This is a genomic window from Candidatus Thiodictyon syntrophicum, from assembly GCF_002813775.1.
In the GTDB taxonomy this organism is placed as follows: domain Bacteria; phylum Pseudomonadota; class Gammaproteobacteria; order Chromatiales; family Chromatiaceae; genus Thiodictyon; species Thiodictyon syntrophicum.
The window spans coordinates 6129043-6184387 of sequence record NZ_CP020370.1; the positions used below are offsets into that span (position 1 = coordinate 6129043).

The window sequence follows — 55345 nt, forward strand, 5'->3', positions numbered from 1 at the left end:
GTCACCATCCGGGCCGCGGTGGCGTCGGACGCCAGTCCCACCGACCTGGTCCAGCCGGGGCACATCTTCCCGGTGATGGCCCAGCCGGGCGGGGTGCTGGTACGCGCCGGTCACACCGAGGCCGGCTGCGACCTGGCCCGCCTGGCCGGCTTTGAGCCCGCCGCGGTCATCGTCGAGATCTTAAACGATGACGGCAGCATGGCGCGCCGCCCGGACCTGGAGGCGTTCGCCGCGACCCACGGGATCAAGATCGGTACCATCGCCGACCTGATCCACTATCGGGTGCGCCACGAAAAGTCGGTTTCCCGGGTCTGCGAGTGCGAACTGCCCACCGAGTACGGGACCTTCCGGGTGCTGGCCTTCCGCGACAACATCGACAACGAGATGCACCTGGCCCTCACCATGGGCGAGATCGACCCCGAGCGGCCGACCCTGGTCCGGGTGCACCTGCAAAACACACTGTGCGATCTGTTCGGCACCCGTCACCCCGGCTGCGGCTGGCCCCTACAGTCGGTCATGGCGCAGATTGCGCAGACCGGCCAGGGCGTCATCGTCATCCTGCGCAACCGCGACGGCGCCCTGGATCTCCTGGCCCGTCTGCGCACACTCCAGACGCACGACGGCCCCGACCCGCTGCCGGCGCGGCGTCCGAAGGACCGCAGCGAACTGCGTACCTATGGCATCGGCGCCCAGATCCTGGCCGATCTCGGGGTGCGCAAGATGCGGGTCATGAGCGCGCCCAAGGCGATGCACGGCATCTCCGGATTCGACCTGGAGGTCGTGGAATACGTCGGCGGCGAGCGTTAGATCGTATTGCCGCAAATGAACGCGAATAGACGCAAATGTTCTTAGGCGTATCCTGGCAGTGCCGGGGTTTGCACTTCGGTGCGGCACTGAGTCGCCGTCAGCCACTGGACCATTTGCGCTCATTTGCGTTTATTTGCGGGTAAATCCTCTTCGCGGTGATAACAGACACTGTCAGCGCTCTTCGGGAGTCCCGGACCATGACCATCAAGACCATCGAGGGCGTCCTGCGCGCCGACCAGGCCCGTTTCTGTCTGGTGGTAGCGCGGTGGAATGCCTTTATCGTGGAGCACCTGGAGAAGGGCGCACTGGATGCCCTGCTGCGCCACGGGGTGGCGGAGTCCGACCTCACCATCGTGCGGGTACCGGGGGCCTTCGAGATGCCGGTGGCGATCGAGCGTATCGCCAGGAAGGGCGGCTATGACGCCATCATCGCCCTGGGCGCGGTGATCCGCGGCGGCACCCCGCATTTCGAGTATGTGGCGGGCGAATGCGTCAAGGGCATGGCGCATGTCAGCCTCAAGTACGGACTGCCGGTCGCCTTCGGGGTCCTCACGGTCGACAGCATCGAGCAGGCCGTCGAGCGCGCCGGCACCAAGGCCGGCAACAAGGGGGCGGAGGCCGCCCTGTCCGCCCTGGAGATGGTCGACCTGCTGCGGCAGTTGGGCTGAGGCCGCCATGGCCAAGCCCCCCAGCGACCGGGTCGGCGTCAGCCCCCGTACCCAGGCCCGGCGCTACGCCGCCCTGGCCCTCTACCAGTGGCACCTGACCCGGGAGGACCCGGCCACCATCCGCGCGCACATGCTCAATGACCCGGAATGGCTGGACGCCCTCACCAACTCGCTCTGCGGGGCCGAGGAAGACGCCGTCGTCGACCCCAAGAACCGCTTCAAGTTCAACCTGGAACTCTTCGACGGCCTGATGAAGGGCGTGCCCGCCGAGGTCGCTGCGCTCGACGCGGCGCTGGACGGCGTGCTCGACCGCCCCCTCACCCAGGTCGACCCGGTGGAACTCGCCATCCTGCGCATCGGTGCCTACGAGATCCTCTTCTCCCCCGCGATCCCCGCCGGTGTCGCCATCAACGAGGCGGTCGAACTCACCAAGCTCCTGGGTGCCCACGAGGGCCATCGCTATGTCAACGGCGTACTCGACAAGCTCGCGCGCCGGGCCGCGGCACGCAGTGCCGGGGTCTGATCTCCGGACAGGTTCAGTTTTCCACCCCCGCGTTTGCGCGCCCCTGGCCGGTGCCGGTTTGTCGGCCTTGTTCCAGCGTACCAGCCACCCCGCTCAGAGCGAGGTAGATGGTCCGCGCAGCGGACCCTACGGGTGGGGTCGATGAGCTTGGCTGATTCGCTCCACGGGACTCCGGCGCCCGCCGGCTAAAGCCTCGACCTCCGGTTGGGGGCGCATCCACCAACCGGAGGTCGAGGCTTCAGCCGGACCCGAGCCCAGGGCCCCTCGCCCGCGCCTGCCCGGGCGCGACGCCCGTCCGGCAGGATCACTGCTCTCCAAAATTGCCATAATTCCATCATCGCCCGCCCCCGGCCGTTGCTAGAATGCGGCGGACACCAGCCCCGTTCACTCACCGCGACAGGGAGCCCTCCATGAGCGCCAGTAATCTCCAGCCGATCCCAGACGACGACGAGGACCTCGAGCCCCTGCCGGAGGCAGCGCCGACCCTAGACGAGGTGCGCCTCGACGACCCGGCGCTCTATCTCAACCGGGAACTGACCTGGCTCGCCTTCAACGCGCGCGTGCTGCACGAGGCGGACGACCCGCGCAACTTGCTCCTGGAGCGGGTGAAATTCCTGGCGATCGTCAGCAACAACCTCGATGAGTTCTTCATGAAGCGCATCGGCGGGCTCAAGCAACAGATCGGCGCCGGGGTGCACACCGCGAGCGTCGATGGGCGCACCCCCAGCGAACAGCTTCGGGTCTGTCAGACGCGGGTGCGCGAGATGCATGTGGAGCAGAAGCGCATCTTCGATGCGCTGATGGTGCTGCTGGCCGGGCGCGGCATCGGTATCGTCAAGGTGAACGACCTGACACCGGATGCCCAGGGGCGTCTGCGCGAGTACTTCCGCGCCAACATCTTCCCGATGCTGACCCCGCTGGCGATGGACCCGGCCCACCCCTTCCCCTTCATCTCCAACCTGGCCCTGAACCTGCTGGTGACCCTGCGCTACCCGGGCGGCAACGAGTCCTATATGGCGCGGATCAAGGTGCCGGTGAGCCGGGATGTGTCCAAGCGACTGATCCCGCTCGACGGCGGGACCACCTTCGTGACCCTGGAGGATCTGATCGGCGCCAACCTGGACATGCTCTTCCCAGGCATGGCGATCGAGTCCGCGGAGCTGTTCCGCGTCACCCGCAATGCCATCGTGGAAGCGGACATCGAGGCCGCCAATGACCTGCTGGAGATGATCGAGACGGAGCTGCGCGAGCGCCACTTCGCCCCCATCGTGCGGCTCGAGGTCCAGGAAGGCATCGACCCGGTCCACCGCGGTATGTTGGCGGCGGAACTGGGCCTCAATGAGGAGCAGGACGTCGTCGAGGTCAAAGGGATGATGCAGTTGCGCGATCTGTTCGAGATCACGGGGCTCGACTTCCCGGATCTGAAGGACGCGCCCCACCGGCCGGTGGACCACCCGCTGCTCGCCAATGACCGGCGTAATATCTTCCATATCATCCGTGAAAACGGACCTATCCTGCTCCAACACCCCTATCAGCCCTTCAGCACCACGGTGGAGCGCTTTCTGCGCACGGCCGCCGAGGACCCCAAGGTGCTGGCGATCAAGATGACCCTCTATCGCACCTCGGCCGGGGCCATCCTGGATTCACTGATCGAGGCCGCCCGCAACGGCAAGCAGGTGGCGGTGCTGGTGGAGCTGCAGGCACGCTTCGACGAGGCGGCCAATATCGGCTGGGCGCGGCGCCTGGAGGCCGAGGGTATCCATGTCAATTACGGGGTGCTGGGGCTCAAGACCCATAGCAAGCTGATCTTCGTGGTCCGCCGGGACTATTCGCAACTGCGCCGCTATTACCATATCGGCACCGGCAACTATCACCCGGGCACCGCCAAGCTCTATACGGATCTCGGGATGCTGGGCTGCGACGAGGGCATCGGCCAGGACCTGACTGAACTCTTCAATTACCTGACCGGCTATTCACCGCCGCCCAGCTATCGCAAGATCCTGGCCGCCCCCTATAACCTGAAGCGCGGGATCATCGAGAAGATCAATCGCGAGATCGAGCATCAGCGGCGCGACGGCTCCGGGCAAATTCAGATGAAGATGAATGCCCTGGAGGACGTGGAGATCACCCGCGCACTCTACCGCGCGACCCGCGCCGGGGTGCGGGTGGATCTCATCATCCGCGACACCTGCCGGCTGCGCCCCGGGCTGCCCGGGATCAGCGAGAGCGCCCGGGTGATCAGCATCGTCGGGCGCTTCCTGGAACACGGGCGCATCATGTATTTCAGGAACGGCGGCGACGAGGAGTATTTCATCGGCTCGGCGGACATGATGGGCCGCAACCTGGACAGTCGGGTCGAGGTCCACGCCCCGGTGGAGAACCCGGAACTGCGCCAGGAACTGCGCCTCATCCTGGACGTGCAGTTCGGGGACCAGCGCTCCGCCTGGGAGATGGACGCCGCGGGTACCTACACCCAGCGCGTCTCGACCGACGACAAGGCCAAGGGCGCCCAGGAGACCCTGATGGCGGTCGCCGAGAAGCGCCTGGCCGCCGCCGGCAAGCACAAGGAAAAGAAGATCCGGTCCCGGCTGCTGAGCCACTTCCAGTGGCGGCTGCGGGGGAAGGACTAGGCCGAGGCCGTGCCGTGAAGGTTGCGCAGCAACGCTGTGGGAGCGGCCTGCGGCCGCGACGGGGCCTCGCAAACTGCCCCGGCGTCGCAGCTTGCCGCGGCGTCGCGTCGCGGCTGAAGCCGCTCCCACCAGGGCCGAGCCATGCCTGACGCCGATCCGGGCAAGTCCCAGTCCCCGGGGCGCGCCCTGGCCCGCACGCTCGCGGCCACCCTGCTCACCGCCCTGGGCGCCTGCACCTCACAGATCCCCGGGGCCATCCGCGAGGCCCCCGCCAAGGCCGTGGAGGTCGCCCAGGCACAGCAGGACCCGGCCCGGCTGATGGGTCAACGGGTACGCTGGGGCGGGACCATCATCGCGGTCACCAACCTGCCCACGGCCACCGAGGTCGAGATGCTGGCCCGGCGCCTGGACGCCGACGGCGAACCGCAGACCCAAGGCGAGGGGATGGGGCGTTTCATCGCCCAGGTGGCGGGTTTTCTGGACCCGGCGCAATATGAGAAGGACCGGGCGCTGACGGTGGTCGGGACCCTCGCGGGGGTGCAGACCAGGCCGGTGGGGGACTACCCTTATGCCTATCCGGTGGTCAGGGTCGAGACCAGGTATCTGTGGCCCAAGGGGCCGCCGCCGGGGGCCTATGGTCCCTATGGCTACCCCGGATACGGCTATCCGGGCTGGTATGGCCCCTGGGGTCCCGGCATTGGCCCCTGGTTCGGTCCCGGGTGGGGCGGCTACGCCCCTTACCGCGGGCACGGACCGGTGCCAAGGCCGGGGCGGGGACCTTGGCCGGGGCCGAGGTCAGGCCGCTGGCGCCGTTGAACCTGGAAAAGATGATTTGGCCGCAAATGAACGCAAAGAAACGCAAATAAATCTCGGAGTTGCGATGATCGCACGCTACTCGCAGCCGGTGAACGGGCAGCACCGGCCAGGTTCTTGTTTATTTGCGTTCTTTTGCGTTCATTTGCGGCCAAACTGCTCTTTCCGGGTTGAAACCGCGTGCCAAGTGCAGGAGTCCCGATGAAATCACACACTGTTGGTGTCAGCTTTACCCTGGCCCTACTGGCCGCGCTCGGCCTGCCCGGGTGCGCGACGACCGACTGCGTCGGCGCCGTCGGCAACCCCGCGCTGACGCCGGCCCAGGTCGGCGCCACCCGGGGGCACACGGGCGAGCTCGCGCGCTGGGGCGGCACCCTGGTGGAGGCGCTCAACCTCGCCGATCGGACTGAGCTGACGGTCATCGCCTACCCGCTGGAGCGCTGCGGCGCGCCGCGGCTCGGGCAAGAACCCATCGGCCGCTTCGTCGCCGTGGCCCCCGGCTACCTGGAGACCGCGGACTACCGCCCCGGTCGCACCGTCACCGCCACCGGCCTGATCACCGGCATCCGCGAGGGCCAGGTCGGGGCCGCCCCCTATCCGCTCCCGCTGCTCGCCAAGGCCCGGGTCAGGCTGTGGCCGACCCTGGACGCGGCGGGCCCCGGGTCCGGCGACGGCCTCGGCCGCGTGCGCCCCTGGATCGGCATCGGCATCGGCGGCGGGAGCGGCGGCTGGTATGGCGGCGGGGGCGGCGGTATCGGTATCCAGTTTTAGCAGGCTTCGGAACCGCGGAACCGAAGGACACAACACGCATCCGACCTCACCGCATGATTGCGTGCTCCCTGCCCCACTGCCGCCGGAAAGCGTATTAACTTGTAAGTATAGTTGTTAATAAAGGAACTCTGACGCGAAAAAACAGCGCGGGGGCTTGACGCCCGCGAAATCTGCCGTAAATTACTAGCACTCGTTATAGCCGAGTGCTAACACTCTTTCCGTTTCCGGGCTCCGGGCCCGCATCAGGAGCAAAAAATACATGAATATCAAACCGCTGAACGACCGTGTCGTGGTCCGTCGTCGGGATGAGGAGCGCACCTCCCCGGGCGGCATCGTGATCCCCGACTCCGCGACCGAGAAGCCGATCCAGGGCGAAGTGCTCGCCGTCGGCAAGGGCAAGCGCCTGGACAACGGCGAACTGCGCCCCCTGGATCTGAAGGTCGGCGACCGCGTCCTGTTCGGCAAGTATTCGGGCACCGAGGTCAAGGTCGGCGGCGAGGAGGTCCTGGTGATGCGCGAAGACGACATCATGGGCGTCATCGAGTAACCGGCGCCCCGCCCCGTCCGACGCTTCCCCTACGACAGTTTATTGAGGTTATAAGGCAATGAGTGCAAAAGAACTCCATTTCGGCGACGAGGCCCGCGCCCGCATCCTGCACGGCGTCAACGTCCTGGCCAACGCGGTCAAGGTGACGCTCGGTCCCAAGGGCCGCAACGTGGTGCTGGAGAAGTCCTACGGCGCCCCGACCGTGACTAAGGACGGCGTGTCCGTCGCCAAGGAGATCGAACTCAAGGACAAGTTCGAGAACATGGGCGCCCAGATGGTCAAGCAGGTCGCCTCCAAGACCAGTGACGTGGCCGGCGACGGCACCACCACCGCCACCGTGCTGGCCCAGGCCATGGTCCGCGAGGGCCTGAAGGCGGTCGCCGCCGGCCTGAACCCGATGGATCTCAAGCGCGGCATCGACCAGGCGGTCGAGGCGGCCGTGGCCGAACTCAAGGCCATCTCCAAGCCCTGTTCGGACAACAAGGAGATCGCCCAGGTGGGCACCATCTCCGCCAACTCAGACGACTCCATCGGCAACATCATCGCCGAGGCCATGGGCAAGGTCGGCAAGGAGGGCGTCATCACCGTCGAGGAGGGCAAGTCACTCAACAACGAACTCGACGTCGTCGAGGGCATGCAGTTCGACCGCGGCTACCTCTCCCCCTATTTCATCAACAAGCAGGAGACCCAGAAGGCGGAACTGGAAGAGCCCTACATCCTGCTGCACGACAAGAAGATCTCCAACATCCGCGAGCTGCTCCCGGTCCTGGAGGCGGTCGCCAAGTCCGGCAAGCCGCTCCTGATCGTCGCCGAGGACGTTGAGGGCGAGGCCCTGGCGACGCTGGTGGTCAACAGCCTGCGCGGCATCATCAAGGTCTGCGCGGTCAAGGCCCCGGGCTTCGGCGACCGGCGCAAGGCCATGCTGCAGGACATCGCCATCCTGACCGGCGCCACCGTCATCGCCGAAGAGGTCGGCCTGTCACTGGAGAAGGCGAGCCTGGCCGAACTGGGCACCGCCCGCAAGGTCCAGGTCAGCAAGGAAGAGACCACCATCATCGACGGCGCCGGCTCCGAGAACGACATCAAGGCGCGCTGCGAACAGATCCGCAGCCAGGTCGAGGAGACCACCTCCGACTATGACAAGGAGAAGCTCCAGGAGCGTCTGGCCAAGCTCGCCGGCGGTGTGGCCCTGATCAAGGTCGGCGCCGCCACCGAGATGGAGATGAAGGAGAAGAAGGCGCGCGTCGAGGACGCCCTGCACGCCACCCGTGCGGCCGTCGAAGAAGGGGTGGTCCCCGGCGGCGGTGTCGCCCTGGTGCGCGCGCTCAACAAGATCAGCGGCCTCAAGGGTGCCAACAAGGACCAGGACGTGGGCATCACCATTGCCCGGCGCGCCATGGAAGAGCCCCTGCGCCAGATCGTCGCCAACGCCGGTGACGAGCCGTCCGTGGTGCTGAACAAGGTCGCCTCCGGCACCGGCAACTTCGGCTTCAACGCCGCCAACGGCGAGTATGGCGACATGATCGCCATGGGCATCCTGGACCCCACCAAGGTCGCCCGCTATGCCCTGCAGAACGCGGCCTCCATCGCCGGCCTCATGATCACCACCGAGGCCATGGTGGCGGACCTGCCCAAGGATGAGAAGCCGATGGGCGGCGGTGGCGGCGGCGGCATGGGTGGGATGGGCGGTATGGGTGGGATGGGCGATATGGACTACTGATCGCCTGGGCTTTCCTGTCAGCCTGGAAGAGCCCCGCTTCGGCGGGGCTTTTTTTTGGGCATTCAGGGGGTTGAATACGGCTTCGTTCAGCGGTGCCCGGTCCGCACAGCGGACCCTACGCCCCGCGCCCGTAGGGTCCGCTGTGCGGACCAGCGATCTCCCGTTCAGCAGGATGGTCGGCGTCATGATCAAGGCCCTGACTGCCATGCTCGACACCCCGTCACCCGGCACCTGACTCATCGGGTTACACTTCGCCAACCCGCCCCTGCCGACGCGACTCAGCCTGGACCCGACCATGGACCCCGCACACTTCGACCTCAACGACATCGAGCACGAGCCGACTGACGAACAACTGGCGGCCCTGATGGAGTCGGTTGCCGAGGAGGCACGCCGTCGCGGCGACCTGGCCCGTCGCATCTCAATGGAGCGTTTACAGGCGGCGCTCGACGCTGCAATGCCTTGCTCCGCAACCCATGAGCGAGTCTGAAAAACCAAGGCTTATCGTGGTCGCCGGCCCCAACGGGGCGGGCAAGACGTCAGTCACCGAGCAACTGCTGCGCCATGAGTGGATGGGCGGCTGCGAGTATGTCAATCCCGACTTCATCGCCCGCGACGAGTTCGGCGACTGGAACGCGCCTGACCCGGTCCTCAAGGCCGCCCGCCGCGCTGCCGAGATCCGCGAAACCTGCCTGACCCAAGGGCGTAGCCTTGCGTTCGAGACGGTACTGTCCATGCCGGACAAGTTGGATTTCATCCGCCGGGCGCGTGATCGCGGCTTCTTCGTCCGTCTGTTCTTCGTCGGCACCGATGACCCCTCGATCAACGCCAAGCGTGTCGCGCTGCGGGTCATGCAGGGCGGTCACGATGTCCCGATCAGCAAGATCATCGACCGGTACGCACGCTCGCTGGCCAACTGCCGAACCGCCGCGCGCCTGGTAGATCGCGCTTACGTTTATGACAACTCGATTGAGAATATCAGCGCCAGGCTCGTCTTTCGCACCACGGATGGCAGCTTGGCGAAGACCTACGGGACTATCAATCCTTGGGCACACGCAATCCTCGCCAAGATTGATCGGGGCTTTGCCGAAAGCGCCTGATGGGCACCGATTATTTCGTTGGTCAGCTAATAGATACGCGACTCGCTTCCGGACCAAAGATGCCAATACCAGAATCGTTCCAAGATACCCATCTTTGGCGTTCGACGATTGCGCAGCGCCCAGGCGGCGCCGACGAGTCTGCGCGTGATAAATTGCGCGTAAGCTTCCTCGATCTTCGCGATCGAACAGCGAGTCTGGTCACGCGAATATCGGCCGATATCCCGGGCCTGACTGTGCACGATATTTCCCATTTGGACGCACTCTGGGAGACCGCCAGCCTGATTGCAGGCGACGAATTTGAACTATCACCGGCCGAAGGCTATGTGCTCGGTGGCGCCATCCTGCTCCACGATGCCGCTATGACGCTCGCGGCGTTCCCCGGCGGACTGACCGACCTCGGAAAAACGGATGAATGGCGCGATGCGATTGCATTGATCCTGGGCGGACGGCAGGACGAGCCCGTAGCGGTCGCCGATATCGAGAACCCAGCCGGAGATGTCATCGCGGAGGCCGTCCCCATCGTCTTGCGCGCCTTGCACGCCAAGCAGGCGGAGCAGTTGCCGATCACCGCGTAGCCCGGCCCCGACCACCCTGCCACACCCGAATTTCTGATCCAGGACTCAGATCTGCGCGGCTACTACGGCAGGCTGATCGGCAAGATTGCGGCGAGCCATTGGTGGAACGTCGCAGGTCTGAGCGCCCTGCCGCCGGTATGCAATGCGGGACCGGGGCTCCCGGCATCCTGGCGGGTCGACCCGCAGAGGATCGCCTGCCTGCTTCGCGTTGCCGACGCCGCGCATATCGATCATCGACGAGCCCCCCGCTGGCTGCGAACCCTGATACGCCCTGCGGGAGAGTCCGCGAAGCATTGGGCCTTCCAGCAGCGGCTGGGTAAGCCATCTCGGGAAAGCGACGCACTCGTCTACACCGGCAGTGAGTTTCCGGTGCATGAGTCCGACGCCTGGTGGCTTTGCTTCGATACCATCCAAATGATTGACCAGGAATTGCGTGGGGTGGATGCCTTTCTAGAGGAAACCGGTCGGCCCCGCTTCAAGGCACACCATGTCAAGGCTGCCGAATCGTCGGCAAGGTTGGCCCGCTACATCGAAACCGCCGGCTGGAGGCCGGTCGATACCCGTCTGCGGGTGACCGACGTGGCTGCACTCGTGGAGAGACTTGGTGGAAAACGTCTGTATGGGGACGATCCTCGAGTCGCCTTGCGGGAATTGATCCAGAACGCCGCGGACGCTATCCGGGCGCGTCGTTGCGTACCCGGAATCAGCGCGGATTTCGGCGTTATCACCGTCGCCTTGCGGGACAGGTCCGACGGTATCTGGCTCGAGGTCCAGGACAACGGGGTCGGTATGAGTACGAGTGTGCTGACTGGTACTTTGCTCGACTTCGGTGCATCTCTTTGGCGGAGCAGCGCCATGCAGCAAGAGCATCCCGGCCTGGTCGGCCGGGGGCTGAACGCCTCGGGCCGCTTCGGGATCGGTTTCTTTTCGATCTTTATTCTGGGCGAGCACGTCAAGGTGACGAGTCGTCGCTATGCGGCGGCCCTCATCGACACGCGCACGCTGGAATTCCGACACGGACTCGCCTCCCGGCCTGTCCTGCGCGACCCTAGCAATGATGAGGGCTTGGTTGATTGCCGGACCAGGGTCTCCGTGCGCCTACTAAAGGCGCCGGATGAAAAGGGCGGACTGCTCCATCGAGAAATGCTTATCGGCAAGCCGATCTTGACGGCATTGCCGGCCCTGGTCGCATCCCTTTGTCCTGCCTTGGACGTACGCATCGATATTGTCGATCGCTCTGAGTCAATGCATGGCGTGGTCGAGGCAAGCGACTGGCGAGTCCTGCCGGGCAAGCAATTCTTGACGCGCATCATGGTGGCAGATTTGTCGTGGCTCCCGAGACCGTCGGTTGCGATCGGGGATAATCTGCGGGATCTTCAAAGCCCCGATGGAACACAGTATGGACGCGCCTGCATTCATCCGACTGCAAGGGCAGCCAGCGCTGGGGTGGTCACAATCGGTGGGTTGCGCGCCACAGGGTTGGGCTATATCGGCGGCGTGCTTTTCGGAGGCGAACCGGAAACGGTAGTGCGCAACGCCGCACTGCCCGCGGTTCCGTCCTCCGTGCTCAGCGCGTGGGCAACGGAGCAAGCGCAACTGTTACCGGAATCGGCTCTCTCTCCGCGGTTCTGCGTACGTGGCGCCTGTGTAGTGTTATCCCTTGGGGGCGATCCGTGTAACCTGTCAATTGCACTTATGGGAGATGAAGGTAAGAATCGAACAGAATTGCTTGAGCTTCTTGTTGAGGTCGACACGGTTCGCGTGTTCAAGGGTCTAAGCGTTTCATACGACGACAGCAGGGATGAAATGAAAGAAGGCTTATTCGATGACGCTTTTGTGGCTGATTCCGACTTAGTTTTTCTTGAGGTGAAATATCCCGATATACTGACCGTCGGCAGCCAAAAGTGGCCTCAATGCATGCCTGGGTATTCGTCCATTCCTGGCCCGCGAACGCCTTTCGATGCCTTTTACGCATTGGTTCAAGAGGCATGGGGAAACGAATTCGATCAAGAGGCAGAAGAATGCCGGGTGGGTGAGGTCGACGGCTTCTACGAAATCACGCGTGAGGTGATCCTGTTTAAGCGGTCGGCGCCCTCGACTGATTACCCTGCGTAGGGTTCGCCGGGCCTTGATCATAACTCCGGCTGGAGGCGCTCGGTCCGCACAGCGGACCCTACGGTAAGCCCGCGCTCCGTAGGGTCCGCTGTGCGGACCGACGGCCTCGCGGTGAGCCCGGTGGCCGGAATTATGACCAAGGCGAGGGCGAAATAGCCGCTCGCCCGTCGCTCGGTGGTGATCATATAGGTTCTGGCCCCGCCGCTGTGTTGACCCCGCAGGGCGCGCTGCCTGAGCCAAGCGTCGAGCGCGGCCTGCCCGGAATCGAAAGGTGACAAACCAACCCCGGGCCGGGAGGTCCAGACCTATGACCCAAATCGTGCTGAATTTCGACACCGGCGCCATGTCGGCCCTACGCAAAGGGCCCGGTCAGTTGGCCGCGGAGGTCAAAACCGCCGCGGTGGTGCGATGGTATGCCGAGGGGCGTATCTCCCAGGGCAAAGCCGCCGAGATCCTCGGTATCAGTCGCGCGCGGTTCCTCGACGAACTGTATCGTCGCCGGGTGCCTGCTGTGCAAACCGATATCGAAGAACTGCGGGAGGAGTTGGCCTGCCTGACCGGATGATCGTCAACGCGTCGCCAGCGCCGAACCGTCCCTGACGGGTGCTGAACCCCGCCGCCCATTCAGCTATCATTGCAATCTTTCCACGCCATGGAAAGATTGCAATGATACTTCCCCGTCTCGCCGAGTCTGTCGTACGCGCCGCGCTCGACCGCCAGGCCGCCGTCGCGCTGATCGGGCCGCGCCAGGTGGGCAAAACGACGCTCGCCAGGAGCATCGGTGACGAGCGCGGCGCGCTGTATCTCGACCTGGAGTCCCGGGAGGACCGGGACAAACTGGCGAGCCCGCGCCTCTACCTGGAGCGCCTGGCGGACCGACTGGTCATCCTGGACGAGATCCACCGGATGCCGGAGATCTTCGAGAGCCTGCGTGGAATCATCGACGAGGGGCGACGCAGTGGCCGTGGGACGGGGCGCTTCCTGATCCTGGGGTCGGCGTCCATCGACCTGCTGCGCCAGTCGGGCGAGAGTCTGGCGGGGCGCATCGCCTACGTGGACCTGGCACCGCTGACCGCGCTCGAGGTCGCACCCGGACGCGCGGACCTGGAGCGCCTATGGCTGCGCGGCGGTTTCCCGAACCACTTCCTGGCCATCGACGACGCTGTCAGCCTCGCCCTGCGCAAGGATTTCATCCGTACCTACCTGGAGCGCGACGTCCCCCTGTTCGGCCCGCGCCTCCCCGCGGCGACCCTGGAGCGGCTCTGGACCATGTTGGCGCACCGCCAGGGCGGGTTGCTCAACGCGTCCGAACTGGGCCGTGCCCTGGCCGTCAGCACCCAGACCGTCACCCGCTACATCGACCTCCTGGTTGATCTGCTCCTGGTGCGGCGCCTGCGGCCCTACCACACCAACCTGGGCAAGCGCTTGGTCAAGTCGCCCAAGGTCTATGTCCGCGACAGCGGCCTGGTCCATGCCCTGCTGGACATCGTCGACCTGGATCGCCTGGCGGGGCACCCGGTCGTCGGGACAAGCTGGGAGGGCTTCGTGATCGAAACACTGTGTGCCCTGCTCCCGGACCGCACCCAGCCCCTGTTCTACCGCACCGCCGCCGGTGCCGAGATCGACCTGCTGCTGGAGCGCCCGGACGGCCGCCTGTGGGCGATCGAGATCAAGCGTGCCCTGACGGCCAAGCCCCGCCGCGGCTTTTATGTCGCCTGCGAGGACCTCAAGCCGGCGCGGGCCTTTGTCGTCTACGCCGGCGAGGAGCGCTATCCGGTCGCCGAGGGCGTCGAGGCGATTGGGGTGCGGGAGATGGCGGCATTGGTGGCGGCCGCCTAGTACCCGGTTTCAGCTGATCGCGCGTATCGACCCCAACGGGGTCGCACATACCAGCCCAGGGCAACGCCCTGGGTATGGGTTATCCGCGGAGCTTAGCCCTGAAAGGGCGTGACATAACGGCATGGCTCCTTACGTCACGCCCTTTCAGGGCCAGGCCGAATAAACAATGCTATCCCAGGGCGTTGCCCTGGGCTGGTATGTCGCGCCCCTTCGGGGCCAAACCGGTCAATTAGCGAACGCTTGTTGCGCCGCCTATAGCTCCAGCACCTCCCCGTTACCCAGAAACAGATCGGTCTTGGAGCCATGTTCGGCCTTGCCCCGGACCACCGGGAGGCCGGCGGCAATCATCTTCTCGACCGCCAGCGCGCCGGTGCAGTGATTGCAGCCGAAGTGCGCGATGCCATAGTCTGCCAGGGCGGCGATCACCTGGTCCTTTTCCGCATTCCAGTCGTCGAAGGGCGCGATATGCAGCCCGCCATAGACCGCATAGAGACGGTCGCCGCCGACAAAGGTGCGGCGGGCGTAATCGAGCAGGTTCAGCACCCCGCCATGACCGCAGCCGGTGACCATCGCCAGGCCCTTGTCCGCGATGTCGAAGTACAGCACATTCTCGCCCTCGACCTGCAAGAGCGTCTGCATCGGAAACTGCACCAGCGCGCAGCCGGGGAAGAGCGTCAGCGGCTGCTGGGGCGGCACCGTGATGAGCGGGCCGGTATGTCCGTACCGTTTGATCAGGTCCAGCCCCTCGGGATGAAAACCGGCGGGGATGTAGATCGGCAGCGACGGGCAGAGCTTCAGGGTGACGCCGATGCCCCAGAAATGATCGAAGTGTTCGTGACTGATGACGAGACAGTCGATCGCGCCCTGCGCCAACAGCCGGTCCACCCCCTCCTCGGCGAAGCGGCGCTGCATCCAGGCGGGATTCCACCCGGTATCGAACAGGACCCGGTGCAGTGCGCCATCCGCGGTTTCCGCCTCGATCAGGGCCGCGGCCCCGGCGGCGTTGTCGGCGTGCAGTTGCGCAAACGGCGGCCAGGGCACTTGATACTGATTGGCGCCCTGGCCGCCGGCCGCCGCGATATCCGCCAACAGGGTCGGCGTGTCGAGCCAGCCCACCTCAGAGATACACAGAATTCTCAGGTGCCTGAGGGTGCCGATTGAAAACGGTTGAGCCGACGGTGCCGACGCGAGGGTGCTTGGTTTCAGGTCTTGCATGGGAGACTCCGGTTTGGCTGACGGGTGCAACATAACGAGGGTTCACAACCGGCGGCAGGATGGGCGAGCGGCAGCGAAATCAACCGAACGCCGCGCCGGTGTTGGTGGACTGCGCTGCGCTTGTCCAACCTAAGAGTTTAGCTGACGGCGGCAGCGTAACGAGGACGCTCGGGCATCGCCCTCTCAGGCCGCGGTTCGCTCCAACCACTTCAGCAAGGTCGCGAACAGCGACTCCGGCGCGAGTGGTTTGGAGATGAAGTCGTTCATCCCGGCCTGGAAACAGCGTGCCTGGTCTTCGGCGAACACATTGGCGGTCACGGCCAGGATCGGCACCGCGGTGCAGTTGGGAAAGCGGCGAATCCGCCGGGTCGCCTCCAATCCATCCAGGTTGGGCATCTGCATGTCCATCAGGATCAGGTCATAATCATTACGGTGGGCCAGTTCCACGGCCTGCACGCCATCCTCGGCCAGTTCGACCAGCAGCCCCAGATCGCAGAGCAGCGACCGTGCCACCTCACGATTGACGGGCTCGTCTTCGGCCAGCAGTAGCCGGCGGCCGCTGAAGTTCCGGCTCAATAAGGCCTCGGCGGCGTCCGGCGTCAAGGGGGACGCCGCGGCAAGCGCGTTCGCACCCTTCTTCAGTCGCGCCGTGAACCAGAAGGTGCTGCCCAGGCCCAAGGTACTGATCACCCCGGCCTCGCCCCCCATCAACCGGGCCAGCCGCTTGGTGATGGCGAGCCCCAACCCGGTACCGCCGTACTTGCGGGTGATCGAGGTATCGCCTTGCTCGAAGGCGCAAAAGAGCTTGGGCAGGCTCGCCGGGGCGATGCCAATGCCCCGATCATGCACCTCGAAGCGCAACAGCACGCTGTCGGGGTCTTCGTCGCTGGTGAGGGCGCGCAGCCTGATGGTGTCGGTGTCGCTGGCGGGATCGGTGTCGGTGAACTTGATCGCGTTGGCGGCATAGTTGAGCAGCGCCTGTTGGAGCAGGGTGGCATCGCCCAGCAGCGGCTGGGGTGGCGCCTGAATGTCGATGGCGAATTTGAGTCCCTTGGCCCGCGCACGCTCCGCCATGAGTGCTGCGACAGTGGCCACGAGGCTGCCGACATCGACCGCTGCCTCATTGACGGCGAACTTGCCGGCCTCGATCTTGGACAGGTCCAGCACGGCATTGACGATGTCCAGCAGGTGGCGCCCGGCGACCTCGACCCGGTCGAGCCGCTCCGCTTGCTGGGGGGTGACCCCGGAGCGTTTGATCAGATAGGCCAACCCGGTAATAGCATTGAGCGGGGTGCGGATCTCATGCGACATGTTGGCGAGGAAGGCACTCTTGGCGATATTGGCCGCTTCGGCCGCCTCCTTGGCGATTACCAATTGCCGGGTACGCTCCTCCACAAGGTCTTCCAGGTGCTGGCGGTAGCGCTCCAGTTCATCGCTCGCCGCCCGCTGTTCGGTGATGTCGACGCAATAACCGATATACCCGAGAAAGGTCCCCTGACTGTCATAGCGCGGATTGCCGTCGTCGCGCAGCCAACGCCAGGAACCGTCGACATGACGCACCCGATAGTCCATGCTGAAGGGTTGGCGGCGAGCGAATGCGGCGGCATACAGCGGACCACACCGCTCCAGGTCCCGCGGATGTATGCCGTCGGTCCAGCCGTGGCCGCGCGCCTGCTCCGGCGATTGCCCGGTAAACCGTATCCAGGGCTCGTTGACATAGTTGCAGTGGTTGTTCACGTCCGAGGTCCGGATCAGCGTCGAACCGCTGTTGGCCAGGGTGCGGTAATGCTGTTCGCTCTCGCGCAGCGCCTCTTCCACCAAGAGCCGCTCCAATTCACCCGCCGCACGGATCGCCACCTGCTTCAGGATGTTTTCAACGAGTGGTCGGTTGGTCAGCGGCGCCCTCCCGATCAGCGCGATCAGGCCGATCGGTGCCCCGGCATGGTTCCAGAGCGTGGCGCCGATGTAACTCTCCGCCCCCAAGTCCTGGAGCACCTGGTCACGCGGGAAGCATTCGCACACGCGGGCCGGGAAGCAACAGACCTGCCGGCCCACGACCGCTCCGCATGGCGTGTCCTTCAGGGCGTAGGTCACATTGTCCTCGAAGTGCCCATCGCACCAGACGGCAAGGGTGCGCGCGTTCAATCCATCGCCTTCGAGACGATCGATGCAGACATAGAACAGGCCCAGGTTTGCCGCCAGAAAGCGTGCCAGGGCATGAAAGAATGACGGCTCCAGCACCGCGCTGGCGCTCTGGGCCAGGAAGGCCTGCATGGCCTCGGCCTGTTTGCGCTCGGTGATGTCCTGCGCCAGACCGACGTAGCGGCCGATCCGCCCGTCGGCGTCGACGACCGGGAAACCACGATCCCAGATCCAGCGGATGGAACCATCCGGCCGCAGGATCCGGTATTCATGATCGAACGCGACCGACTGTTCCTTCTTGGTCAGTTCCGCCAGAAAGGCGTCACGGTCGTCGGGGTGAATGGAAGCGATGAAGGAGCGTGGGTTCGCATAGAGTTCGGCCACCGGGCGCTGCCAAATGCGCTCGTAGGCCGGACTGACATAGAAGGTCCGCTTGGTGGCCACGTCCGCCATCCAGAAGACCTCGGTGATCGTGTCGGTCACCAACCGGAAATAGTCCCCGGGGTCCTCCGCCGGGACCGGGGACACATCGCTGCGCATGGACACCTCCGCGGGCTGGACTCGACCCGACAGGGTAAAGGAAAAGGGCCTGGCCCGCCGGCTGAGCCATCTTCTCTATTGGCTTGAGACCGGCATGAATCAAAACTCCAGCAGCGTTGACATGGTCTGGCAAAAATCCTCCAGCCAGGGCTCGGGCTGCTCAACCTTTGAGGCCCAAGGCCGCAAGCCGCTGACCTCACGCGAGCTCACATAGAGGATCTTCCCATCCCAGGTCAGTTCGACCTCAAAGGTGGCCTTGCCGCCGGGAATGTGCAAACTCAGACCATAGGGGTGCGGCTCGCCGCCGAGAAACCCCGCGACCAGTCCGCGGGCGCGATCCGAACGACGTTGATAGTCCTCAGGCCAGATGCGCTTGAGCACGTCGATCCGCACAAAGGTGTTTTCAATATCGCCAAACGCCTTGAACAGCGGCATCGCCGCCGCACTTCGGCGCTGCGCCAGATCCATCGACGACGCCCTGCTCATCGCCTCGGACTCCCGGCGGCGCTGCGCTTCTGCCTTGATTTTATTCAAGGTGTCGTTCATCTTGTCGACCCCACAATAAAAACTCCCAGACCGGCGATTGTCCGCTGTTCCGGCGAGGCCGTAAAGTGGACTGCGAGTCCGCCCCAGGCGTCGCCGTGCAAGTCGCGCGGCCACGCTGTGGGAGCGGCTTCAGCCGCGAGGCGGCCGCGCAAGCGGCCGTGGCCGCGTCGCGGCTGAAGCCGCTCCCACGCACGCCGAATTGCAGTCTGCAAGTCTGGGCACCAGCCCAGGCCGTCGGCCGCCGAACCTAGTACACCCGGATGGAAATGCTCGGACCTTTGGCAAGAGCGCGTACCCGTAGGGTGCGCCGCGCGCACCGGAGCGCCGGCCCAGGCTCAGGCCGCTTCGTTCAACCCCAGCCTTGGAAGGTGCGCACGGCGCACCCTACGCCAATGGTTTGACGACTTGCGCCGCTTAGTACTAATTACCCACCGCCGGTGTCACGTCCTGGGCCTGCATCGTCGTCGGCATGGGAACGTGCACGATGGCCTTGCCGCCGAAGTCGAAGCGGGTGAGATCGAGCTTGCGGATGTTCAGGTCGCCATAGGTCCGAAAATAGGTGATCCGGTGCTTGAGGTCATAGACGGTCGCCCACTCGCTGCGGTCATAGGACAGCGTGGGCGCCCCGCCGGTCGGCGACGGGACCTTCCCCACGATGGCACCAACGGGGATGTCGACCGCGTTCAGGATATGGAAGGCGAGGTTCGCCGCCTCCGGCGCCGTCGCCACCGGGAGCGCCGCATAGGCGAGCGCGGTCGCCTTCACGAAGCGGCTGGGCGGGGTGTAGTCACCCGGTAGCCCGAGCAGCCCGGTACCCTGGCCGAGCGGCAGGATCTCAACCGACCCGAGCTTGAGCGCATCGACATTGATGCTCGTGAGGTTGATGTAGTTGCGCAGGTTCGTCTGGTGCCAATCGAACGTCGGGGAGTTGGTGAGGACACCGATCGGATTGTCATGGAGGTGCAGTTTGCCGCCCACGTACTCGACCACCAAGGCGCCCCCCTGGGCGTCGGCGATGGACCAGTGGAGCGGTTACCGGCCGCTCGGGGGCAGGTCGAGGTCGTAGACGGCGACCTTGGCGAGCGCCTCGCGCACCTCGCCCACGGTCGCGAACTGGCTCAGCACCCAGTTGCCGAACTCCAAGTTGGAAACCGCATGCCTGCCGTCGGGCGGGAACGGCTGATACTCGACAAAACCGGGGATGTAGAGCACGCCCACCGACAGCCCCGCCTCATTCATCCCGTCGAGCGCCACGTCCAGCCCGAAGGCGTTGATGCCGAGGAAACCGTGCTTGACCTCCCAGCCCATGCCGGGCTTGAGGTCGGGGCGCGTCGTGGTGAGCCGGTAGCCGCGCGGGACCAGCATCACCTCGCTCTTGAGGTCCTGCCCGAACTCCATCGAACGGGCGACCAGCCAGGCCCCGTCCTGCGACTGGATGCGAAACGTGGTGCAGGCCGCGGCGGGGGCCGGCAGGACGGCGATGGCGCCGGCGACAAGCGCGGCGAGCACGGTGCGGGCGATGAACTGACGGGGCATCCAGGTTTCTCCGGGCAAGGGGTAAGGGGTAAGGGGTAAGGACAGCAGCAGACGATAGAGAATAGACGGGTCTAGATCCAATTGCTTGAGATCGAGTGACCCGTTCGGGCCTCGATCATCGTTCCGGCCGCCCCGGGCGGAGTCCAAGGCTTCAGCCTTGGATGCACAGGACCAAGGCTGAAGCCTTGGACTCCGGGAGGCGGCCGCCGGCCGAAACCAAGATCGAGGCCCCGTTCGGGTCATCAGGCGTCCGTCCGGGCGCCGGTGGGAGGCCTCAGCCCACCCCGAGAATCCACCCCTCGACCTCGGCCAGGGCACACTCGGGCGGCGTCAGGGAGGGTGCCAGGTATCCATGCAGCCGGCCATCCAGATCGGCCTGACGCAGCCAGGCGGCGACGCACCAGGCGTCGTGCTGGTCCGGAGTGCGTCCTTCGGCGGGGTAGGCGTGCTTCCACAGGGCGGGGTAGATCTCGGCGACCGCCGAGCGCCCTGCCGGGATCTGCCAGCCGTCGAACGGCCAGCAATGCAGCCGCTCGCCAAGCTGCTGCCGGAGATAGAGCAGCCAGGGCAGGCCCGCGTGCGTGGACTTGGCCACTGAGCCTTGCACGTCGAAGTGGAAGACCGACTTGGCCGTACCCGCGCGCACCTCGGTCAGGCGCCGCCAGCGGGAATTGCCCATACGCTCGGCGCCCGTTCCAACGTCGCCGTGGCGGACGAAATCCACATAGATGTCTTGGTCGGTCGGCCAGTGGCGCTGGAAGTCCGCAAGGAAGGCTGGCCAATCGAGCGGCAGCCCGTGGGCCTCGAAATAGCGCAACGGAAACGAGAAGCCGTGGTCAATGCCGACCAGGGTAGGCCCGTCCTCGGCGAGACGCTCCACCAGCCATTCCGCGATGCCGCGCCGGGTCCAATACTTGCGAGGGCTGGGCGGCGGCAGGACTTCCTCGGGCGGGGTCGCCCGGCCCGCCTGGTAGACGCGAAGCCCCTTGAGGCTCGACCTTGGCGTCGCAGCGCCGGAGTAGTCGATGCCGATATAACGCGCGAACGCCGGTTCATCATTGTTATTCATGTCGCGGGGATGGTCTCACGCCAAGCTCGCCAAGATAAAGAAAACGACAGGGGGCGAGCCCCAACACCCGGCCCCCGCACGCCAGCGGCGTTCGTCGCGGCTGAGAGTCCGCACTGCACTGGGCTGCGGCGCTCCCGGAAACCAGCCCCGGGTTGCCGGCCTTGATCGCCGTTGCGGCCACTGGAGGGCGGAACTTCACCATGAAGGTCACGCAGCGACGCTGTGGGAGCGGCTTGCGCCGCGACGGGCCGCGCGCAGAACTCGGCGGGTGACGGACGAACCTTCATCATGCTGGCCGAGCGCATCAAGACCTGGACCCAGGAGTGGGAGGCGCAGGGCCGACAGGAAGGCGAGACCAAGAGGTATACTGTCCCTGGAATTCCACTCTCGCAGCCGACCACCGTGACCTGGGCACGCGCTGATTCATTCGGGTTTTCCCCCGGGCGAGCAGTCGCCATCACCACCGATGCAACCAGGAGCACCCGCATGACTCGTCAGATCGACGAACTGATCCGCCGGATCAATGAACTGGAAGACGAATTGGAACAGGAGTTTGTGAAGAAGCGGGAGGCGTTCCAGTATATCATCGAAAAGAAGCGAGTGCGCTTTGCCGAGGAAGTGACACTTCAGCAGCACCGGCTCAAGACCGGGCTCGTTCGTTACCTTGCACAGGCCCGGCCGCTCAACGTGTTGACGGCCCCGCTGATTTATTCGGGCCTGGCGGCGTTTGCCGCGCTTGACCTGTTCCTCTTTGTCTATCAGTCGCTGTGCTTTCCGATCTACGGTATTCTGAAGGTGCGCCGCGTGGATCACTTCGTCTTCGACCGGCAGGACCTGCCGTATCTGAATATGATCGAGCGCTTCAACTGTTTCTACTGCTCCTATGGCAATGGCCTGGCGGGTTATTTCCGGGAGATCGCCGCGCGGACCGAACAGTACTGGTGCCCGATCAAGAACGGCCGGCGCATCGTTGCATCCCATAGTCGCTATCCCCGTTTCTTTGAATACGGGGACGCTGAGAGCTATCGCCGGGAGTTGGCGCAACTGCGCGCGGAGTTGATGGACCAGGAGGCCGAAAAATAGCCGTTGCGGCGCAGCGTAATGGCTGGGATCGCGGGTGCAACGGAGCGGAAGACCCCCTGTCCCCGGAACTCCCCACACACCCTTGCGGCAACCCGTCGCGGCCGGGGGCCGCTCCTACCGCGTAGGAGCGGCCCCCGGCCGCGACGGCTATCACCCTCGAGGCGGCCGGAGTAATATCAAGGCCCCCCGGCACATCGCGGGCTGGGACCCTGGACCTGGCGAGACTCAGGTCATTTCGTTGTGTCTGCGGGACCTGGCGATCGGCAGTTTTTCGTCGTACGTCCCCTATTTCCGCTCAACGTTGGGTGGCAGATTATGCCGGCCGCTGCTACTATCTGCTTGTTACAGACGGTAGAGAAGCAATGCCCACCAGATACGTCGTACTGACAGATCATCAAGAAGCGTTGGTTGGTAGTCTGGTCGACAGCGGCCGATACCAAGACGCCGGCGAGGTGTTGCGCGAGCGGCTGCGCTTGGTGGAACAGCGTGAGGCCGAGGACGCATCGCGACTGGACGCGTTGCGGCAAGCGGTCGACAGCGGTATTCGCGATATCGATGAAGGCCGGTTTGACCGGTTGAGCACACGCAGCCAGATCGCCGCCGATATTGACGAGATCGACACGAGCCGGGCCACGATTCCTGCTTCTCCGCGGAAATACGTATACTGTCCCCGGAATTCCTTGTCCCCGGAATTCCTGGGACGATCCGCTCGCACCGCTGCCGGACTGGGACGCCGTGGCGCAACCCGCACCGGAGTTCGAGTTCGATCAGCGCATTTCCTGGTAGCACCGCCACGGGGCCGCCACCGCCGGCACGCCGGTGCAGGCCCCGGCAGCGCCGCTGCACGGCGCCCCGCCGCTGGTCTCGCTAGGCGTCCCCCCAGACCGCCAGACTCAGCCGCAAACCCGCTTGCCCGGTGTCCTGAGCGCGGCTAAGATTGGGGCCATATCGGGTTTCGGGTGATTGAATTTCCTATCCGTCCGTAGGAGGCAAGAGTGTGACCAATACAAACTACCCGGGGATCCAAGACCCCGGCACCATCATCGAGACAGCTGCGGGCAAGATCGAGTATGGCACCGCCGGTGAAGGCCCTGTGGTACTCGTGGTGCATGGTGCCCCTGGCGGATACGATCAGGGGCTGGGCCTCGCAAGGATCTTCACCGAAAGGGGCATGCGAGTGCTTGCTCCCTCTCGGCCCGGGTACCTGGGGACGCCTCTCGACACGGGGCGGACAATTGCAGAGCAGGCGGACGCCCTGGCGGCCCTGCTCGACGCCCTGGGGATCGACAAGGTTGCCGTTGTCGGAACCTCAGCCGGAGGTCCGATTGCCTACACGCTTGCCGCACGCCATGCAGACCGCGTCTCGTGCCTGGTGGCCGTGGACGGCGTCTCACAGCGGTATGTCATACCCGCCCAGGCGGGCAAGGTGGAGCAGGCGCTCTTCCTTTCCGATTTCGGGGAAAGGCTCGTCCACGCGCTGATGGCGCACTTCCCCGGACTCGTGATTTCGGATCTGCTGAGCACGGAAGGGTATCTCACAAGCAAGGAACAGCATGAGCGCGTTAAGCAGGTGGTGGCCGACCCCGAGAAACTGAGGGCCGTCAAGGTGCTGTGCAATTCCATGAATCCGTACCGCCTCCGAAAGGCGGGGGTCGACAACGACCTCATTCAACTCGCAGGCATCGACAACTTGCCCCTGAGTGAGATCAAGGCGCCCTCGCTCATCATCCACGGCACCGCTGATGCAGATGTGCAATTCAGGGATGGCGACCATGCTGCCAGCACCATTGCGGCGGCCCAGCACCTCTGGATCAATCGGGGAACCCACCTCTGCTTCTGGCTGTCGCCCCAGGCGACCGAGGTGCAGGAGCAGGCCGTCGCCTTCGTCAAGGCGCACATGCAGTGACGGCACGACCACTGAACAACCAGTGAGATGCTAACGGCATCCGGTCGCGCCATCCGTGACGGCACGCCAGGCCGTGCTCAGACGGACAATTACGACACGTTTCAACGGTCGTGCCCCGGAGCGCCGTCCTCGCGAACGTCGATGACGCCGATCAGATCATCAAACAGGTCAACCGGGGCAGGCCCGGTTGCGGTTACGTCGGTTCCCGCTGGGGGTATCGGGTCGACCACCGTGACGATCAGTCGCGCCCGGCGCACCGCAGGCAGTTCCTCTAGCAGCGTGACCTTGCCATCTTCGTACACCGCATGGACGGAAAGCATGTCTGCTCCTGGATCAACACAGTCAAGCGGGCGCCCGGCAGCACGTCACGAGCGCCAAATCGGCCTGTACTTGCACGCACACCGGCTCGCTGCGCAGCCGCAGGGCTGGCGGCCCCCGTTTGGCCATCGCCGCGGTGCTGGGAGCGCGGACACAACTACTGTTTCAGAGCTTAGCACTGATGGAACCGGCATGACGCAACCCTGAAGCTCCGCGAGCGAACGAGGACTTTCATGGTACGACCCCTGCTTTCTACGATGCCTACCCAAGTCCAAGACAAACTCGCCGCGATCATCAACGAGATCGACCGCACCGGACACGCGAATATCATGCGCCTCACGGTGCTCAAGAAATGGTTCGAGCACCCAAGGCGCCTGCGCGCCTTCGGGCTCTGGGTGGCGGAGCGGGCCGCCAACCGCGGAGAAGGAGTCACGGGGGAGGCTGCGGCCTTGTTTGAACAGGCGCGCGCCCTGCTGACCGAGCGCCCGCTGTCCGAGCCGATGCCCGGCTGGACTGCCGCCGAGGTGCTGCACCGTCGCCTGGTGGCCTTCCAGAACACTCATCGGCACCAACAGTGGGGGCCGGTGCGCATCATCCGGAACTGGGATCTGCTGCTCGTCGAACAGGGCCTCGACCTGTACCTGGGTCAGAAGCGTACACCCACCGACGGCTACCGGCTGGCGGCGGATGACTGCCAGCACTACGACCCGCGCTTCGGCACGAACCTGAATGGACCCTCCCGGGAGCGATTGGTCGCCCTGCTTGGATTCGTAGCGACGGTCGAGGCGCGTGAGGGTGAATAGGGGGATCAGCCGGCTAGTCAACCGCCGTCCGATGGCTGCAGTCACGCACCCGGCCCGACCGGAAAACCCGGACGCGCACCCAGCCGGCGCCCAGCAGGAGCAGCCGGGGGCGGCAAGACCGACGGGCTGGTTCAACGTGGGACGGGGCCGGGGGCTGCAGGGGACCGTGACGGAACCCGCGGGGGGCCGCGCGGTCGGGCCGGGCGGCCGGCGCTCAGGACAGCCGCAGGGGTTGGTCCGTGCCGGGCTCGGTGAGGACGACGTGCGGGGCACGGCCCGGGAGTTGCCAGGACCGGATCAGGCCCGCCGCCTCCAAGCGGCGCAGGGCATCGTAGCGGGCGTGGTCAGGGTGCGCCGGGTGAGGCGCACGCCGGGCGCTCGGTGCGCCGTGGCTAGTGCCATCAAGGCGAGGGCGAGGTGTAGGGTCTTGCCGGGCAGGATGGCGGCGCGGCGGCACCAGTCGAGGCGCACCGGCGCGGGCGAAGTGGCCAGGAGGGGCACAGTCGGCCCGGTGGGGACGGCGGAGGGGCTGGGCATGGCGCGGGGCTCGGCGGAGGGCGGCAATCCGCTGTTGCGGACAGGGGAGGCGGCGGGCCTCGGGTGCCTAGACCGGTTTTACTAGCGGTTCGCGGACATTGGTCTCTGGCAAACGGAAGGCCGCTAAAGACCCCAAGCCGACATCGGCTCTTTGAATCTCAACGGCAGCAGTCCAACGGACAGCGGACGTTCGCCGCAGCCCCGGTGACGGCTGCGCTTGGTGTGCGGTGTGTTCCTTCATCAGACCAAGTCGGATGATAGACATGGCGGGCTGGCGAACGTCGTCCCGGCACCCCCTTCCGTGTGTACGATAACTAGCTGCTTCGGCTGGAGTGCCTCGGCGAGTCGCTTGAGGTCCTCGGGCCAGGCGTGACCCCCTGAGTGGACGAACCGCGCCTCGACGCCCGTGCGCTCGGACCACTCGCGGATGGGGCAGCCGCCGCGCCTCCAGTAGCCGCTCCACTGCGACCAGACGAGCGACACGCGGCTCGGCCCGATCTTGTCGAACACCTTGGTCATGCCGAAGCCCGCTCGTGCGCACATGAGGTACGCCCCGGGGTTCTCGGCCAGCTCGTCGGTGGAGACCTTGGCAGCAATGCGCATGTCCCAGACCAACTGCATGAGACCGGCGTTCCTGAGTCGCTCGACTTGGTGAGGAGCAAAGCAGACGCGGATGCCGTCCCAGGTGAACTGGGGGATCGATGCCGAGAGGGGCGCGAGCTTCATGAGCACGAACGCCTGGTAGGGATCGACTACCAGCAGACGGCCGCTGCGCTTGGCGGCGCGGAAGCACGACACGAGGCGGTCGAGGTTCTGGCCCGGGGCGATGACGGCGAGAAGCTTGTCGTTGTCGCGCCTGGCGATCATGACGAGCGATTCCTCGACGTCTTGCTCGGAGCGTTGCCCATGGGGGCTCGCGGAGGCGCCGAGCGTCATACCCTCAAGGAGCAGCCAATCGATGCCGTGGAGCCGCGTGTCGCGGAGCAGCGCGTCGAACCGATAGCCCGTACGGCCGTGCGCCCGGAGGTCGCCGGAGTAGAGAAGTCGCTGGCCGTTAGACTCGACGAACAGGGCGCGCGAATCGGGTGCTCCGTGGTCGACCGGGATGGCGGTGACGGCCAGCGCGCCGATTAGCAGTGGGCCATGCTCGGGGAGCTCGCGCAGGTCGCCGGGGAGGGCGGCGTCGGGGAAGAAGATGCGGCCTACTTCGAGGAGTGCGATGGTTCCTCGGCTGCCGTAGACGGGAATGTCGGGGTGCGCATGGTGTGCGAGGCCGTAGTGGTCGAGGTGTGCGTGCGTCAGAATGATCGCGGAGAAGGCAGGTGCCGCGGGATCGTCGGCGTAAAGGGCGGCGACGTCGGGCAGGACCTTCTCGGCGATGAGTTCGCGTGTGGGGCGCTGCTGCGTGTCGCGGGGGACGTCCTCGTGGTTCGCGTCGTAGAGCGGCATCCCGAGGTCGAGTAGGATGCGCGTGCCGTCCTCGGATGCGACTTCGATGCACATGCCGCCGATCCGGTCGGCACCGCCATGGATGATGTAATGCAGGGCGGCGCTCCTAATCCCTTGAGTGAATCTGGCCGCGCATGCGATTCAAGAACTCAGGCAAGCCGAGGACGCTCTGTTTGAAGAGCCCCAAGCCCATGAATGTGGCTGCGCACAGCTTGAGCTCGTATCCGGCCGGCGCGGGAATGCCGGCGCCAATGTCGAGGAGTGCGCTCTTCAGCTTTGAGGAATCCGGATCGTGATCCATGAGAAACAGGATGAACTCGGGCTCCTCGGCGGTGAACTCGACGATCGCCTTGGGTGCACGGATCGTCTCGAGTTCCAGTTGCTGCTCGAACATCGCAATCGCCTCGGCCTTGACTCTGTCGAGCAGGCCCGGTGTCGCGGCGAACCTGTTCATGCCACGGATATGCTTGTCGATGCCGGCCGCCCCGGTGAGCGCTCCGTCGCCGTACTTCATCTCGATGAGAGCGAGCCTCGCGTGGGCCGCTTTGCGCATGGGGCCGCTTGACTCCCAGAAGGCGGCGATCATGTCGAATCGGTCTTCGCCCTGCGCGTACTCGATGTCGATGATGAAATAGTCGGTGGCCGTTGCACCATGGGCGCGATTATTGGCGCGGGCGACGAGCTGCTGATACTCACGCTCGATCTTCGGGTGCCCTGCGAACCACAGATCCATCTCCTGCTTGAGGAATGGGAAAGCGTCAACCCACTTGGCGCAATCGCCCTCTCGGGCGATCCGGCCAGGGCACTCGCCGAATGTCTTGGGGTAGCTGCCGGTGAAGTAGTGAGGGTCGAAAGTCGCCGTATAAATGCTCGCCGTGCCGACGCCATTCGGGTTGCGAGATACTCTCAGAAGGTTGCCACCTCGGTAGTAGATGTTGATGTACTGGTTGCGAATGGCAAGATGGAGGGTGTCATCTCGCTTGACCCGTTCAAGCAGTGGCGCCAGACATCCGGCCCTCAGGTCGTTCAAGAACGTTGTTGAGAGACCGCGGTCAGCCATGGTTTCCTCCCGATGATTGGACACTTCGATGAGAATACTACCTGGGTCTCACACGATGGGGCCGGGTGATCGCGCATAACCCTTCGTTTGCTTTTCACCCAGGGTACTGCCTCAACGGTCCGACCGCCGCCGACCTCCACCGCCGGCCCGGTCCCCGACCGATACCCCGGCTTTGGCCTCCGAATGGCGACGTTCCAGTCTACCCCGCGCGGTCCCCCGGGCGGTGCACGGTCTGGACGTTCCGCGCTGGCCGGTCGTCTCGAACAGATCATGTATCTGATCCCGCCGGGCGGACGAAGCCGGCGGGAGTGATGCCAGTGCTGCTCGCCGCCGGGCGGGGCGCAGTGATCCGCCGGGGTCGCAGGAGCGCATCGCACCCACCGATGCCCCCGGAACCGGACATAACCGGCTCCGTTGGGACGTGGCTCGGCCCGGTATTCGCCCGGAGCCCCAACGAAAAGGGCCTAGCCTCGCGGCTAAGCCCTTATCTATTGTTGGCTGGGGGACTAGGATTCGAACCTAGGTTGACGGAGTCAGAGTCCGTAGTCCTGCCGCTGGACGATCCCCCAAGAACTGATTTGGCGAGTGGCGGGCCGCACCGGTGGGGCAGGCCCGTCAATCGCCATTTCAAGCGGACTAGCGCTTGGAGTATTGCGGTGCCTTGCGTGCCTTGTGCAGGCCGACCTTCTTGCGCTCGACCTCGCGGGCGTCGCGGGTCAGGAAGCCGGCGCGGCGCAGGGCCGAGCGCAGTTCTTCATTGTAGCCTACCAGGGCGCGGGCGATGCCGTGACGGATGGCGCCGGCCTGGCCGGTGTTGCCGCCGCCGACGACCGTGGCCTTGATGTCCACCCGACCGAGTAGACCGCAGGTCTCCAGGGGCTGGCGGACCACCATGCGGGCGGTCTCGCGGCCGAAGAAATGGTCGAGCGTGCGCCCGTTGACCGTGATCTCACCTGAACCCGTGGTCAGAAAGACCCGGGCGGCGGAGGTCTTACGGCGACCGGTGGCGTATTGAGTCTCCGACATGGATGTCTGTTCCTGAGGACGATTGGATACTGGGGTTGGCTAGCAGTTAAGCTCGAGGACCTGGGGCTGCTGGGCCTGGTGGCCGTGCTCGGCCCCCCCGTAGACACGCAGCTTGCGGAACATGGCGCGACCCAAGGGGCCGCGGGGGAGCATGCCCTTCACCGCGATCTCGATGGCGCGCTCCGGGGCCTGGTCGAGCAACTTGCCCAGGCTCATGGATTTGAGATGGCCCACATAGCCGGTGTGGCGGTAGTACATCTTGTCCGCGAGCTTGTTGCCGGTGACCCGGACCTTGCCCGCGTTGACCACGACAATATAGTCGCCGGTGTCGACGTGGGGGGTGTATTGGGGCTTGTGCTTGCCGCGCAGGCGCAACGCAAGTTCAGTGGCCAGGCGGCCGAGCGTCTTGCCCTCGGCGTCCACCAGGAACCAGGCGCGGCGTACCTCTGCCGGTTTGGTGCTCACAGTCGTCGTCATGATCCGTAATTCCCGTACCGAGTCCGCGTGCGCCCCGGTCCGGATACCCCAAGGGGTGCGAGCGGGAAGGCGGCGGGTCTTTGATTCGTTGAGCGAAAGCGCGAAAGACCGCGAACTATACGGGAGCGGATGGGCGGATGCAAGCGCGGGAGTGGCGGATACCGGCTCAGCGCGTCTAATCGCTTGATCTTTCGAGGCTCGCGTCGCGCCAGCACTCAACACGGCAGACCCGGGCGGGACGCCCGGGCTCCTGTTCAGTCGGGTAAGCGCAGCCGCTCGACGACGCGCCCCGCGACCAGGTGCTCGGTCAGGATCTCGTCCAGGTCCTCCTGGTCCACATAGGTGTACCAGACGGCGTCCGGGTAGACGACCAGCACCGGCCCCTCCTCGCAACGGTCCAGACAGCCGGCGGTGTTGATGCGCACGCCGCCCCGACAGGCCAGCGCGAGCTCCTTGGTGCGGCGTTTCAGGTAGTCGCGCAGCCCCGCGGAGCCGCACTGGGCGCAGCACTGGCTGCCGTCCTCACGCTGGTTGGTGCAGAAAAAGACATGGTGCCGGTAGTAGGACATCGGGGTTCCCCGCTGGGTGTCGAGGGCTAAGAACTAGGGCGCGCGCACCGCGGGAGGTTACCATGTCCGGGGCGCCGGCCGCTGCCCTGACAACCGCTGCCCACCCCGGACTCCCCCTCACCAGGATCGACGTGACCCCCGACCAGTTACTCACCCTCGCGGACCAGTGCGTCAAGTGCGGACTATGCCTGCCCCAGTGCCCGACCTTCGCGAAGCTGGGCAATGAGGCCGATTCACCGCGCGGGCGCATTGCCCTTATCCAGGGGTGGGCGGCCGGGGACCTCGCCATGAGTCCCGCCCTGGCCGGGCACCTGGACAGTTGTCTGGGTTGCCGTGCCTGCGAGGGCGCCTGCCCCTCCCTGGTCGCCTACGGGCGACTCGCCGACGGGGCCCGGGCGGCACGGGTCGAGCGCGCATCACCTGCGCGGCGCGCCTGGCTGCGGCTCTGGTTGGGGTGGCTCTCTGAGGCCCGGGTCACCCGCTGGTTGGCCCGGGGTGCCCGGCTCTATCAAGGCGCGGGGCTGGCCTGGCTGGCGGAGCGTACGGGCCTGGCAGCCTGGCCGGCCATCGCCCCGCTGCATCGTCTGGCCCGGGCGATCCCGGCGATGGCGGCGCCGGTCCCGGCCGCGGACAGCGGGCCGGCGGACCTGGAGATCTTCGTCGGCTGCATGGGCGCCCTGGCCCAGGGGCACGCCATCGCCGCCGCCCGCACCCTGTGCGCGCGCCTCGGACTGCGCGTGCGCGTGCCCGCGCACCCGACCTGTTGCGGCGCACTGCTGCGACACAACGGGCTGCCGCGGGAGGGGGACCGGCACCGCGACGCCCTCGCCCGCCGACCGGGGGACCCGCCGCTGGTGGGGCTCGCGAGCGCCTGTGTGGCGGAACTGCGCGCGGCCCCGGGGAGCGCCGCGACCCGGGAGTTCTGTGACTGGCTCGAACAGGTCCCGGCCCTCGGAGGCCTGCGGTTCCGGCCCCTGGCGCGCCGCGTCCTGGTCCATGAGCCCTGCTCCCATCGCAACCTGTTGGGGGGCTGCGGCGCCGTCTACCGGCTGCTGCAACGCATCCCCGAACTCAGTGTCCAGGAGCTTGCGGGCAACGAGACCTGTTGCGGTGCGGCCGGCACCTATCTGCTCCAGCAGCCGGGGCTGGCCGCGGCCCTGCTCGCCGACAAGCTCGCGGGCCTCACGGCGCTGTCCGCCGACCTGATCGTCACCACCAACCCGGGCTGTGCTCTGCACCTGAGCGCCGGACTGCGGGAGGCCGGGCTGGCGATCGAGGTCTGCCACCCGGTGGAGATCCTAGCCCGCCAGCTTGATGGACCTGCTACCTAAAAAGAGTATTTAGCCGCAAATGAACGCAAATAAGCGCAAATAAATCTGCTGGTTAGCATCGTCACGGGCGCCACCCGGACGGTGAACATGCGACCAAGACCAAGTCTCTGATTATTCGCGTTAATTTGCGTTCATTTGCGGCTAAACTGCTTTTTCTGGGTTGAAGCGATCCCTGCCGCGCCCCAGACTCCCGACTTGACCGACCGGACCGAGCAGCAGCAATACCCCATGACACAGCGCCATTACACCCCCATCGACCGGCTGATCCGCAACGCCGACAATGCCCTGCGCACCCTCTTCGGCCGCCCGCGGGTCACGGAGCGTCCCTACCCGGCGGCCCTGCTGGACGAGGCGGCACTGGGGCAGCAGGAGCGCCGCCATGTGGCCCGTCTGATGCGCATCAACCACACGGGTGAGGTCTGCGCCCAGGCGCTCTATCAGGGCCAGGCGATCACGGCGCGACTGCCCGAGACGCGCAAGCGCATGGAGCGCTCGGCCCTGGAGGAGAACGACCACCTGGCCTGGTGCGCGACCCGAATCGAGGAGTTGGGGGACCGCAAGAGCCTGCTGAACCCGCTCTTTTTCGCCGGGTCATTCGCCATCGGGGCGCTCGCCGGGCTGGCCGGGGACCGCTGGAGCCTGGGGTTCGTGGTCGAGACCGAGCGCCAGGTCGAGGACCATCTGGACGACCACCTGGACCAGGTCCCGGAGCGCGATGAGCGCACCAGGGCCGTGCTCGAGCAGATGAAGGTGGATGAGATCCACCACGCCCAGGTCGCCAAGGCGGCGGGCGGGGCCGAATTGCCGGCGCCGATCCGCACCGCGATGCGCCTGGCCTCGCGCGCCATGACGCGGAGCGTCTATTGGGTCTAGTCGCCGGAGCAGGCCTTATCGATGCGCCGCCGTTTCATCGACCGGTCGAGCTTCTTTAGCAGAGGGGGGATGCGGCGCGACCGAGCGCCGAACCGTACCCGCGGCGCCGGGCCGCGCGCCTGATGCACCCTGCTTCGTCTACCGCCCTGTTGCATGAACGCCCAGGATTGCTAGCGTTTCTCCGAGGTCAGGCCCCATAGCGACAAGATGTTGTACACCGTCTCTGGCGGGTCGCCGACGACCGCGGGGAGCGTGGTCGACGCGGTCACCGCTGGGGCAACCGCTGCCAGCGCGGGCGGGTCCATGGTCGTCTGCTCGGCGCGTTGTACGGACGCCCAGTATTGTTGGCGTTGCTCCAGGGTCAGGCCCCATAGCGTCAACAGGTTATACGCACTCCTTGACGTGTGGGCGGCGGCTGGGGGGAGTGCGGTCGACGGGGTTGCAGCCAGCGCAACCGGTGCCGCCGGTGCGGGCGCCGTCGGTGGCGTTGCAGCTACGGCAACCGGTGCCGCCGGCGCGGGGGCCGTCGGTGGCGTTGCTGCCACGGCAACCGGTGCCGCCGGCGCGGGGGCCGTCGGCGGTGTTGCAGCCACAGCGAGCGGTGCCGCCGGCGCAGGGGCCGTCGGCGGCGTTGCAGCCAGAGCAACCGGCTCTGTCGGCGCAGGGGCCGTCGGCGGCGTCTCCGCGGGCGGGTTGACCATCGCCACCAGGTCGTTCCAGCCCTGTTGCATCTGCTCCCAGTAGTGTTGGCGCTGCTGCGCGCTCAGACCCCATTTATCCCATAGATCCCGTGCACCCTGCTGCACTTGCTCCCAGTATTGCTGGCGTTGCTCAGGGCTCAGGTTGACTTTCGCCCAGAGCTCGCGCGCACTCTGTTGCATTTGCTCCCAGTGTTGCTGGCGTTCCTGCGCGGTCCAGGAAGGGTAGGTCTCGATTGCGGGAGCGGGCGCCGGGGTTGCCGCCGGGGCATCGGCTGCCGTCGCGAGCGGGCCGCAAAGCAATAACCCAAGCGACAGGGCGGATGCCGTTGTCGTCAGGCGTTTGGTCGTTGACTGCATCTTCATCACTGATCCTCCGGAGACAGATGGAAATCCATTTCAAGAATTTCCTACTCGACAATTCAGGGGTTCCATACGATAGGTCCGGCGCGGCACGGCGGTCTGTTCGTTGACGAACACAGGGCAGCCGGCCGCGGGCCGGTCCCCAGGTCCCGCTGGTGTGGCAGTGAGCGGCGTTGCTACGGTGAGCTTTATCAGCTGCTGCGCTGTCTGGAGGCCCTGGGGCGAGGCGTTGCGGCCCCGAATCGTCGTGCCGAGCGCGGCCCGGACCCCGCAACGCAACCGGAGGTCGAGGCTTCAGCCGGTCGACCCTTGGCCTCTACGAGCCCTGGTTCGGCTGAGGCTATCGTGGAAGGGATCGCCTGACACCTGCGTGAAACCATTTGAGCGATGTCACGAGGCGGCGTCGCGAGCGAGCTTCAGCCCGCGAACTCCAACTCCCGCGACAGGTTGCACCCGTAGAAGATCTCGGACAGTTCGCGGCGCACGAGCTTTTGGATGCGCCAGCGCTCCGGCTCGGGCAGGTCCTTCTCCTCGATGCAGAAGAGATAGTCGTCGAGTTGGAACTGCTTGAGCACCATCTTGGTGTGGAACAGGTTTTCCTGATAGACGTTCACGTCCACCATCTGGTAGCGGTCCTTGCTGTCCCGCGACAGGTAGTTCTGGATGGAGCTGATGTTGTGGTCGATGAAGTGCTTGCGCCCGGTCACGTCACGGGTGAAGCCGCGCACCCGGTAGTCGAGGATCACGACATCGGACTCGAAGGAGTGGATCAGGGAGTTGAGCGCGCGCAGCGGTGAGATGCGCCCGCAGGTGGAGACGTCGATATCGGCGCGGAAGGTGCTGATGCCGGTGACCGGGTTGCTCTCCGGGTAGGTGTGCACCGTGATGTGGCTCTTGTCCAGGTGGGCCACGACGGCGTCCGGGAAGAGACCGGACCGCGCGAGCGGTCCGGGCTTGGCGAAATTGGGGAGTTGCTCGGCGACCAGGGGTTCCTCCGAGATCAGCATGGTGACCGAGGCGCCCTGGGGGTCGTAGTCCTGGTGGGCGACGTTGAGGATGTTGGCGCCGATGATCGCCGCCACGTCGGTCAGGATGGCGGTCAGGCGCTCCGCGTTGTAGGCCTCGTCGATGTACTGGATGTAGGCCTCACGCTGGAGCGCGCTGTCCGCGTAGCAGACGTCGTAGATATTGAAGCTCAGGGTCTTGGTCAGGTTGTTGAAGCCCTGGAGCTGCAGCTTCTTGTGGCCGATCGACATGGTACGGGCTCCGGTGTGCGCAACCGCACATCCTAGCAGCCGCTCGCACCGGCCACTAGCGCTCAGGTGCCCAAGACCGCGTCCCAGGCCGCCTGCCAGGCGGCCTGGCCCAGGCCGTAACGCAATACCAGGGGCAGGGGGATGGCCCCGTAGGAGGCCAGCAGGGCGCGCCAGGCCGGCGCGCCGGGCCCGGCATCCGCCCCCTGCCGATCCCGCACCTGCTCCAGCAACCGCCAGCCCAGCACGCCAGCCAGGGCGTCGCCCGGGTGCCGGGCGACTTGCGCCACCCGGGCCTCCGCCGCGGGGCCTTCCAGCCCGAGCCGGGCCAGGCTCGCCAGCGCCTGTTTGTCGTCGATCCGCCCCCGATGCAGGTCTAAGTCGAGTTGGGCCAACAGGAGCAGTTCGCGGGACTCGGCCAATCGCGGTCCAGGCGCGCCCTGGGCGCCGCGACGACCGAGATAGAGTTGCCGGCCCAGAGCCCAGGAGGCGTCGTTGGCGAAGCGACGCGGTAAGCGATGCCCACGCGCCGCATCAGTCGCGGCCAGGTGGTAACCACCGTCGGCCGGCAGCGGGGCCTGCCCCGCGGTCGCGTCGGCGTCGCTCAAGGCCGCCGACGCCCGCTCCAGGGCACGGGTGATGGGCTCGCACCCGGCCGCCGGGTCGCAGTCGATGAAGTGGACCTCGCACAACCGCAGCCCCAGGTGTTCGACCCCGCGGCCCAGGGCACCGCGGGCCCGCGGGGCCAGTTCAGCGGTCAGAAAATGGTGATAGCCGGCGAGCGCCGCGGCGGCGCTCTCAAGCGGCTCCGCCAGTCCGACGTGCCCACCAGCATCGCGATGCGGCCGGGGACCCCGGGCGAGCGCGCGCAGGTGCTCGCACGCGCGCTGCGCCTCGCGGGCGGCGACGCGGACCAGGAGCGGGCCCAGGCCCGGGGCCGCGACGCGCAACTGCACCTGCGCCTGGCGCAGGTGTTCGGGGAGTTCCCCCAGGAGCCGCGCCAGGGTACCGTGCGGCGCCGCGTCCGTGGTGCCGCTCAGCCACTCGAGCTCGGCGAGCGGCAGATAGCCCAGAGGGTCGCGACGGCGCCAGCCGCCGCCGCAGAGTTCCCGATGCTCGACGCGGGCGGCCCCGGCCAGCAGTTCCCAGTCCAGTTGCCGGTCGGCGTCCAGTGCGTGGAAATCGATCTCGTCGAGGCCCAGGAGCAGTTCCTCCAGCCAGCCCTTGAGGCCGACCAGGTCCTCGTCCTCCTGCACCGGCAGCAGCCGGCCCGCCACCGGGACCCCGGCGCGCAGGGCCAGGTCCGGGTGGTAGTGGAGCCAGCCCTCGTAGAATTCCGCGGTGAGTGCGTCGAACTCCGCCGCCTCAGGCATCGCGACACTCGAAGTCGTGGGTGATCGCGGCGGTGGTGCCCAGCATGATGGACGCAGAGCAGTATTTCTCCGCGCTGAGCTTGATCGCACGCTCCACCTGGCGCGGGTCCAGCCCCCGCCCGGTCAGGATGAAATGGGCGTGGATGCGGGTAAAGACCTTGGGGTCGGCGGCGGCGCGGTCCGCCGTCAGTTCGACCACGCAGTCCGTCACCTCCTGGCGTGACTTACGCAAAATCAGGAGTACATCGAACTGAGTGCACCCGCCCATGCCGATCAGCAGCAGCTCCATGGGCCGCACCCCGACGTTGCGCCCGCCCAGTTCGGGCGGACCATCCATGACCACCCCGTGCCCGGAGCCGGACTCGCCCAACATGGCAACCCCATCGATCCACTTTACCCGCGCCTTCATGCAGACCCCCGCGATGACCAAACCAGGGCGCCCGGACGCGGCGCCACGCCTGGACCGGGAGGCTACCATAGTTCGACAAGGCCAAGCGGCTTGCCTAGAATCAGGTGCCAACCCCGCCCCCCATCCACCGCTCGCCGACAAGGCCGCTGCCACGACTATGCTCACACTCCCCAAAGAAGAACCCGGCTGGTTGCAGCCCTTCCTGTCGTTCTGTCACACCAAGTCCTACGACAAGAATGTCGACTTCATCCGGGTGGGGGAGCCGGCCGAGACCCTGTACTACCTGATCGAGGGCTCGGTGGCGGCCGTGATCGACGACGAGGAGCGCCGGGAACTGATGCTGGCCTACATCAACAAGGGCGAGTTCATCGGCGAGATGGGGCTCTTCGTCCCCCAGAACACCCGCAGTGTCATCGTGCGTACCCGCACCAAGTGCAAGGTCGCGGAGATCGCCTACCAGCGCCTGGATCGACTGCTGGAGACCGACCTCAAGGAGGTGGCCAAGGAGTTCCTCTACGCGGTCGGCCTGCAACTGTCGCAGCGTCTGCGCCAGACCAGCCGCAAGGTCGGGCACCTGGCCTTCCTCGACGTGACCGGACGCATCGCCGGCACCCTGCTCGACCTGTGCAAGCAGCCGGACTCCATGACCCACCCGGACGGGATGCAGATCCGCATCACCCGCCAGGAACTCGGACGCATCGTCGGCTGCTCGCGCGAGATGGCTGGGCGGGTCTTGAAAAGCCTGGAGGAGCAGGGGCTGATCAGTGTGAAGGGTAAGACCATCGTGGTCTTCGGGACGCGCTGAGGGCGGCAGGAGCGGGCGTCGTTGTCGTTGTCGTTGTCGTAATCGTGGTCGGATTATTCGATTACGACAACGATAGCGTACCCGCTCTCTCGGTCACCACCTCAGGTCTGATCGCACCCGGCAGGATCGGCCGGGTTGAAACCGCGGATGCGGTGTGGCGAACGGCGACCGGGGCCTCACGCCGGCGGGGAGCCGGGCCAGCAACCCTCGTCCAGGAGCTCGGCCGCCGGGTACGGACAACATGCGGGAAACCGGGACTCGGCCATCCCGGTTTCGGTGACCGCAATGTGCCGGGCATCGGGGTAGGCATCGTCGATCGCCTCGGCAAGAAAGGCCTTGAGGCTCGGACTCAAGCGCAGTTCCCGACTCACCTGGACGCGCTGTTCGACGATGGAACCGCGCCAACTGGAGGTGCGGTGTTCGGGCTGGTACTGCCACTTCAGCAGGTGGGCAATGAGGATGATCAGACGGCTGACCAGTTCGTTGCGTTCGCGGCGTCCCATGGCCTCCAGTTCCTCGGCGAGCAGTTGCGGGTCGATGTCCTGGACCCGCCCCTGTCGCAGGAGCGCGGCCTGACCGGCGATCCAGGCGTGGAAGTCCCGATGATAGAGGTCGGCAGTGGCATGCATGGTGCGTCCCGCCCGGGGGAAAAACGGATTAATGGATCATCGATCGAAAAAGAGCGGGGCCACTTTCAGGCCCAGGTCGGGGGCGCGCATAAAAGCTTCCCCCACCAGGTCAGGATGCAGCCAAAGCCGACTGACGGCTCCCATTGCCGGAACCAGTCCCGCGGGGCCTGGCCCGATGGTCTGACCTCGGGTTATCCGGACAGGGCTGATTGCGGACGGCAGAGCGAGAATTGCTGACCAGCGACGCGTTCGGGGACACCCCTGCGGCCCGCGCGGCTCGCGAGCGAAACGGACTGCAATGACTGCTTGCGGGCCAGGTCCCGCGCTAGTCGCGCCCGCCGGGCCAATACCCCTCGTCCATAATATCGGCCATCCGATATGCGCAGTGCTCGGGGAACGGCGACTTGAAAAACCCGGTTTCTTCCATCGCGGCGCGGCCGGCATGGTCGTAGGCGCGCGGCAGGAACTCGGGCAGGCGCTGTGCCAGACTGGGGCTGTCGTCGAGCAGCAAGGCCAGTTGCCGCCGCTGTTCGTTGATCGTCAGGCGCCAACTGGTGCAGCGACGCTCGGGTTGGTATTGCCATTTGAGCAAGTGCGCCAGCAGCACGGCCAAGCGGTTGATCAACTCGCGGCGTTCGCGCGCGCTCATGCTGTCCAATTCCTCGATCAGGTGCGGGACATCCAACTGGGCGAGCTGTCCGGTTTTCAATAGCGCCGACTGCTCCTCGATCCAGTCATGAAAATCGGTGTCATAGGTGCTCATGGGGGTGCCCTGACGGATTGTTTCCGGGGCCCAGGCATCGGCTTGGGCATCGATTTCGACGCGCGAGCGGCGCAACGCGGACGCGGATCATAGGCCGAAAAAGAGCCGGGCCAATTCCAGGCCCGGGTCGGGGGCGCGCATGAAGGCTTCCCCCACCAGGAAGGCGTGGACCCCGTTGCGGCGCATCAGGGCCACGGCCCCGGCGCCCAGGATGCCGCTCTCGGTCACCAGCAGGCGCTCCGCGGGCACCGCGGCCAGGAGCCCGAGGGTGGTCTCCAGGCTCACCTCGAAGGTCCGCAGATTGCGGTTGTTGATGCCGATCAGGGGTCCCGGCACCGCCAGGGCGCGCTCCAGTTCCGCGGCGTCGTGGACCTCCACCAGGACGTCCATGCCGAGCCCACAGGCCAGGGCGTTCAGATCCGCCAAACGCCGGTCGTCCAGACAGGCGGCGATCAGCAGGATGCAGTCGGCGCCCAAGAGGCGCGCCTCATAGACCTGATAGGGGTCGATGATGAAGTCCTTGCGCAGCACCGGCAGGGTGCAGGCGGCGCGGGCCTCCTCGAGATAGGCGTCACAGCCCTGGAAGAAGTCCATGTCGGTCAGCACCGAGAGACAGGCGGCTCCGCCGCGGGCATAGCTCACGGCGATCTGGGCCGGGTGGAAGTCCGGCCGTAGCACCCCCTTGCTCGGGCTGGCGCGCTTGATCTCGGCGATGACGGCCGGTTCGCCGGCCTGGACCCGGGCGCTCAAGGCAGCGGCAAAGCCGCGGGGTGCGGAGGCCTCGGCCAGCCGGGCGGTCAGTGCCGCGAGCGGCAGACGCTGCGCCCGGGCCGCGACCTCCTCCACCTTGCGGTGACAGATTTTTTTCAGGATATTGGGGGTATCTGCCATGCTCATCCTCGGTACAGGTGCGCCAGGCAACGGGAGGGTGCGGCCTGTTGTGTTGTTACCACCAGGAGGTCCCGTCGGCGTTCCAGCGCGCCGCCTGGCCGGCAACGGTAATGCACACCCAACCGTCGCAGCAGGCGGTGCAGGGGCGGCAATCGCGCACCGCGGGTGCCTTGGAGCGGCTCATGGGTGCGCCGAGTCCAGGTCCCGGGTCAGTGCCACCAGGCGGTCGAGGCGGCGTTGCGCCTCGCCGCTGCCGATCGCCTCATCCGCGCGCCGCATCCCGTCCGCCAGGCTGTCGGCGCGACCCGCGGCGTAGATAGCGGCACCGGCGTTGAGCATGACGATATCACGGGCGGCACCGGGCTGGTTGGCGAGCACGCCGCGCAGCATGGCCAGACTGCCGGCCGGGTCCTGGACCCGGATGGCAGCGAGCCCGGCGCGGGTCAGCCCGAAGTCCTCCGGACTGACCTGATAGCAGCGGACCTGGCCGTCCTTCAGTTCGGCCACTTGCGTCTCGGCGCCGATGCTGATCTCGTCCAGACCGTCGCGGGAGTGCACCACCAGGACGTGACGGCTGCCCAGGCGTTGCAGCACCTCTGCCAGGGGCACGAGCAGCGACTCGCTGAAGGCCCCGAGCAATTGGTTTGGAACCCCGGCGGGATTGGTCAGGGGGCCCAGGACATTGAACAGGGTGCGCACCCCCAGCTCGCGCCGGGGGGCGCTGGTGTGCTTCATGGCGCCATGGTGACCGGGGGCGAACATGAATCCGACCCCGACCTCGCGGATGCAGCGCCCGACCTGTGCCGGGGTGAGGTCGAGCCGCACCCCCGCCGCCTCCAGGACATCCGCCGCGCCGGACTTGCTCGATACCGAGCGGTTGCCGTGCTTGGCCACATGGCAGCCGGCCGCCGCGGCGACGAACATGGCCGTGGTCGACACGTTGAAGGTGCCGCTGGCGTCCCCCCCGGTGCCGACGATGTCCACCGGATAGTCGAGCCCGGCGATGTCCACCCCCGCCGCCAGTTCCCGCATCACCCCCGCCGCCGCCGCAATCTCCGGGACCGACTCGCCCTTCATGCGCAGCGCGATCAGGAAGCCGGCGATCTGGGCCGCCGTCGCCCCGCCGGTCATGATGGTGCGCATGACCGCCGTCATCTGGCGCAGATCCAGGTCCTTGCCCTCCACGCAGGAGGTGATGGCCGCCTTGATATCCATTGCGCTCAGCACCCCGTGATGAAATTCTTGAGCAGGTCATGCCCGTACCGGGTCAGGATCGACTCCGGATGGAACTGCACGCCCTCGATCGGGAGTTCCCGATGGCGCACGCCCATGATCTCGTCGGGCTGGCCGTCCTCGGTGAGGGTCCAGGCGGTCACCTCCAGGCAGTCCGGGAGGCTGTCGCGCGCGATGATCAGCGAGTGGTAGCGGGTCGCCTCGAAGGGGCTCGCGAGCCCGCTGAACACCCCCAGTGCGGCGTGGTGTATCGGCGAGGTCTTGCCGTGCATGATCCGGCGCGCCTTGACGATGTGCCCGCCGAAGGCCTGGCCGATTGACTGGTGCCCCAGACAGACCCCCAGGATCGGCACCCGCCCGGCCATCGCCTGGATCAGCGGCACCGAGATCCCCGCCTCGTTGGGGGTGCAGGGACCGGGCGAGATCACGATGCGCTCCGGGGCCAGGGCCGCGACCTGCGCCACGCTCAGTTCGTCGTTGCGCACCACCCGCACCTGGGCACCCAATTCCCCCAGGTATTGGACCAGGTTGTAGGTGAAGGAGTCGTAGTTGTCGATCATCAGCAGCATGTCGCGGCTATCCTACTGTTTTGTCTATCGTGACTTCCAGAACACTGAACTCGTTGGCGGCGCGGATCGCCCCTCCTGCGCGGTGGCGGCGAGCCCCGACGCCCGGCACCGAGGGCACCAAGGTCCCATTCTCGCCTAGATCGCCCCAGGCATAAACCCTGGCGGGCCTCATTCATGGCCGCGTTGCCGGTCCGCCCTCGTTCGTTAGTGACCCGGGCCGTCAGTTCGTGACGGCCCGGGTCAATACCTCGCGAACGGCGCCTCGACCGAGCGAACGGTAGGTTGCGTCCGATCACCGGCAGGGTGCCTGTCCTGCCCGCTCGGCCAGGCGTAAACCGACTGTGATTGTTCGGTTTTTCGCAGATTGATACCCATTTTGCAAGCCTGGGAGCAAATCTTTGAAGCCCAACGCAAAACGCGGTCCTGTTCTTGCCTAGACTCCAGTGTGAAGGTCCCGCCGACGCCGAGGGATGACGCAGCCTTGGTAGGTAGCGGCGGGGGAATTCACGCGGAAATGCGCCCGGATCGGCGCCAGACCTTGAGGCCCCGCGCTGGCGGGCCCTTGAGCGTCTCGGGATCCGCGAACTTCAATGTTAGCGTCCACCGGCTAATTGGAGTAGACCGTGAGCACAGCAAAACAAAATAATGTTCCAGGCACTGAACTTCTTGAACTTCAGTACATTGCCCACATCGTTTCGCGTGGGGACGACGCGGAGTCGCGTATCCAGGACATCCTGCGCTACCTCGACGAGCGCGGCGGCCTGATGCGTGGCCGGGTGATGCTCGCGGACCCGGCCGCGAGCGAGATCTACATCCGTTACGCCCACGGCCTGACCGCGGCCGAGCTCGAAGAGGGCCGCTACGCGATCGGCGAAGGGGTGTGCGGGCGGGTCTTCGCGGCCGGTGAGCCGGTATTGGCCGCCAGCCTGGACGCCGCACCGACCGACGCGGCCACGGATACGCTGCCGCCCGAGCAGATCGCCTTCATTGTGGTGCCCATCGTGCGGGACTATCTGCCGATCGGGGTGCTGGCGGCGCAGCGCCGGCCCAGTCACAAGCGCTCCGCCGCCTGCGACCTGGCGCTCCTGGAGGTCGTCGCCTCCCTGATCACCGAGGTTCTGAGCACCGATGGTCAGGCCCCGGCCTGGGTCCCCCAGGTGTGGATCGAGCCGCACTCGCGGCGCGCCCCGGCCGGGACCGAGGCCCGCTGCGCGGGCGCCGGGGACCCCGACAGTGCCGCCCGCGACCTGATGCTGCGCATGGCCTTGCAGCGCCACGCGGAGGGCCGGCTACACCTGGCGGCGGACCTGTATCTCAAGCTTGCGGAACAGCATTTCGGGACCGAGCAGACCCTGCTCGCCAAGTCCAAGCTGTTGGAGATCGCCTGCTACTACGAGGCCAAGGGCAACCCCAGGCTGGCCGCGGACGTAGTCGATCGCCTGCGGCGCGCGCTGGGCACCGGGGTCAGCGACGATGGCGCCCCCCCGGCGCCGGCCCAGCGGCCGCAACCCTGGGGCGATGGGCACTCCTGGTCCACCGAATGGGATTCCTTCGGTGGTTCCGAGGGCTCCGGCGGCATCGGCGTCCGGATCCGGTGACCCGTTCGCCCGCGCGACCCGCTAAAGCCTGCTCATAAAGTTTGAGGCTTTGGCCGCGGTCGGGCTTGGCGAGCCGACCAGGCACCGGCGGGGCATCCTGGCCCCGCCGACCAGCCCCACCGCGTCAGCGGCGGTGTTACGGCTGCCGAGCGGTCAGCGCCCGGATGCCGGGGTGCGATTCCAGGGCAGCAGCGCGGACGGCGACCAGGTCGCGGCCGGCGGTGCCGCGGGCGGCGCAACCTGGGCGGCGGGGGCCTTGACCACGGGGGCCGCGACCGTCGGGGGCGCCGCAACGACCGGGGCTGGGGCCGGCACGGCGGCGACCGGGGCGGGCGCGGGGACGGTTGCGGTTTCAGCCGGTGTTGAAACCGGCGTCGGCACGACAACGACCGGGGCGGGCTCTGCGACCACAGCAGGTTCCGCGACCGGGGCGGTCACAACCGGCGCGGCCACGGGGGTAGCGGGCGTGTCTGCGGCGTCAGGCGCGGGCAACAGCGGATTGGCCCCCGTCACCGGCGGCTCCAGGGCCGTGGTCACGGCCGCCTCTTCCAGGGTCGGCGGCACCGCGACGACCGCCGGCGTTGCGTCCGACGCCGCCGGTTCGGTCGCGGCAGGGGCCGTTGCGGGCTCATCCGCGGCCCCCGCGGCCGGTTGCTCGGCGGCCGCCGGTGCCGGCGCGGCGGCCTCAGTGGCGGCCGGGGCCGCGACGTCAGCGGCCGGCGCCGCCGGGGCCACGGGGGCCGGCGGGGGGGCCAGCTTGAGCTTGCCGATCGGCTGGAGCCGCGCCGCCATGGCGGCCGGATCGGCCGGGGCCGCGATCGGCGCAAACTTGTTGACCAGTGTATAGACCAGGGCGGCGGCAACGCCCACGGCAACCACCCCCGCCATCACCGCCCCGCTCTCCCAGACCCTCGGTTTTTCGGATGACATACGCGCACTTAGCCTCATATTCACGGATGATTTTAGCCCCCGCACGCCAACCGCCGCACGGGCGGGACAGCAGGAGACGGAGCGACCGCTCGGACGACGCGGCCGCGCCAACGCGAACCCCGGGGACCCCGCGCCCGCGGCCAGGTAACCCGGGGCCCCGATCGCGACGGCTCACCGACGGTCTCGCGCACATTGTAGGGTAAAAGATCGATGGGCAGCCGCTCAATCGTCGGTCCGCGCTTGCGGCCCGGGAGCCGGGGCATCCTGCCCCGGCGCTGGGCCGGAAAAACCGGATCAATCGTTGGTCCGCACTTGCGGCCCGTTGCGGCTGACCAGCCCCGCCGGATATGCGATGATCCGCGAAACCGGCCGGCGAGCGGCCCTGGATCAATGAGGACGGACTGATGACGCCGAACATGAAGCCCCTGCCCCGTGGCGAGCGCCCCCGCGGGATCCACCCATGAGCGACCCGACCCAACCCCAACCCAGGCGCCTGGACGCCTGGCGGTTGGCGATCCGCGTGGTCGCCATGCCGGCCGACACCAATGCCTATGGTGACATCTTCGGCGGCTGGATCATGTCCCAGGCGGACGTGGCCGGCAGTACCATCGCGATCGAGGCGGCCCAGGGGCGGGTGGCCACGGTGGCGGTCAAGGAGTTCCGCTTCGTCACGCCGGTGCTGGTGGGTGACCTGACCGAACTGCATGCCCGTATGGTGCACATCGGCAACACCTCCATCAGCGTCGAGGTCGATGTCTGGGCCCAGGGCGAGCCCGACCCCAAGAGCCGCCGCCACGCGGCCCACGCCGTCTTCGTCTACGTGGCGGTAGATGCGCAGGGGCGGCCGCGGCCGATCCCGCGGCCTGAAAGCCAACTCGTCTGAGGAGAATCAAGCCCCATGTTCGAAGCGACTAAGGTCGGGCGTACCGTCAGCAAAGAGGACTTCAAGGGGCAGCAGGAGGAGTTGCGCACCCTGCTCCTGGAGGCCCAGCGCGAGCTGCGCGAAACCAATATTCCGGTGGTCGTATTGGTCTCCGGCGTGGAGGGGGCGGGCAAGGGCGAGGTGGTCAACCGGCTCAATGAGTGGCTGGACACCCGCGGCGTGCAGACCTTCGCCTTCTGGGACGAGACCGACGAGGAGCGCGCCCGCCCCCGCTACTGGCGCTTCTGGCGCACCCTGCCGCCGCGCGGTGACATCACCATCCTGTTCGGCGGCTGGTACGCGGCCCCGATCGAACACCGCTTCCAGGGTCACTGCACCGATGCGGAACTGGATGCGGAGTTGAACCGGATCGTCGAATTCGAGCGGATGCTGATCCAGGACGGCGCCCTCATCGTCAAATTCTGGTTCCATATGTCGGAGGAGAATCAGAAGGCGTGCCTCAATGCCCTGTCCCGGGATGATCGCAGCCGCTGGAAGATGATGCCGCAGAAGGCCAAGTTCTCGGAGCACTACCGGGTCTTCGAGCAGGTCGCCGAGCGCGTCGTACAGCACACCGACCAGGGCATCTCACCCTGGCATCTGGTCGAGGCAGAGGACCCGCGCTACCGGGATCTCACGGTCGGCAAGACCCTGCTGCACGCCATCCGCACCCGCCTGAATAGCCCTGGCGTACCGGACCAGGGCACCACCACCGCCGGTGCGGACATGCCGAGCGGCGCCCAGGCCCAGATCACCGTGCTGGATAAGCTGGACCTGTCAAAGTCCCTGCCGACGCCCAAGTATAAGACGCGAATGACAGAACTCCAGAAGGAAATCAATGAGTTGGCCTGGCACGCCTATAACGCCAAGCGCTCCACAGTGCTGATGTTCGAGGGGGTTGACGCCGGCGGCAAGGGGGGGGCAATCCGCCGCATTACCAGCGCCATCGATGCCCGCCTGTACCGTACCATTCCGGTCGCCGCCCCCACCGACGAGGAAAAGGCGCACCACTATCTCTGGCGCTTCTGGCGGCAGGTGCCGCGCGCCGGGTACATCACCATCTATGACCGCTCCTGGTATGGGCGCGTCCTGGTGGAGCGGGTGGAGGGCTACGCCAGCGATACCGAATGGCGCCGCGCCTATTCCGAAATCAATCGCTTCGAGGAGCAACTGGTCGGCAGCGGCATCGTACTGCTCAAGTTCTGGATCCATATCGACCAGGACGAGCAGCTCAAGCGCTTCCAGGACCGGGAGGAAACCGCCTACAAACGCTACAAGATCACCGCGGACGACTGGCGCAATCGCGAGAAATGGCCCGCCTATAAAGAGGCCGTCAATGAGATGGTGGCACGCACCAGTACCCAGCACGCCCCCTGGACCCTGGTGGAGGGCAACGACAAGCCCTATGCGCGCGTCAAGGTGATGCGCACCATCTGCGAATCGCTGGAGCGCGCGCTGGCCGCCGGGCGTCCTTCGATCTCCGGCTATGTGCCCTGCGGCGACAAGCGCCCGGCGGCGCCGACACCGGTGCCGGCGCCGGCGCCGAGCGGCACGCCGGTCGCGAAGGACCCGAAGGGTAAGGGCTGAAGCGGTGACGCCCCTTCAGGGTTTGGCATCTTCACAACCATGAAAAACCATCCCCTGCTCGCCTTTCTCCTCGGTATCTGGCTCGGCGGCTCCGTGCTCGTGGGGGCCGCGGTTTCCTACAACTTCGCGGGTTTCGAGGACCTGTTCGCGCGTAACCCCAAACTCGCCCAACAGGCCGGTTTCGTCCCCCAGGACACCGCGGCCAAGAAGGCCAGCGCCCTGTGGGTTCACGCGGCCGAACTGAACCGGGTCCTGTTCCAGGCATGGAACCGCGCGCAAATCGTCTTGGGCGCCCTCGTGCTGGGGCTCGCGATCATCTGGCGCGCCCGCCGACTGCCGACGGCTCTGCTCGCCTTGGGTCTGGCGTTGGTGATCGTCACCCACTTCGGCCTGGAACCCCAGGTCGTGGGGATCGGACGCCAGTTGGACTTCGTGCCGCGCACCCCACCGCCGCCGCAACTCGCGGCCTTCAAAGACGCCCACCGCGCCTATTTCCTCGCCGACACGCTCCGCTTTTGCCTGGTGCTCACTGCCGCGGGCCTCTTGCTCTACGGCGGGCCGCGAAACGCCGCAAGCCAGCGCCCTGACGCAGCGCGGTCCTAGGATGTCCGGCGCACTGATCCTTCGCCGCGCCCTCGCCCTACTGCTGTTCACCGCGGCCCTGGCGCTGACGGTGCACCTGATCATTGACCTCAATCGGGTCAAGGCGCTCAAGACCGACTTAGGCGAGATCAACCATGTCCGTTACGGCCTGCTCGACGCGGATCAATGGCTGGGGCGCATCGCCGCGGTGCTCGAGCGGCGTATCAATGGCTTTGAACTGACCGAGAGCAACCGGCCCCAGATCAAACAGGCGGTCGAGCGGGTACTGAATACCCTGCTAGTGGAGGTGGAGCGGTCCCTGCGCCGTCACAACCTCGACAGCGGCGGGTCCGTGGTCGACCAACTCAAGGGGCTGGTGCAACAGGGGCTGCAGGATCTCCTGATCGACTTCGACCGCCTGCGCGCCAAGGTGCCGGAGTACGCGCAGCGCGTCGTCGAGGAACTGTCCAAACCCGAGGCCAAGCGGGAGATCAAGGCGCAACTCCTGGCCTTCATGCAGAACACGGCCGCCGCCGGCTTCGCCAAGACCGACCGCTCCCGCCTCGCGGCCCTGATGGCCGCCCATGGTTGTGCCGACCTGGCCGCCTGCAATCAGAGCCTTGAGGCCCAGGTCGCCGCTGCCCGCCGGCCGATTCTGCAACAGGTGCTTGGCGTCTTCGCCCTGGTCGGGGTCCTGTTCGGCCTCTGTCTCGCCCCCCGGGCGCGGGCGGCGGCCGGCGCCCCGCCCCCGGGATTCGATCAGTTCCGGCTCGTCCTGCTCACCGGCGCGACGCTCATCCTGCTGGCCGGGGGCCTCCTGACGCCCATGATCGAGATCGACGCGCGGATCGCGGGGCTCACGATCGAACTCCTGGGTGAACCGGTGACCTTCACCAATCAGGTGCTGTATTTCCAGAGCAAGAGCATCTTCGACGTGGCCTCCATCCTGATGCGCACCGGGACCGCGGACCTGATCCTGGTGGCGGTGCTGATCGTCGTCTTCAGCGTTGTCTTCCCTGCCCTCAAGGTCCTCGCGACCTGGCTCTATTGCTTCGACTACCGGGGCCTGCGTCGCGCTCCCGCGGTGCGCTTCTTCGCGCTGCGCTCCGGCAAATGGTCCATGGCCGACGTGCTGGTGATCGCCATCTTCATGTCCTATATTGGCTTCAGCGGCCTGGTCGGCAGTGAGCTCAGCGCCCTGCGCCAGGCGAGCACGGCGGTCGAGGTACTGACCACCAACGGCACCAGCCTGGTACCGGGGTTCTATCTGTTTCTGGGGTTTGTGTTGGCAAGCCTGGGGCTGTCGAGCATCCTGGCGGACCGCCTGGGGGAAGGTCACGCGACCTGAGTTTGCGATTCAGTCCAGGGTCCGGCTGAGGCGTTGCAGGTGTTTCAGGCGCGACCCCGACTCCCACCGCGCCCGCACGAGTCGTGCAATGGCGCGACCCGCATCCGCGGGCCGCTCATGCAGCGCCAAAGTAAAGGCCCCTTGGACCAGCCCCGGAATCGACCCAAGTCGGGCGGGTAACTGGTGTTCGAGCCAATAGGCGAGGTAACGGCGCTTGCGTGGACCCGGCTCCAAGTAACTGACCACAAACGGATCGAGTGGGGTGTCCATGAGGGTACGCTGCCAGTGGAGCACTGCCCATGCCGCCGTGCGCAGACCCGCCGCATCGATCAGGGATAGAATCCAGTCCCAGTCGGGCGCCGTGGTGCGGAGCATCCGGTCAAGATCGACGACTCGGATCAGCCGGGCGGTGCGACCATTGACGTGTTTGGTGAATGCGGGATGGACCAGCATTACCAAGAGGTTGGCATCATCGCTGAGCACCGGGAACTCCCCGTTAAGTCGTATGGTATCCAGCAGCATGGGGGCCAATTCAAATCGGCTGCGCCCGGGGCGCAAGAGGCCCCAATGCAGGTCGACACTCACATGCCCGTCGCGCAGGACGGCCTCATGGCTGATGGTAGCGTTTTCCCCATGAAACCTTAGCTTGCGTGCCGTCAGTGCGCCGATCGCGGCGTCACGAAAGGCAGGCGCGACCAGCACGTCGAGATCGACCGCCGGACGGACCGAAGGGTCCGGGTACAGGCGCTCCCGGGTCGCGAAACCCTTGAACAGGGCAAAAGGGACCTGGGCCTGGGTGAGGCATTGGCAAACCCGTTGCGCGGTGCGACGCTGTAGCAGGTAATTGGCCGCCGCGGCCTGGCGGAGCGGCCACAGGGCGTGGCGCAATCGGGCGGCGTTTGCGGTTGCGGGTTCCACCCCGGATAGCTGGTCGAACCACAGCGGTGCCAGGCCTTGGGCGTCGGACGGGCCCACAAGCCCCAGAGTCGCGGCCTCGACCGCGAGAGACCCTCGACCCGCCTTCAGCGGGGCCAAGAGTGATTTGAGATGAAGGAGTGTGTCCATTGACCGTTTCATTCGATGATCCGCTGCGCATCTCCGAGCAGGTTTTGTACCAGGAGGTCCATGGCGAGACCGTGCTCCTCGACCTTGCCGGGGAGCGCTATTACAGTCTCAACGACGTGGGAACACGCGTCTGGTCCTTGCTCGGCCGGGGGCTGTCAGTCACCGAGATCCATGCATGCATCCTGGCCGAGTATGCAGTGGAGCCGGAGGTCCTGACACGGGACCTCGCGACCCTGCTTTCGGACCTGACGACAACCGGGCTGATCACGGTTGCTGTGCCCGCGGAAAATGCGGCTGATTGACGCCGCACGGCGCCTCTTGCGGGTGCCTGCAAAGCGCCGCTGGTTGCTGATACGGGCACTGCCGATGCTGGCGCTGGCGAGCCTGCGCCTAAGGCTGCAGGGGCTCGCCCGCGCCCAGGCCGCGCTCCGGAGTCGGCAGGTACGCAACCGGGCGCGGCGCGACACAGAGCACGATACAGACCACATCGCGGACCTGACCTGGGCGGTAGCCGCGGCGTCCCGGCTCTTACCGGATCACCCGACCTGTTTGGCTCAATCCTTGACCCTGTGGGCCTGGCTGCGCCACGATGGCATCGACAGCCGACTCCAGATCGGAGTCAGTCGCGACCCCGCGGGTCTCGCGGCGCACGCCTGGCTTGAGGTCAATGGTGAGCCGATCAATGAGCGGCCGGGCGTCGCCCGGCGTTTTCTTCCCCTTGGCCACGGACGGGCACAGTCGCCGGAAGGCGCCGCACCCCTGGACCAGACCCACCGTCATCGACCCTGTAGCGGCCCTGATCCGTCCCCCTCGCGGCAAGTCCGCGCAAGGTTTCGATGATGCTCGCGCGCACCTGGGGTAAGAGTCCAAATTGGCGCGGATAATTCAGCAAATAGACTCTGCAGCCTGTGCGGACCAATAAAGAGACCGCCTCGAATTGACGGCGAATCAATGACTTCTGCCCCGGGTCGAGGAAAAAGGCATGGCTGATCAGGGCCAGAACAGACGCCACACCAGACATCGGGAACGCGGTAATCGCGGCCCCTCCCGGAGCACTGGACTGGAGGATGAAGACCGCGGCCAATGGCGATCGCGCCTCACGGGTCCCCGGCACCCGTTGCGCGGTCAGAATCGACTTACCACGGCTGAGCTGCGGCCCGAGACTCCCGGACAAGCGCAACGCCCCCACTGAATCCGGGCGCAGACGATAGGCCCCGTAGGCACCGATCAGCCGGGCCCCTGTGCCATCGTCGGCGATGCGAACGGCATCGTCCGCCAGCACGATCGCCTCGCCGCACGTCCCGAAACTCGCGGCAAGCGTGGACTTGCCGATTCCCGATGGCCCGACCAGGGCGATCGCACCAAGATCAGTCAGTATCGCACTGGCGTGAAGAACCAACGGTGAACGATAGCCGACCAGACGCGGAAGCACCTGATTGAGCAAGAAGTGCCGCACGTCCGAGGGATTCGCAGCGGATAGCGGATGGCATTCGACCGCACCCGCGGCGGGCCGAACCAAGAAATCGGCCAAGCCAAGTACGCGGATCAGTATGCAATCGCCCACCCATCCCTGAAGGACGCCGCCGGCCGGGTCCGGCCAGGGCTCGAGGTTCACGGCGTGTCCGAGGCACGGCAGGGAATGCGGCGCCTCGAACCGAACCGCCAAAAGCGGTACCTCAGGCGCGGGTGAAGGCAGCCTGATGAGTTCCGGGAGCGGCCTGTCGCATTCGATGACCGAATCGCAGAACCGGTAATAGAGATTCACCGGCGAGACATTCGCGACAACCGGAACCTCAGGTATCGGGATGGTTGGCCCATGTGACCCCATAGTCAGCACCGCTGTGACCACCGCCATTCGTCAATTCGCGCAGCGACCCGCAATCAGACAGCCGCGGGGACTCGTAAGGACGGCGGGCAGCGGCGGGGGTTCCACTGGGCTGGCGCGGATCGATCCTGGGCTCTTCGCTGGCACTGTTCATCAGATTGGCTCCTCGATACGGCTCTGTCATGGTCAAAGCGTAGCACGAACGCACGCGGTTGAGCGATCTCGCACGGGTCACAGGCCCACGGCGCCACCGTTGCGGCACCAGACCTCGACGGCGAAGAGTATCCACAATAAATACATCGAACGGGGGCTTGTGAACCGGTCTCCCGCACAGTCTGCGAGAGTCACCTTCAGGAAGGCCCGGTAGGGATCGGCCGCGATCCACGGCCGCGCAAGCAGTTGCGGCGACTCCAGCACACTAAGCACCTCCGGCAGCTTCAGCGCCCGCGCGAAAACGATGCCGAAGCTCGCCCCGGTCAGCCGTGCCCTTACCGCCGCCGGGTAAATTTCCTCCATCGCCTGACGCATCAGGACCCGGTCGACCCGGCCCCGGCGACGGACATAGTCGGGCACCGCCACGGCGAATTCGATGAGACGCCGATCGAGCAGGGGATGCCGCAACTCCAACCCGCAGCGCACCGCGGTGCGCTCCATCATCTCGTAGAAGTGCATCAGGGTGCCGCCGCGTCCGCGCCTGGCGATCTGCCACTGGGAGGCATCCGGAAAGCGGTCGGCACAGTCCGCGCAATGCAGCCGCCGTTCAAGCCCGATGTCCCGGACGAAGGCCGGTGACAGGTAGGGCGGCAGCGGCACCACCGGGCGCCGGGATTCGATCAACCCTCTGAGCCCAGCGGGCGCCAGGCCCCATAGGAGGCTGGCTGTCATCAAGCGGATGGCGTTGCCCAGCCCGGTATCGCCGGTCTCGTACCGCACTTCGGTCAACAGGTCACGCAGACGTAGCGCCAAGAGCATATGACGGTGGGGCAGCCTGCTCCCGTCCTGCCAAAAATCACCGCCCTCCCCGGTCAGCAACACGCGCACGCCATCCGCCCGCGCACCCGCGTACAGGGCGGAGGCAGCGATTGCAAAGGGGTAGTCCGGGAGGTCGAGATAGGTGGACGCCTGCGTGGACCAGGGACAAGTATCGGAGCCGTCCCAGGGGACGCGACGGGAAATCAACCCCCACCGATCAGCCACCGCGTCGATGTAGGGGCTTTCATCGCATCGCTGGCCGGGGTAGATCGTCGAGTAGGAGCGCAGCCGGGTCCCAGCCCCCTGGGCATCGAGCAGACCCTGGGCAACACCGGCCACTGCGGACGAGTCGAGGCCACCGCTCAGGGCGACACCGATGGGACCGACGCAGCGCAAACGGTCGGCCACCGCCCGGCCGAACAACTCGCCAAACTGCTCCGTATACTCACGCGGGTCGCGGTAACGGATACGGCGATGCGGGTCGAGTTCCCAGTAAGGCTCGATGCACAGGCGTCCACGATCGACGTGGAGCAGGTGGGCGGGCGGCAGCCTTCGCACCGCGGCGTAAAGCGTCTCCGCCAGGCTGGAGAAGCCGAACGCCAGGTACTCGCCAATCATGCCCGGGTTGGGGAGGCGCGGCACCGCCGGGTGCAGCAGGACGGATTTCAGGTTGGAGCCGACGACGATGCAGTCATCGGTAGCCGCGTAGTACAGCGGTCGGATACCCGAGGCATCGCGTACGCACACCAGACGGTGCTCACGCGGGTCCCAGATCACCAGCGCGAAATCGCCGAGCAGGCGGGCGGCGAAGCCCGGGCCAAGGGCGAGATAGGCCGCCAGGGCAAGTTGCGCGTCCGAACCCGTAAGCGCGTCCTCGGGGCGGGCGCCCGGCAGTGATCGGGCGAGCCGCTCGCGATCGTCCAAGCGACCATCCATAAAGGCACAAGCCCCCGAGGCCGAATCGGTAGCGGGCCGCGGGTGGGCAGCATCCTCAGGTGTGGTGTGGCGAGCGGCGAAGCCGATACCGAAGTGGCCGTCCAGGTGGATCGACCGCCTATCCGAGCCACGCTCCGACACCGCCCCGAGCAATTCTCCCAAGAGGCCCGGATCTGGCTCCCGGCCGTTGCGATTCAGAACCGCGATCAACCCTGACACGGCCAGGACTCAATCGCTGCTGAAATACAGGCACGCACATGCCCGCCGAGCGTCGGGGCCTGGCGCTCAGGTGCCAACCAAGGAGCAGCGGCAGGGCTCACCGGAGCGGGACCGGCGCATCAGACCCAAGGCCGCCAGTCCGGCCAGGAGCAGCACCAACGGTGCCGGCTCCGGGGTATCACCGAATCGCAGCGAGTTCCTGAACTCAAATCCGAGTGGATCCCGCTCCCATATCTGCACACCCGCGATGTCGCTCTTGTCGGACTTGAAGGTAATGGTCCCGTCCACTGCCCTATTCCATTCGATGGTTGCCCCCAGTTGAGCACCGTTTCGGTCAAAAAAACTGAACCAGGCGGGCCCGCCCAAGAGGTCGCCCTCGTGGACCCCCGCATCCAAGACCTCCGCACTGAAGGTATTGACATTCTCAGCAAACAGGAAAGAGATAACCCCCTGGTATCGATCGTTGATCATACCCCCGATGCGCGCGACGATGCCCGCGGGCAAAAACTCGAAGGTGTTGACGTTCTGAAACAAACCGCCATTTACTGGCGGTGACGGCGGCGGCGGCACTACGGGATAGGGCGGGTATTGACCCATCAGTGCGAGAGTGGTGTTGGGCGTCGGCGACCCGACTGGCTGCTCCCAAGCGACGCCCGTGTTGGGGTCGACGGGGCGGAGCGCCCAGCCTTGTCCGGCGAACAGGGCCGAGGCCCAGCCCCGAACACTCAGGCCGGTGGTAAGTTCCACAAAGCTATTGTTGAGGTTGGCAAAATTCGCTGGAAATGCGGCAATCGGGAGGGTGGTTACCGGGTCAAAGGACATCGTGACGGCCGCTGCAGGCGCGGCAGCCAGAAATCCCAAGACCAGGCTGAGGGCGATCACCGATGGGCGGGGCATGATCCTGAACTCCTGAAAGACTTGAAACGGCTTCTTGGCGCAGACAACGGCTGCCTGCTTGGGGTATCCCAAGCGATGATCGCAAAACCCGTACCAACTAATGGGCGACATGGTACATTACTGTATTTTATATTACTTTTAGTTATTGCACAAAGGCCCGGCGGGCCGAGTGTAAAAAAAGCTGACAGCGCCTGACCGAGCCGAGCCGAGCCGATGGCCCATGCAGTTCAGCCCTCTGGGGTAGAACCGCCGACCGCCGCAACGCTGGCTCCCGCCCGCGGGGCCAGGGAGTCGAGGAGTGCGAGGACGCGTGCGTCCGCCAGCGGACCGGAATAGACGCCGCGCAGGCCCTTGGGCCGACGCCGGAAGCGCTTGTAGGGCCATACATACTGCTCCGGACAGATACTTACACACTGCGCTATGCCACGATTCAAGGCGGTCGCCGCGACCAAGTCGTCCGCGCTGTCGATGCCGTCCGGCGCTGGAATGCAGTGCATCCGAAACCCCGCCGCGTCCGGCAGCCGCTCTGCAAACATGAAAATCACCGGTGCGCCGGTGCGCCGCGCAAGCCTGTTGACAAGTAGCATAGTATAAGCAGGGATTCCGAACAAGGGGGCGAAGACGGCCCCCTTGTCCTCCTTGGGCTCCTGGTCGGGCAACACGCCGACGTAGTCGCCCCGCTCCAGGGCCTGGACCAGGACACGGATGCCGCGGGCGGTGATGGGCGCCAATTGCGCGCCGCAGCGCCGCCGCGCGGTCAGGATCAGGTCGTCGAGATAGCGCTGGGGCTTGTAGAAAATCGCCGTGGGTCCCTGGCGCGCCAGGTGCAGGCCGGCCAGTTCCCAGGCCCCCAGGTGGGGGGACAGGACAATCAGGCCCCGCCCGGGGGGGCG

54 protein-coding genes, 1 tRNA gene and 3 pseudogenes (2 of these 58 running past the window's edge) are annotated in these 55345 nt (G+C 66.2%); 28 read left to right on the forward strand and 30 right to left on the reverse strand.

Annotated features, from left to right (window positions below):
• The 14 genes and pseudogenes from ribBA to THSYN_RS26325 form a co-directional block, all read left to right on the forward strand.
• Positions 1-807, forward strand: the 3' portion of a protein-coding gene (gene ribBA, locus THSYN_RS26255; protein WP_100921727.1) for a bifunctional 3,4-dihydroxy-2-butanone-4-phosphate synthase/GTP cyclohydrolase II. Its footprint begins 315 nt before the window's first position; only the last 807 of its 1122 coding nucleotides appear in the window; its start codon lies beyond the left edge, outside the window; it ends in the stop codon at positions 805-807.
• A 197-nt stretch (positions 808-1004) separates the two neighbouring features.
• Positions 1005-1475, forward strand: a complete 471-nt coding sequence (gene ribH, locus THSYN_RS26260) for a 6,7-dimethyl-8-ribityllumazine synthase (RefSeq protein ID WP_100921728.1) — start codon at positions 1005-1007, stop codon at positions 1473-1475.
• Between the two features lie 7 nt (positions 1476-1482).
• Positions 1483-1998, forward strand: a complete 516-nt coding sequence (nusB, locus tag THSYN_RS26265) for a transcription antitermination factor NusB (RefSeq protein ID WP_100921729.1) — start codon at positions 1483-1485, stop codon at positions 1996-1998.
• 410 nt (positions 1999-2408) lie between these two features.
• Positions 2409-4628, forward strand: coding sequence for a polyphosphate kinase 1 (gene ppk1 / locus THSYN_RS26270; RefSeq protein WP_100921730.1), 2220 nt, complete (start codon positions 2409-2411; stop codon positions 4626-4628).
• 141 nt (positions 4629-4769) lie between these two features.
• Positions 4770-5444, forward strand: coding sequence for a Slp family lipoprotein (locus THSYN_RS26275; protein WP_100921731.1), 675 nt, complete (start codon positions 4770-4772; stop codon positions 5442-5444).
• 198 nt (positions 5445-5642) lie between these two features.
• A complete protein-coding gene (locus THSYN_RS26280) occupies positions 5643-6212 on the forward strand; it encodes a Slp family lipoprotein (protein ID WP_100921732.1) in 570 nt (189 codons plus the stop codon).
• Positions 6213-6471: 259 nt separating this feature from the next.
• Positions 6472-6759 (forward strand): co-chaperone GroES, encoded by a 288-nt coding sequence (locus THSYN_RS26285; protein WP_100921733.1) that lies wholly within the window; start codon positions 6472-6474, stop codon positions 6757-6759.
• A gap of 58 nt (positions 6760-6817) precedes the next feature.
• Complete coding sequence (gene groL, locus THSYN_RS26290; RefSeq protein WP_100921734.1) at positions 6818-8479, forward strand: chaperonin GroEL; 1662 nt, start codon at positions 6818-6820, stop codon at positions 8477-8479.
• 295 nt (positions 8480-8774) lie between these two features.
• The gene (locus THSYN_RS26295) at positions 8775-8966 is read left to right on the forward strand and encodes a hypothetical protein (RefSeq protein ID WP_100921735.1); all 192 of its coding nucleotides are present in this window, start codon (positions 8775-8777) and stop codon (positions 8964-8966) included.
• Entirely contained in the window at positions 8953-9576 is a 624-nt protein-coding gene (locus THSYN_RS26300; RefSeq protein ID WP_100921736.1) for a zeta toxin family protein, read from the forward strand. Before THSYN_RS26295 ends, THSYN_RS26300 begins: the two co-directional genes overlap by 14 nt.
• A 59-nt stretch (positions 9577-9635) precedes the next feature.
• Positions 9636-10526: pseudogene (locus THSYN_RS37455) on the forward strand (HD domain-containing protein); the annotation flags it as partial.
• A gap of 39 nt (positions 10527-10565) precedes the next feature.
• A complete protein-coding gene (locus THSYN_RS26310) occupies positions 10566-12266 on the forward strand; it encodes an ATP-binding protein (RefSeq protein WP_418219949.1) in 1701 nt (566 codons plus the stop codon).
• A gap of 307 nt (positions 12267-12573) precedes the next feature.
• Positions 12574-12831, forward strand: coding sequence for a UPF0175 family protein (locus THSYN_RS26320; RefSeq protein ID WP_100921740.1), 258 nt, complete (start codon positions 12574-12576; stop codon positions 12829-12831).
• Positions 12832-12932: 101 nt separating this feature from the next.
• Entirely contained in the window at positions 12933-14105 is a 1173-nt protein-coding gene (locus THSYN_RS26325; RefSeq protein ID WP_100921741.1) for an ATP-binding protein, read from the forward strand.
• A 252-nt stretch (positions 14106-14357) separates the two neighbouring features.
• On the opposite strand, the gene THSYN_RS26330 is transcribed toward THSYN_RS26325, so the two are convergent.
• The 5 genes and pseudogenes from THSYN_RS26330 to THSYN_RS26355 all read right to left on the reverse strand — a co-directional run bounded on the left by THSYN_RS26330 (position 14358) and on the right by THSYN_RS26355 (position 21153).
• Positions 14358-15320: an MBL fold metallo-hydrolase gene (locus tag THSYN_RS26330; RefSeq protein ID WP_100921742.1), complete on the reverse strand. Its 963-nt coding sequence runs from the start codon at positions 15318-15320 to the stop codon at positions 14358-14360.
• Between the two features lie 183 nt (positions 15321-15503).
• Positions 15504-18002: a PAS domain-containing hybrid sensor histidine kinase/response regulator gene (locus THSYN_RS26335; RefSeq protein ID WP_100921743.1), complete on the reverse strand. Its 2499-nt coding sequence runs from the start codon at positions 18000-18002 to the stop codon at positions 15504-15506.
• A 99-nt stretch (positions 18003-18101) separates the two neighbouring features.
• Entirely contained in the window at positions 18102-18548 is a 447-nt protein-coding gene (locus THSYN_RS26340) for a hypothetical protein (RefSeq protein WP_100921744.1), read from the reverse strand.
• Between the two features lie 420 nt (positions 18549-18968).
• Positions 18969-20327: pseudogene (locus THSYN_RS36255) on the reverse strand (linear amide C-N hydrolase).
• A gap of 31 nt (positions 20328-20358) precedes the next feature.
• Entirely contained in the window at positions 20359-21153 is a 795-nt protein-coding gene (locus THSYN_RS26355; protein WP_100921747.1) for a hypothetical protein, read from the reverse strand.
• Positions 21154-21441: 288 nt separating this feature from the next.
• Here THSYN_RS26355 and THSYN_RS26360 point away from each other — a divergent pair, with 288 nt between their 5' ends.
• From THSYN_RS26360 to THSYN_RS26370, 3 genes are all read left to right on the forward strand, one after another.
• Positions 21442-22236 (forward strand): hypothetical protein, encoded by a 795-nt coding sequence (locus tag THSYN_RS26360; protein ID WP_236848704.1) that lies wholly within the window; start codon positions 21442-21444, stop codon positions 22234-22236.
• Between the two features lie 362 nt (positions 22237-22598).
• Positions 22599-23171, forward strand: coding sequence for a type II toxin-antitoxin system ParD family antitoxin (locus THSYN_RS36260; RefSeq protein WP_236848705.1), 573 nt, complete (start codon positions 22599-22601; stop codon positions 23169-23171).
• A 62-nt stretch (positions 23172-23233) separates the two neighbouring features.
• A complete protein-coding gene (locus THSYN_RS26370) occupies positions 23234-24142 on the forward strand; it encodes an alpha/beta fold hydrolase (protein ID WP_157817946.1) in 909 nt (302 codons plus the stop codon).
• A 101-nt stretch (positions 24143-24243) separates the two neighbouring features.
• Here THSYN_RS26370 and THSYN_RS26375 read toward each other — a convergent pair whose 3' ends face one another.
• Positions 24244-24462: a hypothetical protein gene (locus tag THSYN_RS26375; RefSeq protein ID WP_100921750.1), complete on the reverse strand. Its 219-nt coding sequence runs from the start codon at positions 24460-24462 to the stop codon at positions 24244-24246.
• Between the two features lie 255 nt (positions 24463-24717).
• Between THSYN_RS26375 and THSYN_RS26380 the strand changes: the two genes are divergently transcribed.
• The gene (locus THSYN_RS26380) at positions 24718-25263 is read left to right on the forward strand and encodes a hypothetical protein (RefSeq protein WP_100921751.1); all 546 of its coding nucleotides are present in this window, start codon (positions 24718-24720) and stop codon (positions 25261-25263) included.
• A gap of 297 nt (positions 25264-25560) precedes the next feature.
• On the opposite strand, the gene THSYN_RS34365 is transcribed toward THSYN_RS26380, so the two are convergent.
• The 7 genes from THSYN_RS34365 to THSYN_RS26415 all read right to left on the reverse strand — a co-directional run bounded on the left by THSYN_RS34365 (position 25561) and on the right by THSYN_RS26415 (position 30381).
• Positions 25561-25800: a hypothetical protein gene (locus THSYN_RS34365; protein ID WP_157817947.1), complete on the reverse strand. Its 240-nt coding sequence runs from the start codon at positions 25798-25800 to the stop codon at positions 25561-25563.
• A gap of 240 nt (positions 25801-26040) precedes the next feature.
• Complete coding sequence (locus THSYN_RS26390) at positions 26041-27303, reverse strand: MBL fold metallo-hydrolase (RefSeq protein ID WP_100921753.1); 1263 nt, start codon at positions 27301-27303, stop codon at positions 26041-26043.
• Positions 27304-27355: 52 nt separating this feature from the next.
• Complete coding sequence (locus tag THSYN_RS26395; protein ID WP_100921754.1) at positions 27356-28309, reverse strand: hypothetical protein; 954 nt, start codon at positions 28307-28309, stop codon at positions 27356-27358.
• A 495-nt stretch (positions 28310-28804) separates the two neighbouring features.
• Positions 28805-28878, reverse strand: a tRNA-Gln gene (locus THSYN_RS26400).
• Positions 28879-28945: 67 nt separating this feature from the next.
• Positions 28946-29335, reverse strand: coding sequence for a 30S ribosomal protein S9 (rpsI, locus tag THSYN_RS26405; RefSeq protein WP_100921755.1), 390 nt, complete (start codon positions 29333-29335; stop codon positions 28946-28948).
• A 39-nt stretch (positions 29336-29374) separates the two neighbouring features.
• Entirely contained in the window at positions 29375-29812 is a 438-nt protein-coding gene (gene rplM, locus THSYN_RS26410) for a 50S ribosomal protein L13 (protein WP_100921756.1), read from the reverse strand.
• A 254-nt stretch (positions 29813-30066) separates the two neighbouring features.
• Positions 30067-30381, reverse strand: a complete 315-nt coding sequence (locus THSYN_RS26415) for a (2Fe-2S) ferredoxin domain-containing protein (protein WP_100921757.1) — start codon at positions 30379-30381, stop codon at positions 30067-30069.
• Between the two features lie 62 nt (positions 30382-30443).
• Between THSYN_RS26415 and THSYN_RS26420 the strand changes: the two genes are divergently transcribed.
• The gene (locus THSYN_RS26420; protein ID WP_100921758.1) at positions 30444-31712 is read left to right on the forward strand and encodes a (Fe-S)-binding protein; all 1269 of its coding nucleotides are present in this window, start codon (positions 30444-30446) and stop codon (positions 31710-31712) included.
• 228 nt (positions 31713-31940) lie between these two features.
• Positions 31941-32585, forward strand: a complete 645-nt coding sequence (coq7, locus tag THSYN_RS26425; RefSeq protein WP_100922617.1) for a 2-polyprenyl-3-methyl-6-methoxy-1,4-benzoquinone monooxygenase — start codon at positions 31941-31943, stop codon at positions 32583-32585.
• Between the two features lie 170 nt (positions 32586-32755).
• Here the strand turns inward: coq7 and THSYN_RS26430 are convergent, their stop codons facing one another.
• The 4 genes from THSYN_RS26430 to THSYN_RS26445 form a co-directional block, all read right to left on the reverse strand.
• The gene (locus THSYN_RS26430; protein ID WP_100921759.1) at positions 32756-33649 is read right to left on the reverse strand and encodes a hypothetical protein; all 894 of its coding nucleotides are present in this window, start codon (positions 33647-33649) and stop codon (positions 32756-32758) included.
• 413 nt (positions 33650-34062) lie between these two features.
• A complete protein-coding gene (gene speD / locus THSYN_RS26435; RefSeq protein WP_100921760.1) occupies positions 34063-34902 on the reverse strand; it encodes an adenosylmethionine decarboxylase in 840 nt (279 codons plus the stop codon).
• Positions 34903-34964: 62 nt separating this feature from the next.
• Positions 34965-36272 (reverse strand): hypothetical protein, encoded by a 1308-nt coding sequence (locus tag THSYN_RS26440; protein ID WP_100921761.1) that lies wholly within the window; start codon positions 36270-36272, stop codon positions 34965-34967.
• Positions 36265-36681 carry an OsmC family protein gene (locus THSYN_RS26445; RefSeq protein WP_100922618.1) on the reverse strand — a complete coding sequence of 139 codons (417 nt, stop codon included), beginning with the start codon at positions 36679-36681 and terminating at the stop codon, positions 36265-36267. The genes THSYN_RS26440 and THSYN_RS26445 overlap by 8 nt, the downstream gene beginning before the upstream one ends.
• A 157-nt stretch (positions 36682-36838) precedes the next feature.
• Between THSYN_RS26445 and crp the strand changes: the two genes are divergently transcribed.
• Positions 36839-37486, forward strand: coding sequence for a cAMP-activated global transcriptional regulator CRP (gene crp / locus THSYN_RS26450; protein ID WP_100921762.1), 648 nt, complete (start codon positions 36839-36841; stop codon positions 37484-37486).
• A 176-nt stretch (positions 37487-37662) separates the two neighbouring features.
• On the opposite strand, the gene THSYN_RS26455 is transcribed toward crp, so the two are convergent.
• The 6 genes from THSYN_RS26455 to THSYN_RS26475 form a co-directional block, all read right to left on the reverse strand.
• Complete coding sequence (locus THSYN_RS26455) at positions 37663-38115, reverse strand: DUF29 domain-containing protein (protein ID WP_100921763.1); 453 nt, start codon at positions 38113-38115, stop codon at positions 37663-37665.
• 325 nt (positions 38116-38440) lie between these two features.
• Positions 38441-38878, reverse strand: coding sequence for a DUF29 domain-containing protein (locus THSYN_RS26460; protein WP_100922619.1), 438 nt, complete (start codon positions 38876-38878; stop codon positions 38441-38443).
• Between the two features lie 87 nt (positions 38879-38965).
• The gene (gene trpC / locus THSYN_RS26465; RefSeq protein ID WP_100921764.1) at positions 38966-39769 is read right to left on the reverse strand and encodes an indole-3-glycerol phosphate synthase TrpC; all 804 of its coding nucleotides are present in this window, start codon (positions 39767-39769) and stop codon (positions 38966-38968) included.
• Positions 39770-39824: 55 nt separating this feature from the next.
• Positions 39825-39953, reverse strand: coding sequence for a hypothetical protein (locus THSYN_RS36765; RefSeq protein WP_257791207.1), 129 nt, complete (start codon positions 39951-39953; stop codon positions 39825-39827).
• On the reverse strand, positions 39950-40984 hold the full coding sequence (gene trpD, locus THSYN_RS26470; RefSeq protein WP_100921765.1) for an anthranilate phosphoribosyltransferase: 1035 nt from the start codon (positions 40982-40984) through the stop codon (positions 39950-39952). The genes THSYN_RS36765 and trpD overlap by 4 nt, the downstream gene beginning before the upstream one ends.
• A gap of 5 nt (positions 40985-40989) precedes the next feature.
• Positions 40990-41571, reverse strand: a complete 582-nt coding sequence (locus tag THSYN_RS26475; protein WP_100921766.1) for an aminodeoxychorismate/anthranilate synthase component II — start codon at positions 41569-41571, stop codon at positions 40990-40992.
• Positions 41572-42194: 623 nt separating this feature from the next.
• On the opposite strand from THSYN_RS26475, the gene THSYN_RS26480 reads away from it, so the two are divergent.
• On the forward strand, positions 42195-43169 hold the full coding sequence (locus THSYN_RS26480) for a GAF domain-containing protein (RefSeq protein ID WP_100921767.1): 975 nt from the start codon (positions 42195-42197) through the stop codon (positions 43167-43169).
• 153 nt (positions 43170-43322) lie between these two features.
• On the opposite strand, the gene THSYN_RS34370 is transcribed toward THSYN_RS26480, so the two are convergent.
• Positions 43323-44099: a hypothetical protein gene (locus tag THSYN_RS34370; RefSeq protein ID WP_157817948.1), complete on the reverse strand. Its 777-nt coding sequence runs from the start codon at positions 44097-44099 to the stop codon at positions 43323-43325.
• A 460-nt stretch (positions 44100-44559) separates the two neighbouring features.
• Between THSYN_RS34370 and THSYN_RS26490 the strand changes: the two genes are divergently transcribed.
• Genes THSYN_RS26490 through THSYN_RS26505 form a run of 4 tightly spaced genes read left to right on the forward strand, consistent with a single transcriptional unit; the run spans position 44560 to position 48538 of the window.
• Positions 44560-44982, forward strand: a complete 423-nt coding sequence (locus THSYN_RS26490; protein ID WP_100921768.1) for an acyl-CoA thioesterase — start codon at positions 44560-44562, stop codon at positions 44980-44982.
• Between the two features lie 15 nt (positions 44983-44997).
• Complete coding sequence (gene pap / locus THSYN_RS26495; RefSeq protein ID WP_100921769.1) at positions 44998-46608, forward strand: polyphosphate:AMP phosphotransferase; 1611 nt, start codon at positions 44998-45000, stop codon at positions 46606-46608.
• A 39-nt stretch (positions 46609-46647) separates the two neighbouring features.
• Positions 46648-47211, forward strand: a complete 564-nt coding sequence (locus THSYN_RS26500; RefSeq protein WP_100921770.1) for a hypothetical protein — start codon at positions 46648-46650, stop codon at positions 47209-47211.
• Between the two features lies 1 nt (position 47212).
• Complete coding sequence (locus tag THSYN_RS26505) at positions 47213-48538, forward strand: paraquat-inducible protein A (RefSeq protein WP_100921771.1); 1326 nt, start codon at positions 47213-47215, stop codon at positions 48536-48538.
• Positions 48539-48547: 9 nt separating this feature from the next.
• Here the strand turns inward: THSYN_RS26505 and THSYN_RS26510 are convergent, their stop codons facing one another.
• Complete coding sequence (locus THSYN_RS26510; RefSeq protein ID WP_157817949.1) at positions 48548-49603, reverse strand: nucleotidyltransferase family protein; 1056 nt, start codon at positions 49601-49603, stop codon at positions 48548-48550.
• Between THSYN_RS26510 and THSYN_RS26515 the strand changes: the two genes are divergently transcribed.
• Together THSYN_RS26515 and THSYN_RS37460 are read left to right on the forward strand one after the other, a co-directional pair.
• The gene (locus THSYN_RS26515) at positions 49603-49905 is read left to right on the forward strand and encodes a PqqD family protein (protein ID WP_157817950.1); all 303 of its coding nucleotides are present in this window, start codon (positions 49603-49605) and stop codon (positions 49903-49905) included. The two genes, THSYN_RS26510 and THSYN_RS26515, sit on opposite strands and share 1 nt — an antisense overlap.
• A gap of 64 nt (positions 49906-49969) precedes the next feature.
• A pseudogene (locus THSYN_RS37460) lies at positions 49970-50263 on the forward strand (lasso peptide biosynthesis B2 protein); the annotation flags it as partial.
• Between the two features lie 19 nt (positions 50264-50282).
• Here the strand turns inward: THSYN_RS37460 and THSYN_RS36265 are convergent.
• The 5 genes from THSYN_RS36265 to THSYN_RS26535 all read right to left on the reverse strand — a co-directional run.
• Complete coding sequence (locus THSYN_RS36265; protein ID WP_236848706.1) at positions 50283-51368, reverse strand: hypothetical protein; 1086 nt, start codon at positions 51366-51368, stop codon at positions 50283-50285.
• Positions 51369-51396: 28 nt separating this feature from the next.
• Positions 51397-51612, reverse strand: coding sequence for a lasso RiPP family leader peptide-containing protein (locus tag THSYN_RS37465; protein ID WP_418219950.1), 216 nt, complete (start codon positions 51610-51612; stop codon positions 51397-51399).
• Positions 51613-51659: 47 nt separating this feature from the next.
• Positions 51660-53555 (reverse strand): asparagine synthase-related protein, encoded by a 1896-nt coding sequence (locus THSYN_RS26525; RefSeq protein WP_100921774.1) that lies wholly within the window; start codon positions 53553-53555, stop codon positions 51660-51662.
• Between the two features lie 66 nt (positions 53556-53621).
• Positions 53622-54524, reverse strand: coding sequence for a PEP-CTERM sorting domain-containing protein (locus THSYN_RS26530; RefSeq protein ID WP_157817953.1), 903 nt, complete (start codon positions 54522-54524; stop codon positions 53622-53624).
• Between the two features lie 155 nt (positions 54525-54679).
• Positions 54680-55345, reverse strand: the 3' portion of a protein-coding gene (locus THSYN_RS26535) for a lysophospholipid acyltransferase family protein (protein ID WP_236848707.1). 351 nt of this gene lie beyond the right edge of the window; only the last 666 of its 1017 coding nucleotides appear in the window; its start codon lies off the right edge, out of view — the gene reads right to left on this strand; it ends in the stop codon at positions 54680-54682.

What these genes read in the sequence shown, in the direction of transcription:
- ribH (WP_100921728.1), top strand. Translation starts at nt 1,005, where the DNA reads ATGACCATCAAGACCATCGAGGGCGTCCTGCGCGCCGACCAGGCCCGT.
- nusB (WP_100921729.1), top strand. Translation starts at nt 1,483, where the DNA reads ATGGCCAAGCCCCCCAGCGACCGGGTCGGCGTCAGCCCCCGTACCCAG.
- ppk1 (WP_100921730.1), top strand. Translation starts at nt 2,409, where the DNA reads ATGAGCGCCAGTAATCTCCAGCCGATCCCAGACGACGACGAGGACCTC.
- THSYN_RS26275 (WP_100921731.1), top strand. Translation starts at nt 4,770, where the DNA reads ATGCCTGACGCCGATCCGGGCAAGTCCCAGTCCCCGGGGCGCGCCCTG.
- THSYN_RS26280 (WP_100921732.1), top strand. Translation starts at nt 5,643, where the DNA reads ATGAAATCACACACTGTTGGTGTCAGCTTTACCCTGGCCCTACTGGCC.
- THSYN_RS26285 (WP_100921733.1), top strand. Translation starts at nt 6,472, where the DNA reads ATGAATATCAAACCGCTGAACGACCGTGTCGTGGTCCGTCGTCGGGAT.
- groL (WP_100921734.1), top strand. Translation starts at nt 6,818, where the DNA reads ATGAGTGCAAAAGAACTCCATTTCGGCGACGAGGCCCGCGCCCGCATC.
- THSYN_RS26295 (WP_100921735.1), top strand. Translation starts at nt 8,775, where the DNA reads ATGGACCCCGCACACTTCGACCTCAACGACATCGAGCACGAGCCGACT.
- THSYN_RS26300 (WP_100921736.1), top strand. Translation starts at nt 8,953, where the DNA reads ATGAGCGAGTCTGAAAAACCAAGGCTTATCGTGGTCGCCGGCCCCAAC.
- THSYN_RS26310 (WP_418219949.1), top strand. Translation starts at nt 10,566, where the DNA reads ATGATTGACCAGGAATTGCGTGGGGTGGATGCCTTTCTAGAGGAAACC.
- THSYN_RS26320 (WP_100921740.1), top strand. Translation starts at nt 12,574, where the DNA reads ATGACCCAAATCGTGCTGAATTTCGACACCGGCGCCATGTCGGCCCTA.
- THSYN_RS26325 (WP_100921741.1), top strand. Translation starts at nt 12,933, where the DNA reads ATGATACTTCCCCGTCTCGCCGAGTCTGTCGTACGCGCCGCGCTCGAC.
- THSYN_RS26330 (WP_100921742.1), bottom strand. Translation starts at nt 15,320, where the DNA reads ATGCAAGACCTGAAACCAAGCACCCTCGCGTCGGCACCGTCGGCTCAA.
- THSYN_RS26335 (WP_100921743.1), bottom strand. Translation starts at nt 18,002, where the DNA reads ATGCGCAGCGATGTGTCCCCGGTCCCGGCGGAGGACCCCGGGGACTAT.
- THSYN_RS26340 (WP_100921744.1), bottom strand. Translation starts at nt 18,548, where the DNA reads ATGAACGACACCTTGAATAAAATCAAGGCAGAAGCGCAGCGCCGCCGG.
- THSYN_RS26355 (WP_100921747.1), bottom strand. Translation starts at nt 21,153, where the DNA reads ATGAATAACAATGATGAACCGGCGTTCGCGCGTTATATCGGCATCGAC.
- THSYN_RS26360 (WP_236848704.1), top strand. Translation starts at nt 21,442, where the DNA reads ATGCTGGCCGAGCGCATCAAGACCTGGACCCAGGAGTGGGAGGCGCAG.
- THSYN_RS36260 (WP_236848705.1), top strand. Translation starts at nt 22,599, where the DNA reads ATGCCCACCAGATACGTCGTACTGACAGATCATCAAGAAGCGTTGGTT.
- THSYN_RS26375 (WP_100921750.1), bottom strand. Translation starts at nt 24,462, where the DNA reads ATGCTTTCCGTCCATGCGGTGTACGAAGATGGCAAGGTCACGCTGCTA.
- THSYN_RS26380 (WP_100921751.1), top strand. Translation starts at nt 24,718, where the DNA reads ATGCCTACCCAAGTCCAAGACAAACTCGCCGCGATCATCAACGAGATC.
- THSYN_RS34365 (WP_157817947.1), bottom strand. Translation starts at nt 25,800, where the DNA reads ATGCCCAGCCCCTCCGCCGTCCCCACCGGGCCGACTGTGCCCCTCCTG.
- THSYN_RS26390 (WP_100921753.1), bottom strand. Translation starts at nt 27,303, where the DNA reads ATGTGCATCGAAGTCGCATCCGAGGACGGCACGCGCATCCTACTCGAC.
- THSYN_RS26395 (WP_100921754.1), bottom strand. Translation starts at nt 28,309, where the DNA reads ATGGCTGACCGCGGTCTCTCAACAACGTTCTTGAACGACCTGAGGGCC.
- rpsI (WP_100921755.1), bottom strand. Translation starts at nt 29,335, where the DNA reads ATGTCGGAGACTCAATACGCCACCGGTCGCCGTAAGACCTCCGCCGCC.
- rplM (WP_100921756.1), bottom strand. Translation starts at nt 29,812, where the DNA reads ATGACGACGACTGTGAGCACCAAACCGGCAGAGGTACGCCGCGCCTGG.
- THSYN_RS26415 (WP_100921757.1), bottom strand. Translation starts at nt 30,381, where the DNA reads ATGTCCTACTACCGGCACCATGTCTTTTTCTGCACCAACCAGCGTGAG.
- THSYN_RS26420 (WP_100921758.1), top strand. Translation starts at nt 30,444, where the DNA reads ATGTCCGGGGCGCCGGCCGCTGCCCTGACAACCGCTGCCCACCCCGGA.
- coq7 (WP_100922617.1), top strand. Translation starts at nt 31,941, where the DNA reads ATGACACAGCGCCATTACACCCCCATCGACCGGCTGATCCGCAACGCC.
- THSYN_RS26430 (WP_100921759.1), bottom strand. Translation starts at nt 33,649, where the DNA reads ATGAAGATGCAGTCAACGACCAAACGCCTGACGACAACGGCATCCGCC.
- speD (WP_100921760.1), bottom strand. Translation starts at nt 34,902, where the DNA reads ATGTCGATCGGCCACAAGAAGCTGCAGCTCCAGGGCTTCAACAACCTG.
- THSYN_RS26440 (WP_100921761.1), bottom strand. Translation starts at nt 36,272, where the DNA reads ATGCCTGAGGCGGCGGAGTTCGACGCACTCACCGCGGAATTCTACGAG.
- THSYN_RS26445 (WP_100922618.1), bottom strand. Translation starts at nt 36,681, where the DNA reads ATGAAGGCGCGGGTAAAGTGGATCGATGGGGTTGCCATGTTGGGCGAG.
- crp (WP_100921762.1), top strand. Translation starts at nt 36,839, where the DNA reads ATGCTCACACTCCCCAAAGAAGAACCCGGCTGGTTGCAGCCCTTCCTG.
- THSYN_RS26455 (WP_100921763.1), bottom strand. Translation starts at nt 38,115, where the DNA reads ATGCATGCCACTGCCGACCTCTATCATCGGGACTTCCACGCCTGGATC.
- THSYN_RS26460 (WP_100922619.1), bottom strand. Translation starts at nt 38,878, where the DNA reads ATGAGCACCTATGACACCGATTTTCATGACTGGATCGAGGAGCAGTCG.
- trpC (WP_100921764.1), bottom strand. Translation starts at nt 39,769, where the DNA reads ATGGCAGATACCCCCAATATCCTGAAAAAAATCTGTCACCGCAAGGTG.
- THSYN_RS36765 (WP_257791207.1), bottom strand. Translation starts at nt 39,953, where the DNA reads ATGAGCCGCTCCAAGGCACCCGCGGTGCGCGATTGCCGCCCCTGCACC.
- trpD (WP_100921765.1), bottom strand. Translation starts at nt 40,984, where the DNA reads ATGGATATCAAGGCGGCCATCACCTCCTGCGTGGAGGGCAAGGACCTG.
- THSYN_RS26475 (WP_100921766.1), bottom strand. Translation starts at nt 41,571, where the DNA reads ATGCTGCTGATGATCGACAACTACGACTCCTTCACCTACAACCTGGTC.
- THSYN_RS34370 (WP_157817948.1), bottom strand. Translation starts at nt 44,099, where the DNA reads ATGTCATCCGAAAAACCGAGGGTCTGGGAGAGCGGGGCGGTGATGGCG.
- THSYN_RS26490 (WP_100921768.1), top strand. Translation starts at nt 44,560, where the DNA reads ATGAGCGACCCGACCCAACCCCAACCCAGGCGCCTGGACGCCTGGCGG.
- pap (WP_100921769.1), top strand. Translation starts at nt 44,998, where the DNA reads ATGTTCGAAGCGACTAAGGTCGGGCGTACCGTCAGCAAAGAGGACTTC.
- THSYN_RS26500 (WP_100921770.1), top strand. Translation starts at nt 46,648, where the DNA reads ATGAAAAACCATCCCCTGCTCGCCTTTCTCCTCGGTATCTGGCTCGGC.
- THSYN_RS26505 (WP_100921771.1), top strand. Translation starts at nt 47,213, where the DNA reads ATGTCCGGCGCACTGATCCTTCGCCGCGCCCTCGCCCTACTGCTGTTC.
- THSYN_RS26510 (WP_157817949.1), bottom strand. Translation starts at nt 49,603, where the DNA reads ATGGACACACTCCTTCATCTCAAATCACTCTTGGCCCCGCTGAAGGCG.
- THSYN_RS37465 (WP_418219950.1), bottom strand. Translation starts at nt 51,612, where the DNA reads ATGACAGAGCCGTATCGAGGAGCCAATCTGATGAACAGTGCCAGCGAA.